General features: G+C 40.8%; 49 protein-coding genes and 1 pseudogene (1 of these 50 running past the window's edge). 20 read left to right on the forward strand and 30 right to left on the reverse strand.

Going from position 1 to position 57,671, the window contains the following annotated elements; translation table 11 throughout:
- From Q0L00_RS14055 to Q0L00_RS14070, 4 genes and pseudogenes are all read left to right on the forward strand, one after another.
- Positions 1-114: pseudogene (locus Q0L00_RS14055) on the forward strand (IS1595 family transposase); the annotation flags it as partial.
- Positions 115-390: 276 nt separating this feature from the next.
- Positions 391-1,566, forward strand: a complete 1,176-nt coding sequence (locus tag Q0L00_RS14060) for a 6-bladed beta-propeller (RefSeq protein WP_297337520.1) — start codon at positions 391-393, stop codon at positions 1,564-1,566.
- A 1,153-nt stretch (positions 1,567-2,719) separates the two neighbouring features.
- On the forward strand, positions 2,720-4,165 hold the full coding sequence (locus Q0L00_RS14065; protein WP_297337521.1) for a helix-turn-helix domain-containing protein: 1,446 nt from the start codon (positions 2,720-2,722) through the stop codon (positions 4,163-4,165).
- A gap of 615 nt (positions 4,166-4,780) precedes the next feature.
- Positions 4,781-6,328 (forward strand): glycosyltransferase family 39 protein, encoded by a 1,548-nt coding sequence (locus Q0L00_RS14070; RefSeq protein WP_297337522.1) that lies wholly within the window; start codon positions 4,781-4,783, stop codon positions 6,326-6,328.
- On the opposite strand, the gene Q0L00_RS14075 is transcribed toward Q0L00_RS14070, so the two are convergent.
- From Q0L00_RS14075 to Q0L00_RS14120, 10 genes are all read right to left on the reverse strand, one after another.
- A complete protein-coding gene (locus tag Q0L00_RS14075; RefSeq protein ID WP_297337523.1) occupies positions 6,303-6,767 on the reverse strand; it encodes a phosphatase PAP2 family protein in 465 nt (154 codons plus the stop codon). The two genes, Q0L00_RS14070 and Q0L00_RS14075, sit on opposite strands and share 26 nt — an antisense overlap.
- 451 nt (positions 6,768-7,218) lie before the next feature.
- Positions 7,219-8,043 carry a glycosyltransferase family A protein gene (locus tag Q0L00_RS14080; RefSeq protein WP_297337524.1) on the reverse strand — a complete coding sequence of 275 codons (825 nt, stop codon included), beginning with the start codon at positions 8,041-8,043 and terminating at the stop codon, positions 7,219-7,221.
- A 7-nt stretch (positions 8,044-8,050) separates the two neighbouring features.
- The gene (locus tag Q0L00_RS14085) at positions 8,051-8,782 is read right to left on the reverse strand and encodes a glycosyltransferase (protein WP_297337525.1); all 732 of its coding nucleotides are present in this window, start codon (positions 8,780-8,782) and stop codon (positions 8,051-8,053) included.
- 61 nt (positions 8,783-8,843) lie between these two features.
- Positions 8,844-9,821 carry a glycosyltransferase family 2 protein gene (locus tag Q0L00_RS14090; RefSeq protein ID WP_297337526.1) on the reverse strand — a complete coding sequence of 326 codons (978 nt, stop codon included), beginning with the start codon at positions 9,819-9,821 and terminating at the stop codon, positions 8,844-8,846.
- Entirely contained in the window at positions 9,821-10,765 is a 945-nt protein-coding gene (locus Q0L00_RS14095) for a glycosyltransferase (protein ID WP_297337527.1), read from the reverse strand. Before Q0L00_RS14095 ends, Q0L00_RS14090 begins: the two co-directional genes overlap by 1 nt.
- Positions 10,762-12,582, reverse strand: coding sequence for an ABC transporter ATP-binding protein (locus Q0L00_RS14100; RefSeq protein ID WP_297337528.1), 1,821 nt, complete (start codon positions 12,580-12,582; stop codon positions 10,762-10,764). Before Q0L00_RS14100 ends, Q0L00_RS14095 begins: the two co-directional genes overlap by 4 nt.
- Before the next feature lie 3 nt (positions 12,583-12,585).
- Entirely contained in the window at positions 12,586-13,578 is a 993-nt protein-coding gene (locus Q0L00_RS14105) for a glycosyltransferase family 2 protein (RefSeq protein WP_297337529.1), read from the reverse strand.
- 403 nt (positions 13,579-13,981) lie between these two features.
- Positions 13,982-15,568 carry a ribosomal protection-like ABC-F family protein gene (gene abc-f / locus Q0L00_RS14110; protein ID WP_297337530.1) on the reverse strand — a complete coding sequence of 529 codons (1,587 nt, stop codon included), beginning with the start codon at positions 15,566-15,568 and terminating at the stop codon, positions 13,982-13,984.
- A gap of 478 nt (positions 15,569-16,046) precedes the next feature.
- Positions 16,047-16,811, reverse strand: a complete 765-nt coding sequence (map, locus tag Q0L00_RS14115) for a type I methionyl aminopeptidase (RefSeq protein WP_297337531.1) — start codon at positions 16,809-16,811, stop codon at positions 16,047-16,049.
- 225 nt (positions 16,812-17,036) lie between these two features.
- Complete coding sequence (locus Q0L00_RS14120) at positions 17,037-19,034, reverse strand: hypothetical protein (protein ID WP_297337532.1); 1,998 nt, start codon at positions 19,032-19,034, stop codon at positions 17,037-17,039.
- A 1,121-nt stretch (positions 19,035-20,155) separates the two neighbouring features.
- Here Q0L00_RS14120 and Q0L00_RS14125 point away from each other — a divergent pair.
- The 5 genes from Q0L00_RS14125 to Q0L00_RS14145 all read left to right on the forward strand — a co-directional run bounded on the left by Q0L00_RS14125 (position 20,156) and on the right by Q0L00_RS14145 (position 26,516).
- Complete coding sequence (locus Q0L00_RS14125) at positions 20,156-20,650, forward strand: Rieske 2Fe-2S domain-containing protein (RefSeq protein ID WP_297337533.1); 495 nt, start codon at positions 20,156-20,158, stop codon at positions 20,648-20,650.
- The gene (locus Q0L00_RS14130; protein ID WP_297337534.1) at positions 20,647-21,189 is read left to right on the forward strand and encodes a YceI family protein; all 543 of its coding nucleotides are present in this window, start codon (positions 20,647-20,649) and stop codon (positions 21,187-21,189) included. Before Q0L00_RS14125 ends, Q0L00_RS14130 begins: the two co-directional genes overlap by 4 nt.
- Positions 21,186-22,058: a DUF5777 family beta-barrel protein gene (locus tag Q0L00_RS14135; RefSeq protein WP_297337535.1), complete on the forward strand. Its 873-nt coding sequence runs from the start codon at positions 21,186-21,188 to the stop codon at positions 22,056-22,058. The genes Q0L00_RS14130 and Q0L00_RS14135 overlap by 4 nt, the downstream gene beginning before the upstream one ends.
- An 853-nt stretch (positions 22,059-22,911) precedes the next feature.
- A complete protein-coding gene (locus tag Q0L00_RS14140; RefSeq protein WP_297337536.1) occupies positions 22,912-25,080 on the forward strand; it encodes a TonB-dependent receptor in 2,169 nt (722 codons plus the stop codon).
- Between the two features lie 209 nt (positions 25,081-25,289).
- Positions 25,290-26,516, forward strand: a complete 1,227-nt coding sequence (locus Q0L00_RS14145; protein WP_297337537.1) for a hypothetical protein — start codon at positions 25,290-25,292, stop codon at positions 26,514-26,516.
- A 146-nt stretch (positions 26,517-26,662) separates the two neighbouring features.
- Here Q0L00_RS14145 and Q0L00_RS19720 read toward each other — a convergent pair whose 3' ends face one another.
- Complete coding sequence (locus Q0L00_RS19720) at positions 26,663-27,106, reverse strand: hypothetical protein (protein WP_363318551.1); 444 nt, start codon at positions 27,104-27,106, stop codon at positions 26,663-26,665.
- Positions 27,107-27,391: 285 nt separating this feature from the next.
- Entirely contained in the window at positions 27,392-28,630 is a 1,239-nt protein-coding gene (locus Q0L00_RS14150) for an IS256 family transposase (protein ID WP_297337538.1), read from the reverse strand.
- A 506-nt stretch (positions 28,631-29,136) separates the two neighbouring features.
- On the opposite strand from Q0L00_RS14150, the gene Q0L00_RS14155 reads away from it, so the two are divergent.
- The 4 genes from Q0L00_RS14155 (at position 29,137) to Q0L00_RS14170 (ending at position 36,143) form a co-directional block, all read left to right on the forward strand.
- Complete coding sequence (locus tag Q0L00_RS14155) at positions 29,137-30,621, forward strand: RICIN domain-containing protein (RefSeq protein ID WP_297337539.1); 1,485 nt, start codon at positions 29,137-29,139, stop codon at positions 30,619-30,621.
- Between the two features lie 468 nt (positions 30,622-31,089).
- Entirely contained in the window at positions 31,090-32,832 is a 1,743-nt protein-coding gene (locus tag Q0L00_RS14160) for a hypothetical protein (RefSeq protein ID WP_297337540.1), read from the forward strand.
- 11 nt (positions 32,833-32,843) lie between these two features.
- The gene (locus tag Q0L00_RS14165) at positions 32,844-35,546 is read left to right on the forward strand and encodes a hypothetical protein (RefSeq protein WP_297337541.1); all 2,703 of its coding nucleotides are present in this window, start codon (positions 32,844-32,846) and stop codon (positions 35,544-35,546) included.
- Positions 35,547-35,552: 6 nt separating this feature from the next.
- Entirely contained in the window at positions 35,553-36,143 is a 591-nt protein-coding gene (locus tag Q0L00_RS14170; protein WP_297337542.1) for a hypothetical protein, read from the forward strand.
- Positions 36,144-36,344: 201 nt separating this feature from the next.
- Here Q0L00_RS14170 and Q0L00_RS14175 read toward each other — a convergent pair whose 3' ends face one another.
- From Q0L00_RS14175 to Q0L00_RS14185, 3 genes are all read right to left on the reverse strand, one after another.
- Complete coding sequence (locus tag Q0L00_RS14175) at positions 36,345-36,734, reverse strand: DoxX family protein (protein ID WP_297337543.1); 390 nt, start codon at positions 36,732-36,734, stop codon at positions 36,345-36,347.
- Between the two features lie 360 nt (positions 36,735-37,094).
- Entirely contained in the window at positions 37,095-37,427 is a 333-nt protein-coding gene (locus Q0L00_RS14180) for a nuclear transport factor 2 family protein (RefSeq protein ID WP_297337544.1), read from the reverse strand.
- Between the two features lie 341 nt (positions 37,428-37,768).
- A complete protein-coding gene (locus tag Q0L00_RS14185; protein ID WP_297337545.1) occupies positions 37,769-38,221 on the reverse strand; it encodes a DUF1569 domain-containing protein in 453 nt (150 codons plus the stop codon).
- Between the two features lie 274 nt (positions 38,222-38,495).
- On the opposite strand from Q0L00_RS14185, the gene Q0L00_RS14190 reads away from it, so the two are divergent.
- Positions 38,496-39,464: a helix-turn-helix domain-containing protein gene (locus tag Q0L00_RS14190; RefSeq protein ID WP_297337546.1), complete on the forward strand. Its 969-nt coding sequence runs from the start codon at positions 38,496-38,498 to the stop codon at positions 39,462-39,464.
- 34 nt (positions 39,465-39,498) lie between these two features.
- Here Q0L00_RS14190 and Q0L00_RS14195 read toward each other — a convergent pair whose 3' ends face one another.
- The 5 genes from Q0L00_RS14195 to Q0L00_RS14215 form a co-directional block, all read right to left on the reverse strand.
- Complete coding sequence (locus Q0L00_RS14195; RefSeq protein WP_297337547.1) at positions 39,499-39,951, reverse strand: carboxymuconolactone decarboxylase family protein; 453 nt, start codon at positions 39,949-39,951, stop codon at positions 39,499-39,501.
- An 8-nt stretch (positions 39,952-39,959) separates the two neighbouring features.
- The gene (locus Q0L00_RS14200; RefSeq protein ID WP_297337548.1) at positions 39,960-40,922 is read right to left on the reverse strand and encodes an SRPBCC domain-containing protein; all 963 of its coding nucleotides are present in this window, start codon (positions 40,920-40,922) and stop codon (positions 39,960-39,962) included.
- Entirely contained in the window at positions 40,919-41,239 is a 321-nt protein-coding gene (locus Q0L00_RS14205) for a metalloregulator ArsR/SmtB family transcription factor (protein WP_297337585.1), read from the reverse strand. The genes Q0L00_RS14200 and Q0L00_RS14205 overlap by 4 nt, the downstream gene beginning before the upstream one ends.
- Before the next feature lie 396 nt (positions 41,240-41,635).
- Positions 41,636-42,625, reverse strand: a complete 990-nt coding sequence (locus Q0L00_RS14210) for a DUF2268 domain-containing putative Zn-dependent protease (RefSeq protein ID WP_297337549.1) — start codon at positions 42,623-42,625, stop codon at positions 41,636-41,638.
- On the reverse strand, positions 42,615-43,451 hold the full coding sequence (locus Q0L00_RS14215) for a DUF5694 domain-containing protein (RefSeq protein ID WP_297337550.1): 837 nt from the start codon (positions 43,449-43,451) through the stop codon (positions 42,615-42,617). Before Q0L00_RS14215 ends, Q0L00_RS14210 begins: the two co-directional genes overlap by 11 nt.
- Positions 43,452-43,690: 239 nt before the next feature.
- On the opposite strand from Q0L00_RS14215, the gene Q0L00_RS14220 reads away from it, so the two are divergent.
- Together Q0L00_RS14220 and Q0L00_RS14225 are read left to right on the forward strand one after the other, a co-directional pair.
- Positions 43,691-44,737: a histidine kinase gene (locus tag Q0L00_RS14220; protein WP_297337551.1), complete on the forward strand. Its 1,047-nt coding sequence runs from the start codon at positions 43,691-43,693 to the stop codon at positions 44,735-44,737.
- Entirely contained in the window at positions 44,737-45,429 is a 693-nt protein-coding gene (locus Q0L00_RS14225) for a LytTR family DNA-binding domain-containing protein (protein WP_297337552.1), read from the forward strand. The genes Q0L00_RS14220 and Q0L00_RS14225 overlap by 1 nt, the downstream gene beginning before the upstream one ends.
- A 61-nt stretch (positions 45,430-45,490) precedes the next feature.
- On the opposite strand, the gene Q0L00_RS14230 is transcribed toward Q0L00_RS14225, so the two are convergent.
- The 7 genes from Q0L00_RS14230 to Q0L00_RS14260 form a co-directional block, all read right to left on the reverse strand.
- On the reverse strand, positions 45,491-46,714 hold the full coding sequence (locus Q0L00_RS14230; RefSeq protein WP_297337553.1) for an NADH:ubiquinone reductase (Na(+)-transporting) subunit B: 1,224 nt from the start codon (positions 46,712-46,714) through the stop codon (positions 45,491-45,493).
- A 26-nt stretch (positions 46,715-46,740) separates the two neighbouring features.
- Positions 46,741-46,968 (reverse strand): DUF2798 domain-containing protein, encoded by a 228-nt coding sequence (locus tag Q0L00_RS14235; protein WP_297337554.1) that lies wholly within the window; start codon positions 46,966-46,968, stop codon positions 46,741-46,743.
- A gap of 55 nt (positions 46,969-47,023) precedes the next feature.
- Positions 47,024-47,698 carry a hypothetical protein gene (locus Q0L00_RS14240; RefSeq protein ID WP_297337555.1) on the reverse strand — a complete coding sequence of 225 codons (675 nt, stop codon included), beginning with the start codon at positions 47,696-47,698 and terminating at the stop codon, positions 47,024-47,026.
- A 109-nt stretch (positions 47,699-47,807) separates the two neighbouring features.
- Positions 47,808-48,539: an AraC family transcriptional regulator gene (locus Q0L00_RS14245; RefSeq protein ID WP_297337556.1), complete on the reverse strand. Its 732-nt coding sequence runs from the start codon at positions 48,537-48,539 to the stop codon at positions 47,808-47,810.
- Positions 48,540-48,656: 117 nt separating this feature from the next.
- Positions 48,657-49,001 carry a n-acetylglutamate synthase gene (locus Q0L00_RS14250; protein WP_297337557.1) on the reverse strand — a complete coding sequence of 115 codons (345 nt, stop codon included), beginning with the start codon at positions 48,999-49,001 and terminating at the stop codon, positions 48,657-48,659.
- Between the two features lie 121 nt (positions 49,002-49,122).
- Positions 49,123-49,476 carry a CGNR zinc finger domain-containing protein gene (locus Q0L00_RS14255; protein ID WP_297337558.1) on the reverse strand — a complete coding sequence of 118 codons (354 nt, stop codon included), beginning with the start codon at positions 49,474-49,476 and terminating at the stop codon, positions 49,123-49,125.
- Between the two features lie 141 nt (positions 49,477-49,617).
- Positions 49,618-49,758: a hypothetical protein gene (locus Q0L00_RS14260; protein WP_297337559.1), complete on the reverse strand. Its 141-nt coding sequence runs from the start codon at positions 49,756-49,758 to the stop codon at positions 49,618-49,620.
- A 31-nt stretch (positions 49,759-49,789) separates the two neighbouring features.
- Between Q0L00_RS14260 and Q0L00_RS14265 the strand changes: the two genes are divergently transcribed.
- The 4 genes from Q0L00_RS14265 (at position 49,790) to Q0L00_RS14280 (ending at position 52,321) form a co-directional block, all read left to right on the forward strand.
- Positions 49,790-50,296: a DinB family protein gene (locus tag Q0L00_RS14265; protein ID WP_297337560.1), complete on the forward strand. Its 507-nt coding sequence runs from the start codon at positions 49,790-49,792 to the stop codon at positions 50,294-50,296.
- A gap of 89 nt (positions 50,297-50,385) precedes the next feature.
- The gene (locus Q0L00_RS14270) at positions 50,386-50,769 is read left to right on the forward strand and encodes a nuclear transport factor 2 family protein (RefSeq protein ID WP_297337561.1); all 384 of its coding nucleotides are present in this window, start codon (positions 50,386-50,388) and stop codon (positions 50,767-50,769) included.
- 40 nt (positions 50,770-50,809) lie between these two features.
- Positions 50,810-51,568: a class I SAM-dependent methyltransferase gene (locus Q0L00_RS14275; protein ID WP_297337562.1), complete on the forward strand. Its 759-nt coding sequence runs from the start codon at positions 50,810-50,812 to the stop codon at positions 51,566-51,568.
- Between the two features lie 39 nt (positions 51,569-51,607).
- Complete coding sequence (locus tag Q0L00_RS14280) at positions 51,608-52,321, forward strand: class I SAM-dependent methyltransferase (protein WP_297337563.1); 714 nt, start codon at positions 51,608-51,610, stop codon at positions 52,319-52,321.
- Between the two features lie 543 nt (positions 52,322-52,864).
- Here the strand turns inward: Q0L00_RS14280 and Q0L00_RS14285 are convergent.
- The 3 genes from Q0L00_RS14285 to Q0L00_RS14295 form a co-directional block, all read right to left on the reverse strand.
- Positions 52,865-55,633 (reverse strand): TonB-dependent receptor, encoded by a 2,769-nt coding sequence (locus tag Q0L00_RS14285; RefSeq protein WP_297337564.1) that lies wholly within the window; start codon positions 55,631-55,633, stop codon positions 52,865-52,867.
- Positions 55,634-55,660: 27 nt separating this feature from the next.
- Complete coding sequence (locus tag Q0L00_RS14290) at positions 55,661-56,752, reverse strand: phytase (protein WP_297337565.1); 1,092 nt, start codon at positions 56,750-56,752, stop codon at positions 55,661-55,663.
- A gap of 194 nt (positions 56,753-56,946) precedes the next feature.
- Positions 56,947-57,671: the end of a tetratricopeptide repeat protein gene (locus Q0L00_RS14295; protein WP_297337566.1), read on the reverse strand. It continues 901 nt past the right edge of the window; the window shows 725 of its 1,626 coding nt (coding positions 902-1,626); the start codon falls outside the window, past its right edge — the gene reads right to left on this strand; the stop codon is at positions 56,947-56,949.

Consider the following 57,671-nt stretch of genomic DNA (forward strand, 5'->3'; position numbering starts at 1 on the left):
ATAAGAGACAAGAACTATCTCAATGAGTTTGTTTATAAGCTAAACAGAAGATACTTTGGTGAAAAACTTTTTGACCGATTAGTTCTCGCCTCAATTTACCCATACGTGCAGTAGACCGGATACACATATTTTCTGATAAAAATTTTAAAATCACAACAGTTTTTGTGTTGGGCCTGTTCTCACTTTCTTTTGTTCCAACAAAAGGTTATTCTGCCTATTATGTTGCAATAGAGGAATGTTACTGTGGGGTTCCAGAGGCAAAATGTAGATTAGTCGGTACAGATCCATGCGGAGTTGAGGAGCAAATTCCTTGCGAGGAAGCATGCGGAATGTAATTTAATTAAAATAGACTTGGGATAGCAAATGCTACCCTCTCTTACAAAATTCAAAATGAAAAATAATTACTTTTTTTCTTTCCTCATCTTAGCTCTAATTAGTTGCTCTAAGCCACAAAATCAGAACAATATCACCTCAATTTCTTTGGGTGGAAAAGGGATATCGAACCTTTCAGAAATTGTAGAATCAATTGATTACCTACTACTGGATTTTCCTAAAAGTCATTACATGGAGAGACCTGAGAAAGTATTTATTACAGACTCGGTAATGATTTTGACTGACCACACTAATACCATGAATTTCTTGGTCTATGATCTGAAGGGAAAACTATTATCGGAATTTTCATTTTACGGTGAAGGGCCTGGAAAGACCACTTCAATTATTGATGTAGCTTTTAACCCATTTGAAAATCTCCTCGAGGTATTAAGTATTAATAAAATTATGAAATTTGATCTTACAGGAGATTTCATTGAAGAAGAATCCCTTCCATTTCAACCAAATCTATTTCTATCTCTCAATAATAATGAAAAAGCCCTTTTCTTTCCGTACTATGCTTCACCAAATCTGGAATCTTTAAAAAACAAAAAGGGAACCTTCCATTTTTATAATAATGAAAATGATATATTATCAGAAAAGATTTTTGATCTTCCTTCTACTCCATCATGGATAGAGAAAAATGCGATGGTATCTTCAAGCTCTAGGACTGATATATTTTTTTCTCTGACAATGTTAGACACCATCTATTGGACAAAAAATAAATCAATCCATCAAAAAATTTACCTTGATTTTGAAAGCCATCAATTACCCTTTGATATGGTTTCCCCATATGTAGATGATGCAAATGGTTTGGTTTCACTAATGAATAGAGAGGATTTTATCAAAAAATACAGATATCATACCCCTACATTACACTATGATAATGGATTGATTTCAAGTAGATTCAAATCTGGATTATTTTACGGCCATTTTATATACCACCTTACAAGTGGTAAAACTATTTTAATCGATAAGTTTGTAAATGACATAGATAATGGAATGGAAAAATTTCTCATAAAAAATCTTAAAGATAATATTATCTATAGTTTCTACCAACCTGACGAATTCATGAGCAAATTAAGGAATGAATCTGATCAATTTAAAGGAATGAATAATAATTTTACAAAAGTAGCCAAACAATTAGACTCTGATGATTTCCTTGTCCTAGCAAAATATAAACTCAGAAAGTTTTAATAAATAATATGTTCAGATTTTGATATACCTTGGAACAAGCTAATTTTTTGAATATAATATAAATCAAGAACCCCAAAAAAGTAAAAAACATTCCATAAAACGCTATACTTTGGGATAACTTAGTCTATACTTTTGAATTAAGTTTAATACTTCAACATGTTTTAGTAGGATCAAGTTATTATTGATCTATATCTTCTATCGAAGAATTCCTTTTTGAAAAATTGCAAGTCTCCAATTTGTGATTGATAACAAGAATATAAATTTCACTTGGAAATTAACCCGTCATAGCCGGAGTATCCAGTATCCTTTCTAGCTCCTCTTTGATCAAATGATTTACTTCTTGATTTGATCATTTGGTTCAATTTGGAACTATTTCCTAAGAGTAGTTACCCAAAGGCCAATTAAACTGATAACAACCTATTTGATGGAGCTTGAAATTACTTCTTGGAATGAATAGCCGCATCCTTCATCGGAGTCGGGAATTTGGCGCTTTAGACAATCTACGTTCAATTTTAAGGCAGGCAAAAACGCTTGGCCAATCAGATTGGAGAATTTACCATGCAATCTTCGATCCTTTCCCCACTTAAAAGAATAAGCATACAATGGGAAAGAAAATCAGCACTTTCGCTTTGGAACTGGTCCCATTAAGTAAGCTGATCTGAATCAATACTCCTTCCCAGGAGTTGGAAAATGGCTAGGATTGATTCTCAGCCATTAAGGCCGAAAGGATTTGATCAGCATTTATTGCTTTAGAATGGACTTGGAATACCTAAATATTTTGTGTCTCTACCGAAGGATAATTCTTCCTGAATCCCACTCGGTACCCTTCTGTAAGCTGTTAGACAGAAATAGAGTCAAAAGGAAAGGAGGAAAGAATTAGCTATTAGAAGAACCTCAATAGTACTGGTATAGTCGCAAAAGCTCGGTTAATCTTTTGAGTTTGCTCGCATCGATACCTCTTTCTGCTTTGATAGGAAAATGGGTAAATTTTATGGATAACTAACTTTGATAGTTAAATTTACTGGACTTTAACAAAGAGACCTCTTCTTCTTTGTTTTCAAAAGGACTAAACGTAATAGGAACTTAAAAATCAGTCACTAGCATTTCAAAAGCAGAAAACAGGTAGCATTTTCTGACTAGATTGTATTATAGAATGAAAAAACAACTCACTCCTTCTTCCCTCCTCTCCCTTATTCAATCCGGTGAAGGTTACAACGTAGAATTTAAAGTTGGAGTCCCCAACAAACTTAAAGAATTAAGTGAAGAGATCTGTGCCTTTGCCAATGCAGCTGGTGGTATTTTACTGATCGGGGTGAGTGATGACAATGAAATCAAAGGGGTTGAATTAACCAATGCAAAACGATCGGCCATTCAAAATTCCCTCAATGAAATCAATCCTCGCATTTCTACTCGACTACATCCAGTAGAAATAGAGGGGAAAACCATCTGGGTTATTGAAGTGGACAGTGGGACACAGAAACCCTATGTATTGTCTGGAGCCATCTACGTTCGGCAAGGGGCCAATACGCAAAAACTCACCACAGTTGAACAAATGCGTGATTTCTTTCAGCAATCAGATCGCATCTTTTTCGATGAAGCTCCTTGTCCCAGCTTTGATCTTCAAAAAGAGATAGATGCAAACTGGTTTGAAGAGTTCAGGCTGAAAAGCGGGATTTCACAAACCCTACCCCAAGATCAAATTATCCAGAACCTGAGGTTGACTTTGCCCGACGGCATTACCAAGAATGGTGGCGTGCTTTTCTTTGGAACTGTACCAGAACATTTTATTGAAACAGCTGTGGTTCGGTGTTTGGCTTTTGAAGGTGTCACAAAAACCCAGATCATAGACGATAAGATTTATGGAGGCCCATTAATAAGACAGTATGAACAATCCATGCAATGGCTTAAAAACAAGCTCAATGTTCGTTACCAAATAGAAGATGGTGGCCCAAGAAAAGAAATTTGGGAAGTACCGGAAATTGCACTCAAAGAAGCAATCATCAATGCGCTTTGTCATCGGGATTATTACGATAAAGGCGCGAAAATTACCATTGAGCTTTTTCAAGATCGAGTAGAAATTACCAATCCGGGTGGGTTAACTAGTGCCATCTCTCCTGCTGATTTTGGTACCAAAAGCCACAGCAGGAATCCTTTGATCTTTGGTTTATTCGTCCGTATCCGCATGGTGGAGCAGGTAGGGTCCGGAATCGGGAGAATTAAAGAACAAATGAAAGAAGCCCTTCTACCTACACCTTTATTCAAGACAGAAGGTTTATTTACGGTCGTACTCAAAAGACCTGTAAAAAGTTCGGGGAAAAGTTCGGGGAAAAGTTCGGGAAAAGTTTCGGCTGAAAATTGGCCTTCAATGAAACAAAAACTGATCGAAAAAGCCCCTGCGAAAATAGGTAAGAGTTCCTTAAAAATTTTAGAAATGGTGTTCAACAACCCTTACATCACCATTCCTGAAATGGCAAAGAAAATTGGGATTACCGAACGCGGTGTAGAAAAAAACATACAGAAATTAAAAGAACAAAACCTGCTTGAACGAAAAGACGGAGAACGATCGGGATACTGGAAACTCACAATTCATCCCGCCTAATCTCAAACGCAGCTATTCTCTTTCAACGAAGACCCTAATGTCCACTTCCCGAAAGAAAGCTACTCATAAATTAACACTTCGCTAATATCCTCCGAACGATTGGAAATCGAAGGAATGTGGTTAACCATTTCCGATCTCCTGTTCTGGGAAGTTCCGATCTCAAATCTTCTGCATTGCAGGATAATGGAAGTCCTGACCTTTTATAATAATAATCAGGCAATCCTATTTTCTTCCTTATCGATTCATTTCGGTATACCCGTTCGGGCTTGTCGTGGAATAACCGCATCAGCCAAAAACTGCGGGCTTAGTCTTTCCCCTGCTTTACCTCTAAGTCTTCTAAGCTTGAATTACTCCAATTTGGTAGGATCAGATGAATCGGTCACAAGGCTCGGACAATAACAACCCTCAGGGTTCTTAAAGGAATTTCAGTAAAAACTCCTCGCCATTTTCAGCTAAAATGGTAGCGATCCCTCCTTTTTACTATCGGCTGGTTTGATCAGGCCTGAATTAAAGAAAACCAACGAAATCCCTCCCAATCCATCTGCTAAAACGCTAACCTAACCTTAATACTTTCTTTACAAGTATCAACTTACCAAATCCTAAGTTTGGATCCGTATGAGGGAGATGTCATTCTGGTCTTGGTTTCTGATTCTGATCTCGGCCATCGTTTTTTTGGCTGGTCTGGATTTTTACAGCATTTACATACTCGATGAATCCAAAAATGCCGAAGCTGCCCGCGAAATGTGGGATAGTGGCCATTGGTTTTATCCTACATTTAATGGACAGCCCCGATATGACAAACCGCCCATGCATTATTTTTTTATGGGAACGGCCTATTCAATTTTTGGAGTTGGGGAGTTTTCAGCAAGATTATTTTCAGGGGTCTTTGGATGGCTTACTGGGCTTCTGATTTTTGTTAAAGTCAAAAACCGGATCGATGAAAGGGCAGCACAGGTCTCACTTTTCTCCTTTATGATTTCCTTACAGGTTTTGATTCAGTTTCGAATGGCGGTTCCAGACCCCTATTTGATTTTTTTCTTGACTGCAGCTTGCCTTGAATTAGAAAGCTTCCTTAACGAACTTACCCATCGGGTGAGCTACCTTCGAAGAGCCGCTGTTTTTCTCGGGTTGGCATTTCTGGCCAAAGGCCCGGTGGCGGTGGCCTTATTTGGGATGCCGCTTTTGGCATACATGGGGACCCAACAGCATAGCCACCGACTCAAATTTAGCCGTTTCTTTGATCCTTTGGCCCTTATCCTTTTTTTTGGGATTGGCATTTCCTGGTACGTAGGAGTTTATTTCTGGAATGGCGCCGACTGGTTGATCGAATTCTTTTTTACCCATAACCTCAACCGATTCTCCTCTCCGATGGAGGGTCATCGCGGACCTTTTTACCTGCCGTTAATATTTTGCATGATTGGTTTTTTCCCCAGCTCTTTGCTGATCCTATCTTCCTGGAACCTGAGTTATTCGGCTATTCGCTACCGGCCATTGATTCTTTGGTCCATCCTTTATGTCTGTTTTGTGATTTTATTTTTTTCCCTTGCCAGTACCAAGCTCCCCCATTACATCGCCCCTGCCTTTCCCTTTTTGGCAATTCTTATCGGCAGTCAATTTCATTCCAAGCCTGGCAACTTAGCATTCAAACTAATCATCCTAGTGGGGAGCTTAGTACTTTTGGCCCTTCCTCTTGCCATTTTTTTAACCAAAAACCTTCAACTAACTTATTTCGAAAACACCCTCTCCCTTGCCTGGGGAATAGTTCCTGCGGGAATTGGATTGGTGGCGGTATTTCTTGCCTTTCAAAAACTCAAAGCAGCCGCTTTCTATACCCTGGGTTTGGGGTTTCTGGGAATGGCCTTTGGGTTGATGGGGAATTTATTGCCTACCCTTGATGCACAAAATCCGGTAATTCGGTCAAAGGTGTACTGGAAAGATGAGGCGAAGCTGTCCTATTGGAAAAAAATGAACCCAGCCTTTCCTTTTCAAACTAAAAAAATTATTCCTCCTTGGGATGAAGCCGCAGGAATGGAGGGGTTGATTATTACCGATGAAAAGGTTGTGGACTCTTTTCCCCATCCATATGACGTGGTTTTCAGGGGAAAAGACCTCTTTGAAGGAACAGAAACGGTTTTAATCAAGCCGAAATTCCCGGATTTTTAATGGGAACGGTTCCTTCTTTCCTTTTGCCATATCCGAAGTAAACCAGAATGGATCGATTGAATTTATAATTGGGAAACCAGCGAAAATAAAGACTTCTGGCAATCCAGGCCGAAATCATTCCTAAAGCGGCTCCAGCAAAAATATCCACGAAAAAATGCTGCATCAAATACACCCGGCTGAAAGCCACTACTAATCCAGCTGTAAGGGCAAGCCATTGGATCTGCCGGTTTCGCTTAAAAATAATCATGAAACCCGCCGCAATTACCATGGCTGTAGCAGTATGGCCTGATGGAAATGAATTCCAGTGATGCAGTTCTATGCCCGGAACCTGATAAAAAGAAATCCCTTTGAGGTATTCAGCAGGCCGAGGCATCCCCTTGAACAGGCCATGTTTGAAGATCAAAATCAAAATCATCTGAACCATAACCGCTAAACTCATGAAAACTGCGTAGCAAACCTTCCGTACAGCTAACAGGGGTAAGATCACCAGTAAAATGATTGCATCACCAAAGTGAGTCCAAGTGCCAAAAAAATAGGTCAAAAAGTGGATGATGGTACCGGTTAATAAAGAGTTCCGGACTACCTTTTGGCAATAAAAAAGTAGTCAAGGCCGAAAAAATGAGGATTGCAAAAGCAATGCGCTGGATTTTACCGATTGAATTTTTCTTGAGTTTCACAACAGCAAGCTAGTCATCGGATTTTACCTTAGAATTAGTGGTTTGTGAACGAAAAAAGAAGATTATTGCCGAAAATTTTCCCAAGTTTAAGAAGGGAAAAGACAGGTAGGATTAGCTTAATCCTCCCCGCTACTATTCGATCAGGAATTTGACTTTAGACAAAAGCCCCTCCTAAAACCATCCTACCAGGGGATGAATTTAGGAGGCGGAAACTCATTTATCCGTAATCAGAGAAGCCCTACTTTTTCCCAAACCTGCCAATTTACCTGCACACAGATTATTCAACCTGTTTATCCAGATCGAACTTCCTCTTGGATTTCGAAGGGGTCCAAATAGATGCTGTTGAAAAAACTCCGGGTGCTTCCTATTGAGCAAATCAATGGTCATTCGTTTGGCCTCCCGGTTGGTGGATTTTCTCCTGGACCCTTTTCTGATGCGGTAATAGAAGCCAACCTGGGGTAGTTTTACCACTTTTCCTCCCCTTTTAAGCATATTAATCCAAAACTCCCAATCTTCCCACCCGAAGATCAATCGGGGATCATATCCTCCAACCTGTTTCCAATCCTGCTTTTTATATACCCCGGAAACAAAAATCATATTGTCTAAGGCCAGTTGCTGAAGAGAAAATGGCTTCAGTTTCCAACCCCCCGTTTTCTCCCCAAACTTCTCGGCTTCACAATAGACCACCTTGACTTGACTATCGGATTGAAACTCGGAAATAGCCAGCGAAAGGTAATCGGGATGAATTTTATCATCTGAATCAAGGGGAAGGATAAATTCCCCTTTGGCGTAAAATACCCCAACGTTTCGGGCAACTGCAGGACCTTGGTTTTGCTGATCGATCATCCTGATTTTCCCCGGAAACTTAATTTCCCATTCCTTACATAGGGCCGGGGAGCTATCGGTGCATCCATCATTTACCAAAATAATTTCCCAATGGGTGTAGCTACTTTGGATAACCGAACGAATTGTTTCATTAACTAAACCGGCGCAATTATATACAGGTATGACTATCGAAATCAATGGATTATGGCTCATAATTTTCTTACTTTTTGAAAAGTTGCTTGCGTTTATGATTCAGGTAGGAAAAGTAACTTCTTGAACCCCATTTGTATTCAAAGAAATAGCGTTCATCACCGGTTAGCTGAAGCCGCTCTCTTTCTGACTTGGTTTTCAGGGTTTGACTTTCCAAGTGATCCACTTTGGAGCTGGTAACCAAAGCATGTTGTATTCCATGCTTTTCCAGAGTTTTGGCGTAGTCATTATCGGAGTACCAGAACCTGAGTCGCTCCTCAAGGGGACCTGTGACAGCAAGTATTTCCCGCTTTAAAAAGATACACCAACCCGACAGGTGATCCCTGACCTCATAGCCATAATGAATTCCCGAATCAGCAAAAAATCCCCGTTCGGGATGGTTGAAGCTGCAAAAGGGGGAAGCACTTTTTAATTCGGGATCCGCATCAAATGCCCTGAGAATAGCCGATGCCCAACCAGGATGAAAAATCAAATCATTATTACAGAGGCACACTAAGGGAGCCTGGGTTTGTCGCAAGCCCAAATTCATGAATTTGTGGTAACCAAAGACCTGCTTGGGAAAAATAGTCTGACAACAAGGGAAAGGATAAGGCCTAGTTTGGGCCGATTCAATCACCAGAACATTAAATCTGATTTTAGCAGGATCTTCAGAATCCAGTAAGGAGTTGATGGCATTTTCGGTCAGTTGCCGAAGAGGCTCTGTTTGAGCATTGGATAGTAGGATGATGTCAATGATTTTCATTGGCTTTGTAGTTGGTTTAGTACCGGGAAGAGTTCAACTTATTGGGAAGCTTGATTCTAGCTCAGGGGTTGAGCGATTTGATTTGGTTTGATTCGGTCCATAGAAATTTGGCTTTTCGCTTTCGGTTGAGCGTTTTAAGGTAAAACCATCCCACTTTCCACCAAGGAATCAAGGTGGCCATGGATTTTAGATGAGTCAAGCTATTGATGGGCCCCAGGTACATGATATGCTTGATCAATTGAGTCCTTCGGTTGAAATTGACCTTAAGCAGCTGGGATTTTTCTTTAGATGAAATTCCATTAAAACCAGCCAACTGCTTTGCTATCCATGCCCTTAAAGCCAGTTCTCCATATTGCATCCTTAGGATGTTCTGACTGACACTACTGGAGTGTACACGGATGAGCGTGTAGGCCAAGGAATCCGATACAAATTTGATCTTGGCCCCATTCAGCACACATTCGATCCAAAACCGCCAATCTTCGGTATGGGTTATTCCCTGGGCAAATCCTCCAACCTTTTGAGCCAATTCCTTCTTTAGGATTGGGCTACTGATCACTGCCAGATTATTTTGAATCAGATGGGAAAGTGCTTTGGCTCCCGATCCGGAGAAACGGTGCATCCAGTCCCGGTCGGTCAGCTCTTGGTCAAGAAAGAGAAGACCTGGGCGCTCATCCTGAAAATAGAAATTTTCCGTATAGGTAAGATCTAGTTTAGGATCCCGGCGAAAAGCCTCCAGTTGGATCTCCATTTTATCCGGACTGAGCAGATCGTCTGCATCCAGAAATTGGATAAATTGTCCGCGGGCCTGAGAAAGACCGAAGTTTCTAGCCTTTGAAACCCCGCCGTTTTTGATGCTGAAATATTGGATCCGGGGATCTTTTTCTGACCAGAATTTCCCCACATGCGGAGCACTGTCACTGGAACCGTCATCGATCACCAAAGCCTCCCAATTGGGGTAGGTCTGATCCACTAGGGATTGAAGACATTCGGCCAAAAAGTGACCGTAATTGTAGCATGGAATAATGATAGAAACCTTCATCAGCCTAATTGAATAAGTTGTTTAGTCTTTAATCCGATGCAATACCTCCAAGCAAAGGCAAGTTGGCTCAGCGTATTGCCGGGTTTTATAGCCATTAACCTGTTGCGATTCTTCCAGATTACCCAACCCAAAGCAGGTATGAAAAAACGAGTCTCCCTGATTTTGGCCAGGTCCAAAATCTTACCGACTAGGGATGCATCCTTTTGATCAGCAATTTTGGCCAAACAGGAAAATAACCAACCGGTTTCCTGCTGCATTTTTTGTCTCGATGTAGTGTAGTTGGTTGAATAAGCTCTTTTTTTCTGAAAGTCTGATTGATTGGATTGGTGTTGACGAAAGCATACCAAAGGGGTTGGAATCACTTGAATTTGTCCATAAACGGAGGCGATGTAGGCCAACCAATGATCGTAATACCCTACTTTGGGAAAGGGGGAAGCATACGCTAGTAAGGATCTGCGAAAGATCAGACTGTGTCCTGAAACGCTGTTGAAAAACAGGAAGTTGAGAGGATCACATTCTTGGACCAATCGAAATTTATCGGAAATGCTACTATTCAAAGAATTTCCTTCTGAATCAATGAGAAGGGAGTCATGATAAATCAACGAAGCGGAAGCTGCCCTTTCCATCATAAGCTCCAGTTTATCCGCCCTCCAAATATCATCCTGATCGCAAGGGGCAATCCAATCCCCTATACAGTCTTTGAAGTTCACTTCAAAATTGGCCTGAAACCCTAAACGAATTGGATTCCGGATTGCCTTTATGACCTGGGGATAATTTTTCTGGTAATCTTGGATTAGCTTCCAAGTGCCATCAGAGGATTGATCGTCACGAATACATATCTCCAAAGGCCTGTAGGTCTGACCAAGCAGGGAATTAACCAATTCTTCCACGTAAGGCATTCCATTGTAGGTACAAAGCGCGATGGAAATCAAGGGGCTTTTCATACCTGCTCAAAACTTTGCTTCTCAATCAATCGACTGTACAGTCCCTCCTGGAACAACAATTCGAAGTGAGTTCCCTGCTCTACGATTTCACCGTTTTGAATCACTAAAATCCGATCGGCTTTTTGGATCGTACTGAGGCGATGAGCAATCACCAAGGTTGTTCTGTTTTGCATCAGGCGCAGCAAAGCCTGTTGAACAAGCTGTTCGGATTCGGTATCTAAAGCCGAGGTGGCCTCATCCAGCAATAAGATCGGAGGATTTTGCAGCACTGCCCGGGCTATACAAATCCGTTGTCTTTGCCCACCGGAAAGCTTCGAGCCACGTTCTCCGATGACTGAATCATACCCCAGCGGGGTCTGCAAAATAAATTCATGTGCATTGGCAATATGGGCTGCCTGTTCGATCTCCTTCTGACTTGCCTCAGGTTTGCCAAAAGCGATATTATTTCGGATGGTGTCGTGAAAGAGAATTGCTTCCTGGTTTACCAATCCGATCAGATGATAAAGGCTGGACGCTGAGACCCGGTTGATATCGATTCCATCGATGGTCAATTTCCCCAGAGTGGGCCTGATAAAACGCGGAATCATATCCATGAGGGTGGATTTCCCTCCCCCAGATGGACCTACCAAAGCGATGGTCTTCCCTTGGGGCAGTTCAAAACTTATATCCTTAAGCACCCTGTTTTCTTGGTAGGCAAACGAAACCTGATGGAAACAGATACCCTGCCGAAATGCTGAAATCCCGACAGGGTCAGCCACCGGAGGGTAGGTATCCTGCTCATCGATAACAGCCAATACCCGTTCACCGGCTGCGATTCCGGAATGGAGCTGACTGAATGATTCAGAAATTGCTTTTGCCGGTCGCATGACTTGAGAAAACACAGCGATATAGGTAATGAATGCGGAAGCTGATAAATCCGAGTTCCCCTCAAGCACCAACCCTCCACCAAAAAACACCAAAACGGCCACCATACTTACGCCCAGAAATTCCGATACCGGTGAGGCCAGTTGTTGGCGATAAGCCATTTTCCTTCCCAAATCAGAGAAGGCTATATTTTCTGCGTGAAACTTGGCCTTTGTACGGTCAGTGGCATTAAATGCCTTGATCACCCGCATTCCCGAAAGTGCTTCATCTAAGTAACTGATCATCATGCCAAACCGATCCTGAGCTTCCTTTGCCTGGGAGCGTAGCCGCCGCACGATCTTTGAAATCGCCCAAGCCGAAAGAGGTATTACCATAACTGAAAAAAAAGTAAGTGGAGTGGAAATACTGAACAAAACAATCAAATAGGCCAAAAGCTGGAGTGGCTCCTTAATCAATACTTGAAGTGTAGAGGTAACCGAAAACTGCACGACCTGAACATCTGAGGCAATTTTGGAGATGATATCCCCTTTCCGCTGATCTGTGAAGTAGGAAAGCTCTTTGTCCATAACCCGGTCAAATAGGGCTTTTCGGAGATTTAAGAGCGTGTGAATCCGGAAATTCTCCATGACCCGTAATGAACCATATCGAAACAGATTGCTCAGGAAAACGGAAGCTACGATGGCTATACAAATCCATTTGAGCGTTTCCATCGCCCCAAATTCAGCCTGAACAGATCGGGTTCCATACTCCATCCACCCCATCAAATCAGTCCATGATTCAGGCCTTTGGAAAGGAGCTTGAGAAGCATCCGAAAAAAGTGCTGTTAATAAAGGGGCCAATAAGGCTAGGTTTAGCGTACCAAAAAAAGTGGCCAGCACCATGAGAACCGCGTAGGGAATGGCATACTTGCCCATCGGCTTAGCAAAGCCCAATAGTCTAAAATAAGTATTCATTTATCACTGGGGTTGAATGAGAGTGGATTTGGGCACTAGAGACAAAATCTCGCGGTGAATCTCCTTGAGGCTTTTCGCAGATTTAAGGATAGGATCAGGGGAATTGATCCGACGCCGGCTCAGCAGGATATCCGGCCAAAGGGCAAGCATTTCCCGGTAACTTCTCCAGATCCAGATTTTGCCCATCAAAAACTTGGGAAGCACTTCGGTAAGTAAAGTTTGAACCTTCCACCCTTTCAGCTGATGGGGTTCTAAGTGAATGGCATGAAAAATCATTCTATTGCGAAAATAGATTTTCTTGATTTTTGATTTGGCCGATTGGGTCTTAATAGAAGCTGAGCCCAAATGAAAACATTGGGCCTTGGGTTCAAAAAAACACTTCCACCCCCTTCTCCAAGCCCGGACAGAAAGGTCGAGATCTTCCGAATAATAGGGGCTGAACACTTCATCCAATCCCCCGAGTGCTTGCAGTTTCTTTCGGTCAATCAAGGCATTGGCCCCAGAAAGAAAAAAAGTCGGAAGAGGTTGAACCGAATCAGTTTCCTCAGGAAGGAAATTTTGCTTGGCTTTCAGCAAAAACCCTCTTTTTTTGGGGAGCTTTGCACCAATTTCCAATTGGGAAGTTGTCGGGTTGATAATCTTACCCATAACTCCAAAGGTATCCCCGTGCTCAAAATAAGAAATCAACCGGCAGAGGTACTCTGGATCAAGTTTAATATCGGTATTGAGCAACAAAACCAAATCCATGGAAGCCTCGAAAATCCCCCTATTACAGGTAAAAGAGAATCCACGATTAGTTGGATTTTGAAGGATTTTGATTTCAGGATAGTTTTCTTTTACCCAGTTAACCGAATTATCCTTGGAGGCATCATCAATCAAAATCACCTCATATGGAAGGCGGGTTTTGGTTAGTGCCTCAAAAGTAAAGGGCAAAAAAGATTCGATGAGGTCCCGTCCGTTATAGTTCGGTAGGACTACAGAAATACTGTTGGACAAAATTATAGTGGTTTAGTTTTCCTAGCCCATGACGAAGAGATTCCTTGATTTCGCTACAGGAAACCGGATTTAATTTTTAAAAAATAATGAGAAACCAGTCCGACTATTGAGTTACACTTGCCTTACAAATAGATTTTACGCCTAGGTTCGTGGAGGGTGTATTGATGGATTTCTTTAGTAAATACTTTCCACAGCAAGGGAGGACTCCTCATTCCATTAGCCCTTGATTACTTGGATAGTAGCATCATTTTTTACTTTCAACCCTTAATTTTGAGTGCCTTGGAAAAATCGGTGAATTCCCGAGTTTATAGATAAGCATCCTTACCCTTCTCGAGTATTTTCTTTACCTCCCCTACGAATATTACCGGTTTCGAATTAAACCGATTGGGGTCCTATTTTTTTCTCAGAGTTCTATGGTCCTATTTATGTTGATTTGTTTCAAAAACACTTCGTCGTGGGACACCACAAGAATAGTCCCTTGATACTCGTTGATTGCCGCTGTCAGGATTTCCACATTCTCAAGGTCTAGGTTATTTGTCGGTTCGTCAAAAATAATCGTATCGGGAGATGTGCTGTGAATAGTCAAACAACAAAGCAATAAACGCATTCTTTCTCCGCCACTTAAAGCACTACAGGCTTTGTCCCAATCTTCTTTTGAAAATAAAAAACGACTTAGCCGGATTTTGACCTCATGTTCTTGTAATGCAGAACCATTGAATTGTTGGGCTTGTTGATAAACGTTAAGCTTTTGATCCAGCAATGAATAGTCTTGATCGATGTAAACTGCATTTTGATCGGCTCGATAAATTGTTCCCGTTTGTGGTTCTAGGTCCCCTAAAATTAGCTTAATCAATGAAGTTTTTCCTGAACCGTTTTTTCCCTTCAAGGCAATTCGCTCCCCACTCCTAATTTCAAAATTCAATTGGGTTTCCCAAATGGGTTGCCTGTGGTAAGCGAAATTGAGGCTTGTTGCCCTGAACAAAACTTTCCCTTGATGCAGCCCGGAATTATCTAAGCCGAATTTCATTTTATCTAAATCGGGTAAGGAATACCGAAGATCCTGCAAATCCTGCGAGATCCCACTGATTTTTTCTGTGTGAACACTTTTCAATTTTGACGTACTTTGCTCTGCCTTGTTTCGTAAGGTATTCATCATTATTCGGGAAACGCCCGCTTTTTCTTGTTTCCCTTTTCCGCGGCTATCCAATTTTTGTTGCCGCTCGATTGTTTCCCGTTCTATTTCTTTGGCTTTGCGTAACGCCTTTTCTTTGCTTTGAATTTCTTGGTTCAAAGCCTTACTTTCAATTTGCTTCTGTTCTTGATAAAAGCTGTAATTTCCGCCGTAAACTTTAATTCCCTTTCTGCTTAATTCAAAAACCGGATTCAGCAAATTCAGGAGTTTTCGATCATGGCTGACCACCATCAGTGTGCTTTTTGTGGATTGGATAAAGTCATACAACAGTTGCCGGCCCGAAAGGTCCAAATGGTTACTTGGCTCATCCAACAAAACCAGTTCGGGCTCATGAATCGCAATTGCTGCCAAAAACACCTTGGTTCTCTGGCCTCCACTTAAGGTTTCCATTTTCTGGGACAAGTCCAACTCATCCAGTTGCCAATCATGAAACACTTCTTTACAACGATCTTCTATCGTCCAATCTTCATTGAGCAAATTGAAATTTTCTTGACTTGGATTTCCATTTAAAATTTCCTTCAAGGCGTTTATTTTGCCTTCAATTTTAAGGGCTTGTGCGATTGTCAGGTGATTGAATTGCCCAAATACCTGCGGAACATGATACGGATCGTGCTCCACGCTTACATGTCCGCTTGAAGGCTGAAGTTGGCCAGCAATAATTTTGAGCAAAGTGGATTTACCTACTCCGTTGTTACCGATTAAAGCTGTCTTTTGGTGGTTACCTACTGCCAGATTGACATCGCCAAATAGGAGATCTTTGCTAGGGTGGATATAGGAGATGTTTTGTAAAATCAACATAATTTCTTTCGTTTAAGATGAAACAATACAGTAAATGCCTTAGGGTAAAGACTCTGATGTGTTTGAAAGAAATTAAATTTTACATGCTAGCTAGACGTGATCTTTGATTTGCAAAAATAAAAATTTTTGAGCTGTAAAAAATTGTAGATTTTTTGGGCAGAGATTTATAAAGAATTAGTTGCATTCCAATAAACAACGTTAAAACACATTTTTCTATAATCGCTGAAGCTTAATCGAATTTCTGCTGACAAGGGGGCCATAATTTCAAAAATGTACTGATCCCACCAAAACGGTACTCTAAAAAAGGAGGCTTGAACTAAAATCATCAGCCTCTGCTCCTATCCTGGTCCCACTCAAATAGGTCCTTAGGACCAAAGGACAACCAACAGAGAAGAATTAAATGCTTCCCAGTTTAACTGATAAAAATAGCTACCACATGAGGCAAAACCGATGTACACCACTAATTATTCGCTTAGCTTTAATCCCAGAGTTGATTCTTCTCGGTCAAAATAATCGGCCTATGGTCAGTCACCACCAAGGTATGCTCATGCTGAGCCATGAATCCTCCTTTATTGCCGACCAATGTCCATCCATCGCCATTTTCGATCGCATAAGTAGATAAAGTTGAAATAAAAGTTTCTATGGCGACAACCGAGTTTTTCTTGAATCGCCTTTGATCAAATGGGTTTTTAAAGTTGAGCAATTCATCGGGCTGTTCATGCAACCTTCGGCCAATCCCGTGTCCTCCCAAATTCTTAATTACTTTAAATCCATATTTTCTTGCTTCGGTCTCCATCAAGTGTCCAATGGCTGAAATTTTTACTCCGCCTCTAATCTGGTCTACCGCTTTCTTTAAAATAATTTTCGAGGCATCCACTAATTTTTGGTGACCAAATTGATCTTCACCCAGGACAAATGAAGCCCCATTATCCGACCAAAATCCATTGAGTTCGGCAGAAACATCAATGTTTACCAGATCTCCCTCTTTTAAGATTCTCTTTGAAGAGGGTATCCCGTGGCAAAATTCTTTACCCACACTAATGCAGGTCCAGCCGGGGAATTGATACGTTTTATAAGGCGCAGAGTTTGCCCCAAAATCCTTCAAAATCCCCGCCCCGAATCGATCGAGTTCCATGGTCGACATGCCCGGTCGGGCATAGCTTATCATTTCTTTCAAGGTGTAAGCAACTACCTCGCTTACTTTTTTCATTCCAACTAGTTCTGATTCTTTTGTAATGGACATATTTCCTTTCGTAAATTATATTAGCTAATCTCAGTGGTTTGAAGTTGACTTTTGGTGCAATTGAAGCGCTTACTTTTAGACTTGTGGGAGGTAAGATCCGGAAATGCCCAACGAAGTCCATATAACGTACAAATTCTTCTAAACAACAATCCGCACCCTAAAAATTCCCGGGAATCAACCCATTTCTTTCGCTTACTTAGCTTTTAAAATTTATTTCCCTGTAGCTTAATTCTTTTTTGTTGCATCTCTCTGAGCTTTATTTGCTGGATTCGCCACATAATGTAAAGCTCCTGTATGAAAAATTTCAATGATTTGAGGAGCATCTCCTCCCACCAGTTCTTGTGCATTCCCATTGACATCGTATAAAATTATCGGAACTCCATTAAGGTTAAGATTTCTGGCAATTAGCTCCACTATAGCTTGATCTGCATATAACATTTCCCCAACACTGCCAAGACCTAAAGAATCCAATTCTTCCCGAATCAATTGGATATTTGGGTCGGGGAAATGGGCAGCTTCTGCTATTGCATCGATAAGACAGTTGTTCATAGCATAACGGTCAAAACTTAAATCCGAATTTGAAGATTCATTTTTGGGTTCTCCTACTAGCTTAGGAATAGCTGATTTAATTAACTCCTCTCCTGAACTATCCAATAAAATCTGCGTCTTATATTCTGAGGGAACATAAATCTCCCAAAAATGCTCATGATAGTGATCTGTTGTGAGAAACCACCTATCACTGATATAATCATACAATAACCGACCCTGTGACTCAGCTCCAATCCACCCTTCAGGATTGACCTCAATGTATCCAGGTTCTATCTGAGAAGCCTCTTTGCGAAAATTTTCAGCTCCTCGAGGAAAATCATCTATGTACCCAGGCTGAAATCCCCCTCCTACTTTTACGTCTTCCTGCCAAAGGGCATGTAGTTGCTCTTGTGCTTTATAAACAAAGGAAGAATCTTCCAACAGCCCTTTTTTTGCTTCATTTGAAAAACCACTACTAATTTTCCCGGATTTCTTGTCCTCTGTATCGTTATGCTGTCCTTTAAGAAATGTCCTGGGTAACATCCCGGTATCATTCAGATGCCAACTTCGTAATTGTCCTCCCAATTTTGGAGTGACACTCCGCTTGCTGGCCTGTATTTCTGCTGAGGCTTTTGAAGTCTCTCTCAACACTTGCCGTGCAGTTCTGGCAACATCTTCCTCTACCTTGTAAAATTTTCTTTCACTTTTTTTAATTGAACGTTGTTCCTCATGTTCACGAAGCCTATTTTCCTCTGTCAGTACTAATTCTTGTAAAATACTCTCTACATCGGTTCTAAGAACAAGGCTTTCCACATCAAAATCAGCCCGGTAAAACGATCCGATAATTTCAATGGTCCCTGAGGGAAGTCCTCCCTCAAATAAATGGATAACTCCCAGTCCTGTTTCTTGCCTTTTCCCTACGTCTGATTCTTTGTCATGCAGTGATTTTGAATACTCCTCTTCAGTCATTCCACCTATTTCCCTATCATTTTCGGGACTAACTAAGATCGATTTCACCAACCCAGTAATGGTATTCAGCATATGGCCTAAAACCAAGGTTGTTTGCATCAACTTTTTATAATCATTTTTGATTTTGGCTGATTCTGACTTAATTTCTTTAATCTTTTGAAAATTATCTGCATAAATTGCTTTTAAATAGGGTGTTGATGCATTGGGCGACGTTTTGATTGATGTCTTTAAGCTTTGTAAAAAGCTTAAGAGCCCTGATAATGCCTCGTTGACTTTGGCTTGACCAAATTGAACCATTTCCTCCTCTGCTGGCTCCTCTTTCGGTATCTTCAAGTATACTCTTTCCCCTTCAAATCCTCGTGGGGGTGACACATAATTATGGGCTAAATCATTTTCGAGTGATCCGTCAACAGGATCTTCCTCCTCCCCCTCAAATTGAACTATAGGGTTTGTGTGGTAATACCCAATAATCTTAGCGAGCTGAAAAACAGATTGAACCGGCGCAATTGAATTTATTAAGGGCTTTTGGGGAAATTCGCTTTCCCCCCTTTCTCCATCAATTGAGAATTTGCTATCAACTAAATTGCGAAATTTTCTTTGAACCAAGGTGTCCCCTCGGTTATCTATAAACTGAAAAGGATTATTTATTGAGGTTTGAGAATCTCCCTTCACTTGGGTATTTGGAGTATCAGAAAATTTTCCCTTTTTCTCAGAATATGTATGCATAAGAATGGATTTTTTGCCAAAACCTCAACGACAAACTGAACTCCAAAAAAAGAAAGGTCACACAGAAAAGGATCTAACGGTAAAGAATTCTATAACTATCAAACGCTAACCTTAAATAAATAAAAAATTTGAAGAAAGAAAAGGGTTAATTAATCTACCAAATTAGTCGAATTTACCTTACTCACCCTTCTCCTTTGTTGTTGTCGATCTTTGGAAGACTCCCGATAGCTTTAAAATCATAAAATAGGAGTTCAAGAGCACAAATCTCAAACCATAATTTTACTTAAAAAGTAAGGCCGAATTACAAATTCCAACGAGCCGAGTAAACTCCCTTTTTAAATCTTAATTGCTGATCACTAGTGAATACTTGGAAAATGAATGACCTGAAAGTTAATCAACTAAAAAACCTTCTTCATCACATTCCGCGATTTATAAAACAAATTTCTCGTGAGACCGTATTTCCCTGGGGGTAAACGATTGGGGCTTAAACGGGAAATGAAAAGTGCTTTCCCTAATTCGTTTAACACTTTAGGTGATCACTTGAAGTAAAGCTCAATTATAAATTGAGATATTTCTATTTTATGTCATCCTAAAGTCAGTTCCCTTTTAATAGGCCTTGCTTAAAATTCCGATTAAGTGCTTTAGAATGAATTTTTATGCAAAAAAGAACGGAGATATTTTAATAAAAAAATCCCCTCAAGCTGGCATTCCCGAAATACTCTCCTGCGGGACAAATTCTGTTGGAATGGCAAAAATTTTCCTTGCTTTCCCAAAAAACTGGACCAGCTGTATCTTACCATAAAGAAAAGTCCTGTTGTTACTTATCAATGTCAAAAACTCAGCTTGTAATTAGGGCTATTTTTAGCAAAAAGGAATTTTTTAATGGCTTTTATCCGGTTACCAAAGCTAGCAATTGAAAATAGGATATTGCTAAATTTTTCTCCTTGCATATCCAATCTATTGTTTTTGCATTCCTTGCAAGGGGGCAGGAAACCTTGACAATGCGTAGACTTATAAAAACGCCAAGAAATCCCATTTTTTATTTCATCTCAAAACCGAAAACAATTTGGTCCACAACAGATTATTGGCTCGTATATGACTAACACATAATCTTTCTGTCCATGAGCAATTTACTTACAATCAAATCTGGAAGCTTAACAGAGTCCAGAAGAAAATTTCTTGAAAAAACCGGTACCTCCTTAATCTTGGCTACTTTTGGAGCTGCTTTTTTCACTTCCTGTTCCTCAACCGATGATGCAGACCCTGCCAGCCCCACTCCTTCGGGCAATTCAAGTTCAGGAATCACCATTTCAGGTAATACAATCTCGATCGACCTGTCCGTTCAAACCGAATTAACCTCTCCCGGAAATTGGCTGCTAATCGAAAATGCCAAAACATTGGTAGCAAATGTGAATGGATCATTTGTAGCCTTGACTTCGGTATGTACCCACTCAGGATGTGACCGAAACTGGACTTTTGGAAACAGCCGATTTACCTGTACCTGTCATGGATCTGTATTTGACCCAAGTGGACAAGTATTGCAAGGTCCGGCAACAACTCCTTTGACTCCATATACCACTCAGGTATCCGGAACGAAATTAGTGGTAACCCGATGAGAAAGCTCCTAATTTTAGGCCTCATTTTCATCAGCTTCCAGACATTTAGTCAGGAGTTTTTGACCAAAGAGGGGGAAGTCGTTTTCTTATCCAAGGCACCCTTAAATGAATTTGAAGGGACATCAAGTTCCCTAAATGGTCTGCTAAATCTAAACACCAATCTGATTGATTTTTTTGTGGATTTGAATACCATCAAAACGGGGATTGGATTAAGGGATAGTCACATGCGGGAAAATTACTTGGAAACAGATCAATTCCCCTTTGCGGAATTTACCGGAAAAATGTCCCAAATACCAGTCTTAGAACAGGGCGTTAAAACCCCTGTGATAGCTCAGGGAAAATTCAAAATTCACGGAGTTGAGCGGGAAATTGAGGTAGTTGGATTTTTAACACTGCTCCAAAATGGAAAAGTAGAACTAAAGGCAAGCTTTGAGATTCTACTTTCTGATTATCAAATCCCCATACCGAAGCTAGTTTTCTACGAATTGGCAGAATCTCAAAAAGTGACAGTAAATGCACTATTAAGCCCGAAAAAATGAAAAAGATAACCTTATCGATCCTCGCACTTTTAGCTGTTGTGATGCACAGTGAAGCACAATTGGAGCGTAAGCTCGAAAATGAAAACCAACCAGTAGATTTGATTTTTCATGCTCCCAGACATATCAATTTGCTGACCGTAGAACCATTGGAAAAGAAAACCATGCACTTTGCCATCATGCATACCTTCGGTACCCTGGATGGGGGAATTGAGAATCTGTTTGGATTAGACAACGGAGCCAATATTCAGTTTAGTTTCGAATTCGGACTCAGCGATAAACTTTCCCTTGGAGCTTCCAGGTCCAGCCGGGATAAGTTTTACAATGTTTATGGTAGATACTTATTTTTGGAGCAGACCCAGAATAACGCCGTTCCTTTTTCCTTAAGTCTTGCTGGGGGAGCTGGAGTTGTAAGTAACCCCTATTCTTTTCTTCCTCAAAATGATCGACCTCAATTCTCTGACCGAGTGGCTTATTTTGGACAAATGATGGTTGCAAGAAAATTTTCCAATAAAATCAGTTTACAACTGAGCCCAATGCTGTCCTATTTTATAAATCCTTTGGAAATTTATCAAATAGAAGGATCCCAAAATCTTTATTTGAGTCTTGGCTTCAGTGGAAAGTACAAGATCACAGATCGCTCTTCCCTTACTTTACAATACATTCCTAATCTCAATTCCGATCTGAGAAGTAATTTTGGAATCGGGTGGGATGTTGAGGCGGGAGGCCATGTTTTTCAGATGTATTTTGTTACCTCACAGGCACTCAATGAGCAATATTTACTCGCTGGAGGCAATGGAGTTCCGGGTGAGGAATTCAGATTAGGCTTTAATGTCAACCGAATTTTTGCCCTTGGCCAAAGGAAGAAATAAGTTTTAAGATCAAGGGGGTGTTTTCTTCCCTAACCTAACAGAACACGCCTATCCCTTTCATCCCACTTCTGAAAGGCATAGTAATCTTCAAAATTAGTTTACTGGGAGAAGTGAGAATATATCTTTCACACTCAAGTTCCTTTTTGACAAGATGATCGCAGGATTTCAAATCAAACTATCCTCCTATCTTTTGAAACTATCAAAGGCTATAGCCTTTAATTTACCGTAAAGGTCTAACCAACCGTCCCACAGAATAGTGTAAACCTTTTAAATGAATAGCTAATTTATACTGAATGAATGCTATAGGCTGGGTATAAGCCGTTGAGGACCTATGGTAAAAGCTTGAAGCTTTTTTGATGCAAAAACGCAAGTGGCTTAAGCGATCAGGAGACACTATATAATTTTTTGGCACTATTTTTTTCCTTACCGTTCAGGAAGGGAAAAATTGAGGATTTATTATTTTTTGCAATTAGTTTGATCTGTTTTTGCTTAGTTTGTATCCGATGAAGGTATTCGCATTCATTCTGGCCTCCCTAACTCTTTTTTTTGCTACCCAGACTTGCTGTTTGGATAGCGAAGATCACTGTGAGGAAAGGGATCTAAGTTCCCAGGACTGTTCTGATGGAACCGGGGAGATGACTCCCTGCCTTCCCTTCTTCAGTTGCGGGGCTTGTTTGGGATTTATCCCATTCGAATTTGAGAGCTATCCCACTTTTTTCCAAGAAACTATAGCTCAACCTTGGTTACCGACCATCCCTGGATTTCTGACCGATTTTTCACCTTCAGGACCGATTAAGCCTCCCTCAGCTGGGGTTTGGTAAAGTAATTTTTCTAACCCTAAAAATCTGAAAACATGACACGAATAATCCTGGCCATTCTGGCCTTGGGAATTAGCAACTTATGCTTTTCTCAAAATACTTACCAAGCTCGGATTCTAGATGAGGAATCTGGCGAACCTTTACTTGGAGCAACACTTTACTTTCCTGAATTGCAACTTGGGGGAAGTGCTAATGAAAACGGGATGGTAACAGTCAAAAATATCCCAGATGGAACCTTTAAGCTACAGATTCAATACGTAGGCTATGAGATGCTGCAACTTAAGGTAACTTTTCCCTTAGGAAAATCTGAGTTGACAGTTTTCAACTTAAAGCATGAGCACGGAGAACTGGAACTATTAACCGTGCAATCAAATCGAAGTAGTCGAGTAATCGAGGATGTCCCAACCCGGGTAGAAATCATTGCCGGTGAAGAATTGGCTGAAAAAGGAAACATGAAACCCGGAGATATCCGCATGCTGCTGAATGAAAGTACGGGTATTCAAACGCAACAAACCTCGGCAACCAGTTACAATTCAAGTATTCGAATTCAGGGATTAGATGGGAAATATACGCAGCTACTCCGAGATGGACTTCCCCTGTATTCCGGTTATTCTTCCGGCTTAAGTTTAATGCAGATTGCTCCCTTGGACTTGGCTCAAGTGGAAGTGATCAAAGGTTCCTCCTCCACTCTTTATGGAGGAGGAGCCATCGCCGGTCTAGTCAACTTAATCACCAAAAGACCTCAGGAGAAACCTGAACTTTCATTCTTGATCAACGGTACCTCTGCCTTGGGATTGGATGCAAGCACTTTTTATTCAGTTAAAGGGGAAAAATTGGGAACCACAGTTTTTGCCTCTTACAATAAAGGAACAGCGTATGATCCTGCAGGAATTGGTTTAACGGCTATTCCTGAATTTGATCGATTTACCTTGAATCCAAAACTCTTGGTGGATGTGGGTGAAAGAAGCGATTTAGTAGCTGGAGTGAATTTCATTCAGGAAGAGCGACTCGGTGGGAATCTTGATTTCATTGAAGGGAACCCCGTGAATGATCCTTACTTTGAGGCCAATAAAACCCATCGTATTTCTACCGAACTCACTTTCCAAACCCAGTGGAAAAAGGGGAATTCCCTAACCTTTAAAAACAGCCTCAACTTCTTCGATCGAAAGATTGAGATTCCAAACTACCGATTTGGAGGAAAACAGTTTTCTTCTTTTAGTGAGCTCAATTGGTCCTCAACCGGAACAAAATCCTCTTGGGTCACCGGATTGAATCTATGGACAGATCAGTTTGAGCAAAGGCAGGGAGACCTTTCCTCTCCTTTGGATTATTCCTTGACTACCTTGGGAGTATTTGTGCAAAACATATGGAATGCCAGCCCAAAGTGGACCTTGGAAAGCGGATTTCGTTTGGATCATTTGAATTCAGAAGGCTTATTCCCTCTGCCAAAGATCTCAGCCATGTATCAACCCAATCAAGCGTTGACCCTAAGAATTGGAGGAGGATTGGGTTATAAGTCCCCTACTGTTTTTACAGAAGAGACGGAGCGAATCCAATTTCAGAACCTCATTCCCATTGACGATGCATCCCTTGTTTCTGAAAAATCAGCAGGAGCCAATTTGGATATCAATTACCGCATCGCTTTGGGAGAAGAACTTTCGCTGGTAGCCAACACCCTTCTTTTTTTCACTCGAATTGAAAACCCTTTGATTCTGGAGAAGAATAATGAGCAATTTGAGTTTGTCCAACCCGGAGGAAAGTTTGAAACCCGGGGAATGGAAGTAAATCTGAAGTGGAATTACAGAGACTTCAAACTATTTACAGGATACACCTTTGCCGATGTCATTCAAGAATTCAACGGAGAAATCAATCCCTATCCCCTCGTGGCTAGACATCGGCTAAATAATGTCCTGATGTTTGAAAAGCATGAGAATTTCTGGATCGGTTTGGAAGCGTATTATTTTTCACCTCAAGTGCTGAATGACGGGCAAAAGGGACAATCCTACTGGATTTTAGGCCTGATGACAGAAAAAACACTGGGCGAAAATTTTTCTGTTTTTGCCAACTTCGAGAATTTCTTGGACACACGGCAAACCCGATTTGACACCATCTATACCGGAGATTTAAGCCATCCGGAATTTCGGGATATTTATGCACCGGTTGACGGATTTGTGATCAATGGAGGCGTCAAATTGAAATTCTAGCCAGTTACAAATAGAAAATTAGCTCACTGTCCTGAAAACCACTTTTATAAGGAAAAGCCCCTCCGAATCTGATTAGCACATGTTCTGAGGGGCTTTTCTCCACAGCAAAACTGAGATTTTTGTCAATGAAAGAAACTTAAAAATTATTAACCGGAAGTAAATTTTTCCTGGAAATTCTATCTTTAGATTTCCAATTTTTAAACACTATCATGAAATTTTCTCCAAAAGTCAAGGCTTTGCTCCTTTTTTCTACAGGAATCTACATCCTGCTTTATGCCTTTCCTTTTCCCTTAAATCACATTCCCTTCACCTATGAGTTATTCTCAAACTATGCAATGGCCTTACAGGAAACGTATATTCTTTTTTTTGGTCAGGCTATTTTGGGAATGGAAAGTTTTGAGAAAATCCAACTGACGGGAAGCGGGGACACCACCTTTGACTACGTGCGCATCCCTTCTCTGCTAGCCCTTTCCTTTTTCGTGGGCCTTGTTCTAAGTTTATTAAAATACACCCAATCTAAAGGAAGCGGATTTTATGCCTGGATGCTGGTCTATTCCCGGTATTTTGTGGGGTTAACCTTACTGTCTTATGGTGTGGCCAAATTTTTGGAAGGCCAGTTTCCCGGCCCTTCATTTTACAGCATGGAAACAAAAGTAGGCGACATCTCTCCGATGGGTTTGGCTTGGCGATTTTTTGGGTATTCAGACACTTACAAAATTTTTATGGGGCTTTCTGAAATTGCAGCCGGTCTGCTTCTTCTTTTTCGAAGAACCTCCATTCTTGGGGCCTTAGTATCCACGGCCGTCTGTCTCAACATCGTTCTGGTTAACTTTTCTTTTGATGTTCCGGTTAAACTATTTTCTTCCCATCTCTTGTTCTTTTCGGTTTTGATCTTTCTCCCTAAAGTCAAACCTATCTTCGATTTCTTCATTCTTCATCGGGAGAGTTCCTTGGGAAAAATCAAACCTCATTTTACCCAAAAGAAAGCAAAGATCATCAGATTGGTTGTGGTGATTTATTTGGCAGTCCTCATCCCAATCTCCATGGTGAACTCCCATTTTCAAAGCCAAAAATTTAGAACCATGAAAAATGAATGGGAAGGACTTTACACCTTCTCTGAGATTGACCCGGATCGACCTTGGAATAAACTGATCTTGGAAAAAAATCTACTGGTATTACAATCCGAAAATGGTCCTAGGGAATTCTTGAATATCCAGGAAATCAAAGCCGGCGGAATCGTAATGATCAAAAACCTAAAGGATGATCAAAAACCCCATGAGCTTAAAATTGAAAAATCAGAAGGGGACCAATACGAAATTCAACTTCGAATTGACGATAAAAAATTGACAGGCATAGGGACAAGAAAGATTAAATCAAGCTACGAATTGGTGAAGCGCGGATTTCACTGGATCAATGAATACCCATACAACCGGTAGGAATGTATTTTAGGACCATTCTAGGAACTATACATTTATTGAGTTATTCGTTTATGCCCATTTTTTAGAGAAAGGAATACTTCTATTTTTGATTGCTAGACTTCTGGTTAGAAATTTAATATCACTTTCCATTTGTCCAGTGAAGTTTATTTTCTTCTTTTTTCCAAAAGGAGTCTAAGCCGTTCAATCTGAATCCTGTGATACCTTTGCAATATGATCGGGTACAGGTTTCCGATCACATTGATAAGAGTGGAAACTAAGAAAACAAGGATATACCCTTTCATGAGAAGATAGAAAGCTAGGATTTCAATGGTAATAAAAGCCGCCAAGTGACCAAATTCGGATTGCCTTGTTTGGGTATCAAAGTTATCAATACCACCTTTGTTACCGTTAAAATACTTTTTTCGATTCTTTTCTTTTCCCCAAAAAAACTTGAGTAGGAATATTTTGAAATACTCCACACCCAAAATCTGATAAATGAATGCCAGGTTTCCTGAATTCTTGATCCTATAATAGGAGTTAGGTAAGATTCGGTTAGTCAAAAAGGCAAAACCTAGCAAAGCAAAAACCCCTGTTACAAATAAATTCAAGGCAAAGGAAAAAGTGAGTACGCCGAGTCAACTGAACTGAACTGGGTTGGTCAAATCCAAAAACCTGAGCAATTCCAGTGAACGGTAAGCTAGGAAAATAGAAGCGAAGGATAACAGAATCTTTTTTACCATAATTTTGATTAAGGCTATAAACCTTCAGTTTAAGAAAAAATCAATAACCACATAAAACTTGGGATAGTTCATTAAACTGTGTCTAGGTTTAAATCTTTATATCCACCTCACATCTTAGTTGGCTTAAGCCAACTAAGATGTGAGGTGGAAAGACTAATTTTTTTGTGGCACCCGCTCTGGGTACAGTTCCATAATTTCCCGCTGGATGGCAGTCCAACCATGCGCCTTTTTCTTCCATGACTTTTCATTCCTGTTGATCGAAAGAAAGAGCTGTTTGGTCAGTGCTGTCTCCGATACCCAAGCAGCCTTGCTTTTGATCAGTTTACGCATAATCCGATGAAGAGCTTCCACCGGATTGGTCGTGTAGATCATTTTGCGCATCGCTACGGGGAAGTGCAAAAAAGCCATCAGTTCATCCCAGTTTTCTCGCCACTGTTTGACAATATACTTGTATTTACTACCCCATTGGATATCAAAGGCTTCTAGGGCTGTCCTTGCCTGCTCTTCTGTTGTCGCGGTGTAGATCTGGCGTAAGGCTTTGATCACTTCTTTTTTGTCGGTCTCATCCACATATTTCAGTGAGTTCCGCATTTGATGGACGATACACTTTTGACTAACCGAGTCAGGAAAAGCCTCCTGAATCTGTTCGGAAAAACCCTGAAGATCATCCGTACAGATCACCAAAATATCCGCTACTCCTCGGGATTTCAGCTCTTCCATCACCATGCCCCACTTCCTGGCACCTTCTCCGCCAGAGTTGATGTAGAGCCCCAACACATCCCTGTTGCCTTCCCAGTCCACCGCATAGACCGTATAGCAGGCACTGCTGGTGTATTTGCCCTCCTGTCGTACGTTGAAGTGTATCGCATCCAGATAGACCACCGGATAAAAGCTTTGTAGGCTCCTGGTACGCCAGCTCTGAATCTCAGGCAACACCTTATCGGTAATCTCAGAAATACGCCCCGCAGAGAGGCTCACCCCATAAATATCCTCCAACAGCCGTCTCACATCTTCCACTGAGTTGCCTTGGGCATACAAAGCCAGGATCTGATCATCCAAACCACTGCTGAGTTCCCGTTCACGTTTGCCGATCAAGGCGGGATTAAAGTCGCCAGTGCGGTCTCGGGGAGTCGAAATATCTAAGGGACCAGCTTCGCTTACCACCCGCTTGGGAGTCCTCCCATTACGCTTGTTTACCTTGCCCGATTCACGCTCTTGGGAAAGAAAACTATCGATCTCGCCATCTAGCATCGTGTTCACCATTTGCTGCAAAAGCTCACTGAATGAACTCTCTTTTCCCAGCAATCCTTTCTTACTGTAAAGCCGCTCTTTAAGACGTTCGTTCATCTTTGGATCTTTCAATAAATCCTCAATGGTCTGTTTTTTCTTCATTAGTTGTAAAGTTAGCAGACACACTTAATTGAACAGTCTCTTCAACTTATCCATAAGTTATTTACTATGGAAACTAGAAATCCATACTATTAGACTCTTAGTGGATTTTAAAGTAACAATATCTCATGATACATTCAAGGATAAGCCTAAAAACAAATCTAATCGGTTCAATTTCAAGCGCTTTTTTAGCTAAGCACTTTGGCCTACAAATTTTCACTCTTATCCGGCTCCAAAAAAAATAAACCCTTAAACAATTCCCATCCTCTTTTCCCCTTTCTTGAAAAATCCCTGAATTCTGGGATTGATTATTTTTTGCTCGTTTTTGAAATTTATCAACGCAAATCAACAAATAGTTTTTGAAATTTTCCGTTCGGCAAAGCTCTCCAACAGAGACCTAAAATACCATCCTATAGGCATTTTACAGGGATTTTGGTACAGCTCAAACGCCTATTAGTTAATTCTATCAAATCAACAAATTATACTTTTAACCCTTAAATTCTTCTCCTATGTTAAAATTCAATCACATTTCGACTCAAAAAACCTATATGATCCAATCTGCTTTGGGAAGGTCTCTGGATGTCAAAAATGGTAGAGCCAAAGAAGGAAATGGCGTACAGCTCTACGATAAGAACGCTACGTTTGCCCAACAATGGGACTTAATCGATGCAGGAAATGGGTATTGTTACATTCGTTCCAAACTTGGTTATTTCCTAGATGTCAAGGGGGCCAATAAACACCCGGGAGCGGAAGTTCAGATTTGGGTCAGCACAAGCTCTGATGCCCAATTATGGAAACTCATTCTGGGAGATGAGGGGAATTTTCATATCCAATCAAAACTGGGGACTTATCTAGAGGTCCATGGAAGAGGCTCTGCCAATGGCGCCCTCTTGTTGATGTCTACAAAAAAAGACACCACAGCTCAAAAATGGAAATTTTATAGGATTCCCAGTGCGCTCTATCTTTCGAATTTCAAACCCCATCGAGATGGTTTTAACTTTGTCAATGACTTTCAAAATAATGTAATCAGTGGAATAGACGTGCGAACTTCAGGCTTATGTGGTGGAATGAGTTATACCGCTTTGGATTATTATTTTTCAAGAAGGGCTATTCCTTCGGCTCCATTCCGTCCTGCGGAAGGGACTACGCTTCACCGGTACATTTATAAACGACAGGTCAGTTCCATTATAGATAATTTGGATAAATGGGCAGAATTAACTTTTAATCCCTTTGGAGTCAGGGACTCTGAATTTGCAAATTGGGGTTTGGAAGGCAGATTAAATACACTTAGAAATCACTTAAGATCAAAGCGCCCCATCGCATTATGCTTATCGGATGTAGAAGGAAGAATTGATAAAGGCCACCAAGTAGTAGCCATTGGAATGGATTTGGGGAGGTTTTCACCTCGGACCAAGCAATTCAGTGAAGATGTTAAAATTTTCCTTTACGATCCAAACTATCCGAACCGGATGATCACCATGGTGCCAGATATGGCTAGAAATTGCTGGGAATACTTGGATGAAGATCAGGCCTATAGAACCTATTTTATTGATGAACGGTACAAAAGAAAATTGCCTCCTGTTTTACCCAAACAGACTGCTACTCAACCAGGACTAGTTCATGAGTTACTTGTTAATTTCTGTACAGGTTCGGATGACTTACGAGGTGGAAATGACAATGTCAATCTACGAGTTGATTATGCTGACAGAACGTATGAAAACTTCCTGAACCTCAACAATAGTCAGCGCTGGATTGATAACTATGACCATACCGTATCATTAATCCTGACTAAACCACATCGGCTCCCCGAAATCAAGTCCATTACGCTTTCTACCACTTTCAAAGGAGGATCTGGGGGGGACAATTGGAATCTTCAGAAACTCAAGATCACGGCTAAAGGCTTGGGAGTAAATAAAATGATCTTGGACAAAAAAGGAGACCCCTTTTTCCGATTTACGGGGAAAAAAAATAACTTACCAATCAGTATCGGTTGAAATTTCAGGACCTGGAAACTAGGGGAGTTAAATTTGAGCCTATCTAGATCACCTACCTAGCCACCCAGGACTCTGCAGGTGGCTTTATTTTTTTGTGCGATCTCCCAAATGCCAGCACAAATCTTCCCTATATAAATAGACACCATATAGGTTGAAAAGAAATTATTTTAAAATCCCAAAAAAATCCTGCTCATTTTTTCTTAGATCAAAGGCACAAATAACGAGCTGAACTACAGATTTTTAAGTATAACAATTAAGAATTTAAAAATACGTGTTTCTACGTATTTCGTTTAAATTTTTAAGGGTTTAATATTGATCTAATTAAGAAAGGGAATGCTCTTTTTCACAAGGAGGAATGATTTGGGTCAAGTTCCGACCAGTTGTCTTTTTCACTGATTAATAAACTAATAGCAGGTTCTAAACTGATTAATTATTTCTTTAAAATTCACATTTTAACCTTAATAAAAAATGAAAATCACTCAAAATCTTGGAGGTTTTGACATGGTATTGGGATTATCCCAGACTACGATCAACTACCAGTTCTTTAAACTACATCAACGAAATTTGATCCGAAAAAAATGGCTCGTTGGGGTCGGAAATGTATTGAATCCCGATCAAGGTGAAAAACCTTTTCATCTAGAGGGGAGCGATGATTCCATCCAAGGTAAAATAGCCCAATGGGTTTCAAATCAATCCCAAATTGCCAAAGCAAAATCGAATAAAAAGTGGGCAGAAATAGGCGAATTGATCGAAAAGGGGAAAGCTCTCGGCTTAAATCTTGATTATGCTTGGGATGCCATCATCAATGCCCCAACCATTGAAATCATTAAAAATAATTCAGGTCTGCTTTATTTTAACTTGATATTCTCCAGTGGCAAACTGTATTATCTACCAGAGGAAACTTCCGAAGTCAAGATTTTTGACCTGAAAGGGCTGATTTATTCCTTTACTGTACCAATCGGAAAAATCAAAATCACCAAAGATCAAATGCTTCTCCATGCGGATGATCATCTAAATGAGATCATTCGAGAAAGCGGACTTCAGGAATCGGATTTTAGAATTGAAAGTCTTTTCCTCAACTTTCAAAATGCCAATATTTCCAACTTTGACAAGTCCAGAAGCCAGTTCCCAGCTGAGACCACACTGCCCTTACAGGTCGCAATTGAAAGCTATTTTAACCGAATGCTCCAATCTTCGGATAGTCCCTATGTTTTAGGCTACGGGATTACCCGACCTGAAATCAAAAGTGAAAAGGCACTATTTCAACCCACCTCCTTGGACTTTTCAACCAGCTTTAGTCAAAAGAAAATAGCTACCAATCAGGTAGATGGACAGTTTAGTGCTTTCAATTTTATGATGATGCTCCAAGGCCGAAGTCCTGAAAAGGACGCCAGGGTGGGCATTCTTCCTAACAGTTTAATTGAATTAGGAAAAGATACTACCGCCACCATTGACGGGGTATTTGCCATGGACAGGGAGCGATTTGATGAGTATCTCCATTCATTAGATAGCTATTTGGTAGAGCTTTTTAGTTCCCAAAAAGACGTAACTGTTGACGGCGGAGCATTTAAACTGGTAAATGGCAACTGGGTCATGAAAGCACGGCATCATGCCAAGCGAATTGATGATACCATTGATACGACCTACACTTTGACTCGAAAGCAAATTCAAAATCAAAATTTGGGAATCCTAGTTGAATATGAGTTTCAGGTGGGTATTGTAATTGACATCAATGCCTTAATCTGGACCGTAAAGGAAATTAGCCTTTCAACCGCTGGCACCTATACCTACAAAGAGGTAAAAGAAAAAGGGAAAGTCGGCAAGTTTTCCTTTCTCATCAAAAACGGAAAAGAAGGAAAGTTTGATCTTCAACCCAATCTGGAATCTCCCAAAATCGCCTTCAACGAAGATCCTAATCTCCTTCACGGTTCATTTTGGGATGTTTTTCTTGAAATTTTGAGCTTTATCTTCCTATGGCCGATCAAAATTGCTGAAGGAATAGTAAATCAAATTGCGGTGGATCTCGGCTCCAACTCTGCTGTTATTCAAAATAAAAAACTCGAATCACTCCGAAAGCTAAATGTACTCAACCAAAGTAATCAGGTCATTCTGCCTTTGGGAAAAACATATACTTATAAAAATCTAAGGTATTTCGAGAAAGAGACTCTCATTGCCTATGATATTTCTTATGCCATTGTAATTGAAAAATAAATTTTTGAACTATGAACTCTCAACCAGGAACACAAGTATCACGGGAAGATCAGGTCCAAGTAAAGTTCAACAGTGAGTTGATGAACAACTACTTTCCTGAATCCACCATTGAAGCAAAAAAGGAAATCCGAACCCTAATGATTGGCCCGGATCAACCTTTACTATTTTTTCAGAACACCGAAGAAAAACTTATGGCCGTCCTTCGAAAAGAGGGATCTTTCACCGGATGGGTTTCCTTTTCCCTTTCAAACCAAGCAGTGGTTGATTATGAATTGGAATACAATCCCGAAACCGAAAGTTTTCAAATTGCCAAAGTAGAGGATAATCAAGTCCTTGTATCCCAATCCATTTCCATTAAGGACACCAATTTTGAAAAATTGGATGCTGTAATAAATTGGAAATCGGTAACTCCAGATAGCTGGAAAGAACAAATTGATCGGGTATCCCTAGGAAGGGAGCACCTGTTGTTCGCTACCTCCCAGCCCAACAGCGATGCACTTCATTATCTGGTTGATCTAAAGGACTTGAAGCCAAAGTCTTATACGCTTCCGGAGCACGCCACAAAGATTCTTCATTTTGAGTTGGGAAGCTTTTTGTATTCAAATGGAGTCTTTTTCCTCTATCAAATTGGGCAGGTAAAAGGCATGCTCTATCAGTCATTTCCCGATCCGGTTTACCAAAAAACCGATCAGTGGCGGTTTGAATTTGAAGAATCCATCGAATGCTTTGCCTTAGTAGAGTCTGAAGAGGGCAATGACAGGGTATATGCAGCGGGAAACCGGGTACATGAAGTAAGCGCAGCAGCTGATGGAAGCAGCTTTTCCATCCAAACCCTACCTGGGAAATTCAACACTATAAAAAAAATAAGAGCCGCCTCCTTTCAATTGGAAAATACCATTTGGGCATTGGATGAGATCGGATTACATTATCAAACCAACCGCTTCTTTGACCAAAAAAAGCAGGCGTTTGAAATTGGAAGATGGACCAGCCCCTTATTAATGGTGGAAGGTGCCGAACAATTCAGCTGTGCTAAAGGCAGGGGAATCCGAAACCAACTCTATACGATCAACACCTCTGCAGGAAATGAGCTCAGCAGACTCTGGCAAGACGAGGTGACATCGCTTTGGCACAATCACACTCTGTATCTGGAGGACCTGAATGCGCTGAAGGAGGTGGAATCCTATGCCGCCCAAGTCATGTTTCAAACTCCCCATACGCTGAGATCATTTCAAGGGACCTCAGTAAATCTGAGTGCAGAAACCAACCTGTTGGTCTATATCAACAGCAAAAGTTATCATCTTAAGCCCAATGAACAGGTTGCTATTCCACTAGGACTAGTTCCAGAATTCACCATCATTTGTCCGGTGAAAGAAATTGGATCTTCTCGAATAAAGCTATCAGCTCCATTTTTGGAGGAAGAAATAGCCATTGATCTTTCCAATCAGGTACTGGCCCGGCTGGACAACCGGATCAAAGAAAGCGGAGGACTAGATAAACTTCAGACCAAGAATGGAAAGCCACTCATACCCGGTCAACCAGATCATGCGGTAGTCAAAGAAGTTGAAAAGGGAATAGCTCAGGCCTTATCTTTAAACCAAAGTTTAGCTCAAAACAACCTGCACAATTTCCAAACCACCTCTTTTTCCATTCAACATCCTGGCAATCAACAAAAAGCTAACACGAACGTACTATCTCACTCATTCTTAGACGAAGCGGGTCATACCTTGGGCGATTTCTTCCATTCAATTTGGATGAAAGCTCAGCAAGTTGTAGAGTTTGTCGTTGAAAGGGTAACAGAAGGAGTTCGGTTTGTAATCAAAATTGGAGAACAAGTCCTAAACTGGATTGTAAAAACCGTTCAGGAAATCGGTGCATTTGTTCAGCGGGTTTTTGAAGCAATCGGTGTTTTCTTCAAAGATTTATTTGACTTCCTTGCGTTTCTTTTTGACTGGGATTCCATTGTACAAACCAAAAATGCTTACAAGGGATTTGTCAATAATTCTTTAGAAAGCCTTAGGCTGGAAATAGGGAATATCAAGCACTTTATTGACACTACCCTGGAGCGAGAAATAGCCAAATTTTCCCCTGAATTGGTCATCATTCCGGAGCAGATGGATCAAGTAAAAGCATCCAATCCCTCTGCTGGACCCGGACCTGATCCGCGATCCAATTGGCTAAACTCCAAAAAGGACTACCTCAATCACAGTAAAGAGTCTGGTGGTAATAAACGCATGCCAGATGAATTTTCGACCGTTTTTGAAGATTTGATTCGAAGACTTCAACCGATCCTTCAGGAAACCGGTGTGGGGTTTTTACATGAAATCCAATTGGTAGGGGAAGAATTTCAGAATGTGATTTCCGGAAAAATTTCCTTTGGGCAATTTTTACAATTTGCACTGCAAAAGCTGGCAGGGACAGGTCTTTTCCTACTCAAGCAATTTATAGATGTACTATTAGAAACTTTAGAAGCTCTATTAGAAGCTGCTTATGTGGGCTTAAACAAAGAATGGCAAATACCTATCATCTCTGAGTTGTATAAAAAAGTATCTGGAGGAGATGCCATGAGCTTTTTAGATGTGATGTGCCTTCTGGTTGCAATCCCTACTACTATACTCTACAAAATTGCAGAAAACAAAGCTCCATTCGAATCCCCTGCCACTAAGGAGGCCTTTTTAAAGCGGGGTGAAACTGTATTTCAATTAAACTTAAATTAAACCATCATGACAGTAGAAGACGAAATTGACCGAATTCTTGGATTTAGCACCTTAGGATTATCAAGTCTGGAGTTACTTTTATTTCCAGCTGTGGAGATCTCAGAATCCACCGAAACATCCATAGGCTTTGTTGGTCAAGCCGCAGATTTTATCTCAGGAGTGAGCCTAGTTTCCCTAACAGGAAGCTTATTGTTACTCTATCATCGAAAAGTGGACATCAACCCGATATTTAAATGGGTATTGATACCGATTTTGGTTGTTGGTCTTGCATTTATTTTGGGAGTAATCGCATTTCAGGGAATAGGCAAAGCCAACTTAAAGAAAGGCTTTGAAATCGGAAAAAAATTTGTGAAACCGGTGATTTTCACCTTAGGTGGGATCGCTATTATTCCTATGATGGGTATTTTTCCTCAACAGCTAGTAAATGCCTCTTGGATTGGGAAAATAATCCAATACATTCCTGCTTTCTTTAGTATTCCTCCTTTAAATAAAAACCAATTTTACGCAATTGTTATTTTGGTCAAAGCCGGAGGCATGATCACCTCCATCGGAGGGCAAGTCATTGAGTTAGCTCAGCCCAAGAAGCTGGAGAGATAAAGAATTTAACGTTTACCCAAGGAAACGTTTATCCCTGAATTCTTTAAGTCTGCTGAATTCGCAAACCATTTGCACTGAATAGACTAAAAAGAATTTAGGGGTAAATTTTTATTCTCATTCCACCCCTTTTAGTTTGGCAACTCCAATACGGTAGTAGGACTTCGATTCTGAACTCATCTCCATCGGTGAATTAAATTTGAATCAAACAACCCTTCCTCTGGTTGATTTTCGGAAATAGACATAAGAAACTATACCCAGCCCTATGGGAACCAACAACACTAGCATCTGAGGATCAAATCCAGCTGCAGCAATCCCACTGTAAATCGCTCCTGTCAAATTAAACGTAAACCCTGCGTAGGCCCATTCTTTGAGCCGGGGAAACCGGGGATAAAGAAGTGCCATAACCCCAAGAATCTTTGCAATTCCCAGAAAGGGCAGTAAATAGAGAGGATATCCAAGCGACTCAAAAACAGTCACCCATTCTTGGGCCTTTAAAATATTTGGAATAGCCGAAGTAAGCATAAAAAGACTGAATAATCCGGTACAAACCCAATAAATAATTCGGTCCCGTTTTGAAGGTAATTTTTGCATAATGCTGGGGTTTAGAGAAATAAGTTTATTTTATAAATTTAGTAAACAAGGTATTCCCATGCCATTGAATCGTTTATGAAACTCTACTTTTATTTTTGATACTCTCCATCGGAAAGACTTCCAAGTAAAACAGCAAGCCCCCAGAAAGTCAAGTGGCTTATTCCTTCCCTAGTCCATCTTTTTTTGAATCATTTGTGAATAAGAAGGATCTGCTCTCCCTAGTTCCACCTAAAGCTTTCTAACCTTTACTGGTTATTTCTTCTCTACCTTTCCCACCCTGACCAGCTATGAATTTTTCCAGTAAGTTTTGCAAGACATCGAATCACTAGTGAAGGAAATAAGCTTTAGATATTCATGAGGCTAAATTTCAATCACATAAGAGGTAATCGACTTTATTTTAGTCCCTTTGGCGTCCTGAAACACATAGAAGTCAGAAAAGGCATATCGCTTTCCATTCTGCATTTTAAGGGTTCCGTTTGCTGCCCCTTGCTTTCCATGAGATAAAATCTGATCAAGGGCTAACTCCATGGCTTTTTCTCCTTGCATTTTTTTTACTTCTTCGGCAAAATTTTCCTTTCCTTTAATTTTCTTTTTTCCAATACTAGTCCACACGATTTGATCGGTTACGCTGTCAATAATGAACCCAACCTCACTGCCAGCAAAAGCAATCGTAAATTGTTTGATTAATTCCATTTTCGGGGAATTGCCACAATTTGGACTTGAGGTAATTTTTATCATTTGGCAAAGATTTTAGGTAAAATTCAGTTCAATTTCTTATCCGATTTTAAAAGATATACTCAGGTTTACTTCTTTTCAGGCAGGTTAAAGGACTCTTGCTTTACTTCCAGGTTCAGGATCATCTATTCTCCCACTTGCTTAAGGGAATCAACATCGCAATTTTGATTACCGCTTCAGGATTTCACTTCATATCATTCTGGTTCCATGTTTTAGATTTTCTCTTAGCGAGTTTGTCGGATATTGCTCTGAGCTAATAAATAAATTCGGGATATCAAGTTTTAAGAAGGCAGGTTGGCTCAAACCCTGAATTGCCTAAGATGATGATCGGTATGCTTGTAAACTAAAATCCCAATTTGTTCTTCGCTCATTTTGCCCAAAAAATCATGAACGAATTCAGGATTACTGTAATGGGCATATTCTTCAATCAAACAAATCCATTTTTCAATTTCCGAGGGTAAATCTCCCCACTCTTTTTTTACTTTAAATTGCTCGGAAGTAGGGATGTTTTTATCCAGGGGTTTTTCATCCTTGATCATCCTCTGTAAGGCAAATTTACCAAAAATCTTACCCATTAAGGTTTGTCTATATACCTGGCCTGCTGTACCAAGTATCCAGGCATTCCAATAGGTATTATGCTTGACCATTTGGTACACATTCATTTTTCCCCATTCAGGCTTCATTTCAGCTTTAAGTAAACTAATTCTCCCGATTAGCTCCTTTCTGGTATCTGGATTAAATATTGTCTGCATAGTTTAAATCAATTGAATCTATCGTGTAGCTCCCCTGAGGATTCTGCGTTCTGGAAATAAACCTTCTTATCCCTTCGGGATTTGAACATCTCAAGTCGTTGACCTATTCAAAGGTCGGAATAAACCAAGTGACAATTCCGGTGCATTTGCGGCTTATATACAGGTATATTCTGCCAATAAAAAGCAAAGGCTTTGGCAAATAGGAATGCTTTAGATCGAAAATTGACCTGTTCAACAGAAAACCTTACCTTGACAGAAGCCTAGTATTTTTATCATGAAACACATTTCTATTATCGTTCCTGAAGGGGACAGTAGCCTGAGCAATCTAGAAGCCACCTTTAAGATGTTCCACATGGCAAATGATCAGTTTGTGCAAATGGGTAAATCCATTAGGTTTGAGGTCCATCTGGTCGGCATTTCCCAACAGACAAAAGTCAGCAATGGCTTATTCCGTGTTACCCCAACTAAAACCATCCACGAAATTACCCAAACAGACCTGATCATCATTCCGGCGATTCATGGGGACACCGATCAAATCCTGAAGTCCAATGCAGCTTTTATCCCTTGGATGATTTCCCATTACCATCAAGGGGCGGAATTGGCCAGCTTGTGTATCGGTGCTTTTCTGCTCGCAAAAACAGGCTTATTGAACGGTAAGCAATGTGCCACCCATTGGCTCATGGCAACAAAATTCAGAGAAATGTACCCGGAGGTAACTTTGGTAGATGATAAAATTATGACAGACCATCAGGGCTTGTATACCAGCGGAGGCGCCTATTCCTCCCTAAACCTCAACTTATACCTAATCGAGAAATACGCAGGCCGGTCCATGTCTATTTTGCACTCCAAAATCTTTCAGATCGATATCAACCGACAGAGCCAATCTCCATTTATCATATTTCAGGGTCAAAAGAATCATCAGGATAAGGAAGTCCTGTACGTTCAGGAGTATTTGGAAACTAATTTTGCCCAAAAACTCACCGTCGACCAGTTGGCCGAGATTGCAGCCACAAGTCGAAGGAGTTTTGAGCGCCGGTTTAAACAAGCCACAAAGAACACTGCATTGGAGTATATTCAACGCATTCGCATTGAGGCTGCCAAGCGAAATTTTGAAACCAATGACCAAAATGTCAGTGAAGTGATGTTTGCTGTGGGCTACAGCGATCCCAAAACCTTCCGGTCAGTATTTAAGCGGATTACGGGCCTAACTCCGATAGAATACCGAAACCGGTATCATAGCTAAAGACGAGCCCAAATTCTCCCCCCCTTCAATCTCCCTAATTATCTCCACTCGGGAAAAAACCCATGTTGGTAGAAACGGCGATCCTATTCCAACTATTGATGACCGCTATCTCCAGGATGAGCTGGGCAATTTCCCGGTCTGAAAATGCTTCTTTGGCCTCTTGATAGGTTTTCTCTGTAAGTCCTTGTTTTGCTATCAGCGTAATTTCTTCTGTCATTTGAAGTACCACCCGTTCCAAGGGACTGTAAAGTGAGGATTCCCTCCAGGCACTTAAGGTAAAAATCCTAAGCTGGCTTTCGCCCTGCTTCAAAGCTTCGCTGGTATGCATTTTAATGCAATAAGCACAACCATTGATCTGGGAAGCTCGAATTTTAATCAAACTTTTCAATTTTAGAGGAATTGGAGAGGCTTTCAAGAGTTTCTCCAGACCAATCATGGCTTGGTATGCATCTGGCTCAAGGCCTTGAATGTTTATTCGTTTATCCATAGCGCTTTTTATTTTTTCTGGTAATGAATCATCCAGTTGATGCCATACTTATCTTGAAAGCTGCCGAAATAGGCCCCCCAAAACATATCCTGAATCGGCATTTCAATTTTTCCACCCGATGAAAGTTCATCAAAAAGGCGCTTGGCTTCCTCCCTGGAATCCGGTTCCAAATTGATGTGCATGTTATTGCCCGTATTTACGGTCATCCCAAATTCCTTAGGAGCATCGGTACCCATGAGGACATGGCCTCCCAGAATCGGCAATTCCACATGAAGGACTAGCTGCTTTACAGATTCCGACATAGGGGGTTGACCGGGTTCGGCCGGAACTTCCTCAAAGCGCCGAATACCATTGGTAAAATCAGATTGAAAAACCTCCTTATAAAAGGTAAATGCTTCTTCGGTATTGCCCGGAAAGTTCAAGTAGGTAGACACTTGAGGCAGTTGGTTTGTTTTGTTTTGCTTTCTGAGAAAAAACTGTGCGGCAATGTATTGATCTAGGTTTTCAAGGCCTGCGGTAAAGCCTTCCTTAAAGCCCATGGCAATAATTTTTTCCAGATCTTCCAAGGTATCAAAAGTCAGCAGGATATCAACCTGGGTTTCATCCCCCAAATCCTTAAACGTATTCTCCCATTTATTTTTGGGAAGAGAAGGATTGAAGTTTCCTTCCTGGTCACAAAAGCCGTCTAGTGCAGAAAAGAACTTCTCAGGACTGATCCTAAGATAGTCCACCCTTGACCAATGTTTTTCATCATCAGGACCTATCATTGCATAGATCCAGCTACCTCCTTCCCTAAAGTCCATGGATTTGGTTTTGGCTACCCAGGGTTTGGGGGCCCACCATCGGTCGAGAATATCCGATTCTGTCCAAGCTGCCCAGACCAATTCGGTTGGGGCCTGAAAAGTGCGCTCCACTTTAATTTGATTGTTGGATTTGTCCACTTCAAAGTTGAATAAAATAGCCTTCTTCATTTTCTGTTGAGTTTAAGTTGTTCTAATACATCGTCTAATTGATCGAACCGCTGGGTCAATAGCTGTTTAAATTGCTCCAGCCAACGCTCTATTTCCTTTAGTTTATCGGCATTTAAATGATAGTAGATCTCCCTCCCTTTCTGTTCTTGTCTTACGATTTCACATTCGGTGAGGATCTGAAGATGTTTTGAAATAGCCTGGCGACTCGAATTAAAGTGCTCCGTCAGCGCATTTGGAGTCAATGCACCTAGAGTCAAAAGCATAATGATTGCTCTTCTACTCGGATCAGCAATCGCTTGAAACACATCCCTTCTGATTTTCATTGATTTTATATGCTACTAAGTGGTTGCTAATATATATGCAATTATTTAATTGCGCAAATTTCACTTTTGGATTTATTCCAAAAGTGACAAAAACTGAAACTTGCCGGAATCTGTTTTGGCTTCCACATTTTTTTAAATCAAAAAATAAGCGGCATTACAACCATCAGCTCGATTTTCAAAAATCAACTTGCCAAAGATGGAACAGGTAGCGAGACTACCCTATCCATCTTGATGGTTAATCTTTTCAAGCCGTTTGCTAAAAAATTCCAGGCTTTCGGTGATTCCTTTCCGAATTCTGGAATGAAAACCAGACCCGTTCAATTCTACCTACTTCAAAAATTTGAAGAAAAGGTTGGAAAGAGGATAGAGGCAACTAAACTTGGTAGAAAATCAATCCCGGAGGTTTAGTAAAAACTCCTCCACCTGACTTTTCTCCAAAAATTCCTCGTAATTCTGAATTTGGAGGATATCCTGTACCGCTCTTTTTTTATCCTGCCCGATTTGATGGAAATAGGCTTTGCAAATCGTATACCCCATCCAATATCCTGCATTTTGGGGTCTTTGCTCGGATCCCTTTTGCCAGGAATTCCAGATGCTTTTATCTTTATCCGTTTTGAAATCCTCCCAAACTTCCCATTCTCTGCCTTTAAATTCCCGGTAATCCCCATCGGTTTGTCCGGTGATTAGCTCTGCTATAAATTCAGCAGATCCTTCCCGAATACTTTTCCAGAGCAGGGTGTTTCCTTCAGCCATGTCATTTTGATTAAAATGAATTAATTCATGGGTGACAGTAACGGGTATATGACCACGATCCAAACTTAATTCAAGCAGCGCCTGATTCCACTCGGTGGTATCTGATCGGCTGGTCCGGGAAAGGATTTCAGTCCCGATCAACAGACCCGATTTAGAAATGGTCCCATTGGATTGAAATTTCCCAATCAGAAAATAAACCTTCGGATAAGTGGCTTTTGGATAAAGCTGTTGAAAGGCGACCAAATGATCGGCCACCTGAAGGGACAGGTCCTCGAGATGGATCACATCTGCTCTAATGGACTGGTAAAATCCCTGATAGTTGATCACAAAGTCTGCGAATTTTTCTTTGGACCGTATTTTAAGCTTATAGAAGTCTTTTAATCCCTTTGACCCTTTTTGGAAATAATATCGATTGAATATCTTTTTAGCATTTTCCGGCTGCTCCCTTGCCAAATCAAACGCCTGGTAAAATCGATCAATATCTGAAGTTACCCACCCGGATTGTCTCCATTCAACGGGACTTTTGATGGGAGCTTGAACCAAGGCACAGGAACTAAAAGTCAAACAAATCAGAAACTGAAGTAGTCCCGTATTTCCCTTTTTAAACATGACTTTCTTAATCTTCAACCTCAGGATTTGCCCGTAAATAATTCTTTACTTCCATCAACTCAAATTTGGGGCTTCGCTTAAGCCACATATTGAAAAAAGCCGTATGGGTTCCTCCCATGAGGATAAAAACACGATCGTCTTTTTCTAAGGGAATTTGATTCAAATTGGAATACATCACCAAATTCCGATGGTAAAACTTTGCCGCTTCATCGGCTCCCTCCGATTTCCCCGGGCTGGAAATATGAGTCAACAAATCAGCATTGATATTGATCAGCATATCTAAATATCGAGGATCATTGGTCATTAGAAGATGATCCCTAACCGACATATTTTGCGGATTATATTCCTTTTCCAAACCCTGTAAAAGCTTCATGTAGTTAAAATAGGTTTCACCATCAAGACTGTTTTCCAGTTGATATGCCAGGCTATAATTGTATCCTTGTTGAAAATCAATTCCAAAAATCCGGGAACTGTTCGCCAAGCGTCCCACCTCAAAGGCTAAAAGTTCAATTTCAGATGGATTTGGGAATTTCATTTTGGGATTTTTGAGATAAGCTGAATAGGAATCCTGCAGCGCCTCATTTTCAGCGGGACTACTTTCCACCAAAATAACCGTTGGTTTGAATTCAGCGATTGCTTTGGCAATTTGATGTACTTGGCGAACATTTTCTGAGTCATGTTCATCAAAGTCCGTCGTATTTGCATCCGGTGAATAACCCATATGAAAGGTCCCTATATTTAATACCGGAATGGTCTCCTTAAATTTCAGAGATATCTCTGAATCTTGAGCTTGAAGCAAGACGGTATCGAGTAAAAGGATCACTAAAATCAGTAGTTTTTTCATTGAAGTGGAAGTTAAAATCAACTCAAACTTGGGTGAAAATAGAACCGGAATGAAATTTTTTCGATGAACCCCCGCTGTTTTTCGACAAACCCTGAGTCTTCCCAAATTTGATCCCCTAAATTCAACATTCGATTCACGACCCAAAACAAGACTCCTTGGATGCGGAGACCGAAAAAAAAAGTGAAACCCCAGTTTGAAAAAAAGTGATCCGGGGTTAATCCGAAAACCCAATGTCGATCATGTCTAGTTTTACAAAAAAATCAGCATGGAGCAGAAAGGCAGAAATAGGATACCATTTCCTTTTCTGGATTCTCCTAGCCTATTTTACCTTATTGGATTTCAACGGTTCAAATCCCTTCAGTTTTTCAATCCCAAGACTCGATGCCCTTACCCTGTTTTGGACTGCCGTCCTCGTTATCAGCTTTTACTTCAACTATTTACTGGTCTTGCCTTGGGTATTCCAGCAATTCAACTGGAAAAGAGTATTTATTGGACTACTTGTTTTTTACTTGTTTTTTGTCGGAATCAGGTATTCGTTTGAGGAGGTTTTGATGCCCTTCTTCTTTGGAATCAGCAATTATTTTGAAGGAACTCCACTGTTCTATTACCTATCGGACAACCTCTACTTTTTTACCTTCCCCCTGATTCCCAGCACTATTTTTTGGCTGATTGTTTTTTCTATTCGACTGTTGGAAAAACAAGCCGTTCTGGCCGAAGAGAAAAGATCAATAGAGGGAAAATTTCTAAAATCCCAGCTAAATCCTCATTTTCTATTCAACAGCTTAAATACCCTGTATGCCATGGTAACCATAAATTCAGACAAAGCCCTGCCCGCTATTGAAACGCTGAGTAATATGATGAAATACACCACCTATGAAGCCCAAAAGGATTACATCAAAATCCAGGATGAAATTGATTATTTCCGCTCGTTTATAGCCTTGGAAAAGCTCCGGCAGCACGATGAAGTTTTTATCCAACTCGAGCTAAAAACTGAAAAAGAGGACCAGTTAATCCCTCCATTGATTCTTTCCCCTTTGGTAGAAAACGCATTAAAACATGGACGGTCTGATCAGAACAATCCCATAAAAATCAAGCTGAATTGTCAATTCGATCGGCTTTCATTTGAAGTAACAAACAAGGTGGGAGAAAAACGAAAAGATCAGCAGGGAGGAATCGGTCTGGAAAATCTGGAAAAAAGATTGGAAATTTATTATCCGGGCAACTACAGTTTTGATTTGGAAAGGCAACCGGATTATTTTAAAGCAAAACTTGATATTCGTTTCTAATGCCAAAACAGGTTAACTGCATCATTCTCGACGATGAACCCTATGCGGTCGAACTGCTCAAAAGCCATGCGGAAAAAGTATCTTATCTGAACTTGATCTACGGCGGGTCCGATGTTTTTAAGGCGATCGAACTTTTGAAGCTGCATAAGGTGGATTTGATTTTCATCGATATTCAAATGCCCAAAATAACGGGAATTGAATTTATGGAGATGGCCAATAATGATCAAACCTTCATCGTCACTTCAGCCTATCCGGAGTATGCCTTGGAGTCCTATAATTTCAACGTGATTGATTACCTGATGAAGCCCATCTATTTTCAACGATTTCACAAAAGCCTTGAAAAATATTTGGATTGGAGAAATCAGTTTTCAGAAAATGCCTCCGAAGAGGACCTCTTTGTCAAATCAGACCGAAAGATATACCGTATTTCACTTGATCGCATCAGCCATATCGAAGGACTTGGAGATTACCTACGCATTCATACCCAAGATGAAAAAATCACCGTTCACGAAACGATGAAAGATATGGTTAAGAGATTACCAAGCAGTAAATTCCTGCGAATTCATCGCTCGGCTATCATCGGGACCCAGCACATCAAAGTATTGGACGGAAATACGATAACATTAATCAACGGAACTCAACTCACTGTGGGCGAAACGTATAGACAACGGATCCAAGAGTTTTTTAACTGATTGTTTGTTGGGATCAATCCCTTGGCACCAGGGAATTCTTGAACCACTCCCGAGTCCTAGATTAATTCATGCTTACTCTTTCCAATCTCCTTCTCTTGTTTTGTCTGACGATATAGTGATCAATTAAAGGAGCAAAAACATTCATCAACATAACGGCCAACATGACCCCTTCTGGATAGGCCGGATTAAAGACTCGAATTAAGATGGTCAAGGCCCCAATGAGAAAACCATAAATCCATTTTCCCTTTTCCGTTTGAGCGGCAGTCACCGGATCGGTTGCCATATAAACAGCAGCAAATGCCAAACCACCCATCACAAGATGGTAATGGGCTGGGAGTTGAACAAATCCTGAAGAGACACCAAGAAATCCAAATAAATTAAATACGTAACCCATAAAAAGTGCTCCCGAAAAAACACTGACCATAATCTTATAACTTCCTACTCTAGTAAAAATCAGGATGGCTGCCCCAATCAAACAGGCTAAGGTAGAGGTTTCTGCTACTGAACCCGGAATCAAACCTAGAAACATGTTCCAGAAGGAAAACAATTCCTGCCCACTCCATAATCCAGCCTCCGATAAGCTTTCAAGGACAGAAACACCAGAATTATCGGTTACTGACTCCTGAGCAATAGCTAAGGCGGTTGCACCTGAATACCCATCCACTACCTGTGAAGCATCCGGAACATAGGTCCAGATTTCACCCGACATTTGAGAGGGGTAAGAAAAATACAAAAATGACCTTGCGGTCATGGCCACATTTAAAATATTCATTCCAGTCCCACCAAACACCTCCTTTCCTAGTATCAGGGCAAATGCACTTGCAAGGCCTACTTGCCAAAGCGGGATTGTCACCGGGAGGATCAGAGGAATCAGCATTCCTGTAACTAAAAAACCTTCATTTACAGAATGCTTCCGAATAAGGGCAAAAGTAACTTCCACTGCAGCACCTACACTGTAGGTTACTAAAATTAGGGGTAAGACTAGTTTTAACCCCAACAAGAATTTATCGGCAAATCCACCCATTTCTCCCACTGCCAAAAAATGTTGATGCCCTGTATTCCAAACTCCAAATAAGAGAACAGGTAACATAGAAAACACCACAGTGATCATGTATCTTTTCAAATCAACTGCATCTCTTACTTGTACTCCTTTAACTGCGGTAGTATGATTAGGTACCACCAAGATGGTATCAATCATGTTGAAGAGGAAATGCCACTTTTCAAACTTCCCTCCCGATTCAAACTGTGGACGGATTTTGGTCAATTGATCTACTATAAATTTCATAAAATTGATGGGTGTTGATGGATTAATTAGGCCTCAGTTCTTTTATCGATCCATTTTCTAATCAAGGGAACCAGAATAAATCCAGCAGGAATGGAAAAAAGACAACCTATGGCAAAATCACCCAACCAAATGAGAATGAAGTTTTGATTCCATCCCACTCTAAGAAGAAGAATAGCAAGTGACATCACCGCGGTCATCATGACTGAGACCAGGAAAATGAATAAAATATGGGCTTGTTTTGGCTTAAGTTTCATTGTTTTTAAAGATTGGGTTGGAAATGAACAATCGATGTGAGACCAGAAGTGCTACTCAATTGAAAATCTCTGTTCGTATAAAAAGTCCAACATTGGTTTTAGCCTGCCTTTCCGGACCGTATTGGTCCAGGTCAACCCCAAACCCAAATTGATAGCCTTTGACATCCAATCCGACTCTGAATTGCTGAAAATTCCGGCTGTGAATCTCCAGTTGATCCCAGTTGGTCAGGGCCATCAACTGGGTAAAAAGTCTAACATTTCCCGAAATCCTGGGCCTATACTGGATTTGAGTAAAGGCCTCATAAGAAGGGGTAGAGGTCAAATGTGCCGCAACAAAAAATACCACCAAATGACTGGGTCCTGCATTAACAAATTGCCCCACTAAATTCGGGCTTACTCCTTTAAATGAATTGTATGTTCCACCTATCCCTATACCCACTCCTTTCAAAAAGTTGTAAGCCACATAGGTCTGAATCAAGCCTTCGTTGAATGCTTCATCCTCATCTTGGAAATGAATGTCAAAGTATGTGATAGTAAAAAAGTCCCATTTATGGGCTTTATCCAAGGGTTTGATCATAATATTCTGAAAAACCAATTTATGGTTCCCAAAATGTAATTCCGGCTGAATGGGAGGGCTCATAGGAGGTCTTACTAATTCCTTTTCTTGGGCAATGAGGGCAGTAGAAAAAACCAGCAGTTGAAAGAGGAGTATAAATTTTAAGTGTCGCATAAACATTGAATTTTATGCAAAATTAAATCCGCACCTCTTGCTCAAATAGGACAAATTGAGCTAAAACTTGTGATATTCAATCAATCACTCTTTAAAAATAAATAAGGGATTATGCCTTGTATTTCTTTCGGTAAGCTATAGGAGAAATTCCCGTTGAAGCTTTAAAAAAGCGACTAAAATAACTTGGGTCTTCAAAGTTCAGTGCATCGGCTATTTCGGCAATAGAAACATGGCTTTGAATCAACAAGGTCTTACTTTCTAAAATAAGCATCTCAAGAATCCATTGATTTGCGGATTTGCCAGTTACAGTCCTGACGCATTTATTCAAGTGATTGGGAGTGATGTGCAGGAGATCTGAAAAGTCAGAAACCTTTTTTATCGATCCGATTCGTTCATTTAACAGCTTTTTAAAACTCTCTGTAATTCGTTCAGGAGCTGAGCGTGCTCGCAGTTCTTTTTGATCAGGAAGAGCATTCTCAATTTCAAAAAGTATACTCATCAATTTCAAAGCAACCTGAGTTGATACATGTTTGAGGTCTGAGAAACTTGAAGTGATTAAATCCTCCATTCTCTCAGATAGACCAAAAACCATAGATTCAGTTAAATCCACTACCACGAAATTATTTTCAAATAAGGTCAACTTTTCAAAGAAAGGAAGGAAGCCCTCTAAAAAACTGAGCGTAAAGTGGCAGTAAAATCCTTGAATATCCGAACTGATGTAGGGAGTAGAAGTAATTTGATTGGTGGGCATCAAAAAAATTTGATTGGCTTTTAAGGCAAACTCAGTCAATCCAACCGTTCTTCTGGCCTCTCCCGCCTTAACCAAAATAAAATCATACACGGTTTTTCGGTGAGGTGGTAAAGGGAGTTTCAAAGACCATCCAGAAAAGCCTTACTTTCAACTAATTGATCTGGTTATTAAAGATCTTTCCATGGAGTTAACATTTTCACATTTTAACTAAACTTCCTCCAACATACTCTCTCCTTTTCCTCTTTTACCCGAAAGCCATTCCCATCGCTCATGTAATCTAATCTTACCCGAATCCATCATCTCAGGTTTTGACTTACAAATCCCACTGGAAAGTTCTCCCTGATGATTTATTTGATGATAAGAAAAAATCAAGCTGCCATCCTGTGAATTTACTGTTCCCAAAAGATGTCCTGACCTAACCTGGGTCCCATTGTAGCTGCAGGAAAGGATCTCCCCTTCCTGCCTATAGACAAACACCTGACTTTGGTCCAACTCTCCCAAGCCCGATGTTTTGACGATTCTGAATTTCCGCTGATTGTAATCTATTTTCATATAAATTTGGAATGTAAGCTATCAATACCACATGGATTTTGGTAAAATTCAATCCAATCACTTAACCGCTCAATCCCCTTCTTTGATGGAAAACAGGTCTGGTTGAATGATACAGGAAAATTTATCCTGTTTCAGATTCTCTCTTTCTTCGGTAATACTCCCGCGCTTTCTTTCTACTCCCACAATATCTCATATCGCACCATTTTCTGGTATTACTTTTGGTTTGTTCCCAAAATAGCCATCGGCACTCACCGCATTCTTTGATTCGGTTTCCAGCACCATTTGATAAAAGTTTTTCCAAGGATTGATAAATTGGGTGAAGGAAAGCAACAGGATCTTCCTGATCAAAGCTCCACTCCATACTAAGGGCTCCCGAATCCTCCTTGACTTGCAAAATACCGGTGGCAGACCGAATTCCGCGGTTGATTTCCTTGATGGATTCTGCTTCAATATTCTGACCTTTTATAAGACTCACGATTACGTCATGTAAAGATTTTCGTTGATCACGTATAAATTGAAGCTTATGGCTTGGGTGAGATGAAAAGTTTACCTCAGCATCCATCTTTCCAGTAATCCAAAGCCATTCTGACCAATCTGACCTTTCTCCAAGGTAATCCTAGTAGGCACCTGGGTTCCAATGATTGACCGTATTAATAAAATCTAAAACCAAAAGTCCTCCAACTCTAGGCAGGTGATTGATTTGTCCAGAAACCCAAATTGCCTGGCGGATAGCATTTTGAGATTTATTCTTTACCATCTATATTTAATTTGACAGTAAAATTAAACAGATGAAAGGAAAATCCTACCCTGAAGAAAACGTCAAGTCTATTGAGAGGATAAAAAATCAACTCTCCGATATATGGAATGGAAACTCCTGGTTAGATGAAAGCCTAAAAGGCAAAGTAAAAGGAATAAACGAATTTCAAGCTTTCTGCCGTCCCCATCCCGATCTCCATTCGATTGGTGAATTGGTGAGTCATATGTTAGCTTGGCGAAACGCGGTACTCGATAGAATTCAAGGGATTCCCAACGACCTAAGCTTAGGGAGTCCTGAAGATTGGGTAGCAAACCAAGAGCTGAAAATTAAAGGCTGGTCAACGTTATTAAAGGAATATGAAATCAATAATTTAGCTTTTATCTCCCTGCTTGAGGGTAAAGATGATAATTTTCTCCAAAAGGAATTTACATCAAATTACACTTACGGCCATCTGATCGAAGGGATCATTCAACATGACCTCTATCATCTGGGACAAATTGGAATTACTTTGAAATTTTTCAACAAAAAAAAAGCATGAGCACCTACTCCTCTAACCTCAAAAGAGTTCTCACCTATGGCTTAGTGATTCTTTTCTTAAATTTAACCGGTTGTAAAAAAAATAACGTTATGAATCAATCCACACGTGAAGAAATGATCCAAAATTACATCACTGCCTACAATGCATTTGATGTAGCGTCTATGACCGAAAACTTATCCGAGAATGTGATATTCCAAAATTTGAGCGATGGAAAGATCACCCTTCAAACCGAAGGAATTGATGAATTTAAAAAACAAGCTGAGCTGGCAGTAAATTTTTTCGAAAGTAGGGAGCAAAAAATCACCTCTATTTCGACCGGGGATTCTACCCTTACCATCACGGTGGATTATCAGGCGGTTGTGAAGACTGATTTACCCAATGGCTTAAAAAAGGGAGATACCCTGAATCTGAAAGGAAAATCCACCTTTGTTTTTGAAGGTGAAACGATTGTCAAAATTGTGGATGAAAGCTGAAAATTAGGATTTCCTTACCCAAGCCTTAAAAAATGGAATTATGAATAAATCCTCAATCAACGAAATAAAGGAACGATTTGATCAAGATGTGGAGCGTTTCACCTCCTTGGAAACAGGTCAAACCTCCACAGTGGATGCTAGGCTCTCCCTAGACCTGATTTCAGAAGCTGCAGCGCATCTTCGTCCTGACGCCAAAGACTTATTGGATGTGGGATGTGGTGCGGGGAATTATTCCTTAAAACTCCTAGAAAAAATACCCCATCTAAATATCAGTTTGGTTGATTTAAGTCCGGCCATGTTAAGTAAGGCTGATGAGCGGGTTAGTCGTAAAACTGAAGGTAGGGTTTCGACGATTTGTAAGGACATAAAAAACCTAACCCAGGATAAAGAGAGCTTTGATATTATTGTAGCGGGGGCGGTCCTTCATCATTTGCGGGAGGATACGGAATGGAACCATGTGTTTGCAAACTTTTATCAATTACTCCGGCCGGGAGGCATCCTATTGATCTCCGATCTTGTGGTTCACTCGGTCAAGCCCATCAATCACCTGATTTGGGAGAGATACAAAAGCTATCTCCAAACCTTGGGCGGGGAAGAATACCAAAAGCAGGTATTTACCTATATCCAAATCGAGGACAGCCCAAGAAGTTATGAGTATCAACGAGAGATTCTTTTGGAATCAGGGTTCAACTATGTGGAAATTTTGCATAAAAACCTCTGTTTTGCCACCTTTTATGCAATCAAGGAAAATAGTAATTCAAAGGTTGAGCTTCTTTCTCCTGGAGAAACAGATCAGTGACATACGTCAATAGGCTTTCCTTTTTTAACACGCAATCCCATGAATATCTCCAACCAAATTCATCAATCCTGGGAAGAAAACGCAGCGACTTGGATAAAAACCATCCGACAAGAACAGATTAAATCCAGAAAAATAACCAATCGGGCAGTAGTCAGGGCAATTACCAACCATTTGTCCGGCCCGATCCTGGATTTGGGCTGTGGAGAAGGCTGGCTTTGCCGAGAATTAACTCAACATGGAATTGAAACGTTGGGCTTGGACGCTAATCAAAGCCTAATAAATGCTGCCCGGGAATTTTCCGGCTCTTCTAATTTTGAGAACATCACCTACCAAGAACTCATCGATGGAGTGGCAAAGATCCACCCCTCCGATCAACTAAAAACACTAAAAGAAAAAGGATTCAGAGGTGCTGTTTTCAACTTTTCGCTTTATGAAAAGGAAGGGATTGATCAGCTTCTGCGAGCGGTTACCACATACTTGTGCCGGCCTCACAAATTAGTCATTCAGACCATTCACCCCAGTCATTTAAGGAATAAAGGATTAAGTTATCAAAGCCAGTGGATCAAAAATTCATGGGAAGGCTTGGATTCCGCCTTCAAAAATGGGCATCCTTGGTTCCTCCGGACCTTGGAGGATTGGATCCTTATTTTTTATTCCTGCCAACTTAATTTGGAAATGATTTATGAGCCCTTATCCGGGGATTCAAAAGAGCCTGTAAGCATTATATTTATCCTAAATGGTCTTAAAAAGTGACTGCAGCCCTTTTAAAGATGGGAAAACAAGAAAAATTATCCTCCCTCAATCTGCCGGTATAATCCAATCAAAACCCGCCAAGAAAAGATGAAATAGAGCCTGACGTACCCCTCACACACCGGGATGATTAGATTTGCGAGATTCCATATGACCGCTAAAAAACAAATCATAAACAAATGAAAAATTAAAGTATCCTCTTAGCGGTTCCATTTCCAAAAGTTGAATTCAAAGCTTCCTTAAATTAAACCTAAACCATTGAAGCAGTGAAATCGAGTAAAGCTTAAAACCTCACCTAGAAGGAGGTTATAAAAAGTACACGAATGAAACCTACGAAATAAAAATATTTCAAACCTGAAAATCACTAGTTCTCTGACCAAAAAAAGTTTCTACTTTGTTTGATAACGAATTCTGGCCAAATGCCCCCTCAACTCATTAAAAGTGAGACTCCACATCCCTTGAAACTTATTATTCCTTCAAAAAAGTAGAACAAAAAAGGTTGCCGAAAATCAGCAACCTTTTTAGTCATTCAATCACCTTTACTTTTTACTCAAAAAGATCAAACTTAAGCCCAAAATTAAATCGGGCGTTATAATATTCAGCCTGCATGGTACGGGACTGAATCCCCTGATAATAACGAAGGGGCTGGTTGGTCAAATTGTTCCCTTCAGCAAAAATTCTCCATTTTGGGGTCAAGGCAAAGGAAGCGTTGGCATCCAAAAAAGTCTGCTGATCATAAAACCGGTCTTCAAAACCTTCCCCACCCAATTCATCTAAGTAATCCGAGGTATAATTAACCGAAAGCCGGAGAACCAAACGCTCTGTTTCGTAAGAAAGGGAGGCATTGAACATATGGTCCGCTGTTCCTGGAAGCTCCAGGTCTTCCCCGTCTCTCCCTTCGATACCTGTGGTAGAGGATTGGGTAAACGTGTAATTGAGATAAATCCCAAAATTCTTTAAAAACTGGCGCTGGAAAGAAGTCTCCAACCCATAGACAGCGGCTGTACCGCCATTCTCAGGTCTGGAATATTGTAAATCGGTTCCAAACAAGGGATCGGTGTACCCCTGTGTTGTAATAGTATATACAAAATCATCGATATCCTTGTAAAAAGCCCCAAATGAAAGTAAACCCAGATTATCATAGTACCGCTCAGCCATGAAGTCGAAATTCATTGCCGTTGCGGCCTTCAAATTTGGATTACCTCGCTCCAACTCCTCATCTTCTTGGCTAAATGCCGCATACGGCACCAAATCATAATAGTTGGGTCTGGCAATGGTGTTGGTCCATGCAAACCTCAGCACAGTATTGGAACTCGGATCGTATTTGAAATGAAGGCCGGGCATAAAATTGGTGTAGCTCTGATCTCCAGTAGCAGAGGAAACCGTTTCATTATCCAGGTCAAAAATATTTCCCGTATAATCAATTGCGGTATGCTCCATTCTCAAGCCTGCGATTGCCGAGAGTTTCTCTGTTACCTGATGATCTGCCATCACATAGGCTCCGGTAATCGTTTCTTGCGCTAGATAATTACCTGGAGCATACTCCTCAGGCAAATCATTTTCTTCAAACAAACCTCCATTTCCTAACTCAAGACCACCCAGAAAATCCGGATCTATAAAAGTCCCTACGGCGTATTGTGAACCAGCAAGATAATTTGGGTCAGAATAATTCCGGTTGGGCAATTCGCCGATAGTCTGGCCGAAGGATTCCAGGTTTACTGGCTCATATTCAAAGAAATTATTGTCTCTTTCCTTGTTTTTTCCGCGATATCGAAGACCAAAATTCAAAACCCCTTTTTGAGAATAAGGAAGTTTAAAATCCAAGCGTACATTCAAATCCTGATCAAATGTAAATTCATTTTGCTCGGAAAGACCATTAAACTCAATACCCAAATTATCGGCTGGCTCACTCAATATAGCCAATGGAAACCGTGGGTTAGAAACATCCAATCGAACATTTTGTCCTCTGGATCTGAAGGAAGTATACCGCTCCTGGGGACGCTCTTCTGACGCTCTGGCATAAGTCACACTCCAATTCATCTGAAGTGAGTTAAACAGGTGCTTCCCACCCCCTGTCATGTTGTAGACGCGTTGGTCCTCCAACCTAGCCGATTTGACGCGATCACTATCGAGTCCTCCTTTGGTCTCAAATTCCACTCGGCCTACGGTCTGGTAAACCCCCGGACTGGACTGGGTAAAATCCCCCTCATCAAAAGAGTCATCCAACTGACTGACCCGCATACGGAAGCGATTTTCCCAATCATCCCGATGGTTATACATACCCGACAAAAAGAGGGTATGGTTTGGAGAAATTTCATAATCCAGCGCTAATGTTGCCGAACGCCGTACACGCTGAACTCTGTATTCCCGAATATCAAACTCTTCCAGAACCACTCCATTGTCGGAATTGTACCAAACCCCTTCAATGTTATCAGAGCCAAAATCATGATTATTGTAGGAACCCGAAAATATCACTCCCAGTTTATCGTTGGCAAAACGATTCCCCAAAATCAAGGCTCCTGTCCAAATGGGCTGATTGGATAAAAGGTTGATCCCACTCGCGGCAGTTCCTGAAATCCGAAGGGAATTGGGAGCCTGTCGCGTAACCAAGTTCACTGATCCTCCTATCGCGTCGGCATCCATATTGGGTAAGACCGCCTTGTTTACTTCTATGGTCTGAATCATATCCGAAGGGATCAAATCCATCTGGATATTTCGGTTATCCCCTTCTGCTGAAGGAATCCGCTCCCCATTTAAAGTCACCGAATTTAACTGTGGAGCCATTCCACGGATCACAATGTTTCGCGCTTCGCCTTGGTCATTTTGCATGGTAATACCGGGAATACGCTTGAGTGCATCCCCAATATTGGCATCGGGAAAGCGACCAACTTGGTCCGAAGAGACAATATTGGTAATGTTGGAGTTGGTCTTTTGCTGATTCAAAGCCTTTGCCTGGCCTTTAAGCCGGTCCCCAAAAACAATAACTTCTGCACTTTCAAATTCCCTTTCCTCCAATTTAAAGTTCAAAACCGTGGTTTCACCCGGATTGATCTTCACGGTCTTGATTTGGGAGTCATAACCCAAATAGGTAACCACTACTTCAAAATCCCCCTCAGGCAAATTTGAAATCGAATAATCTCCCTTTTGATCTGTAATTGTTCCCAAGCCCTTTTCTTGTAGGACGATACTTGCGCCGGGAAGAGCAAGATTCTGCAAATCAATTACTCTTCCTTTTAAAACCCCTTGTGCCCATCCATTTCCCGCTATAGCGAAAAAGAGCAATACAGGCAGAGATAATCTCAGGTACTTTTTCATGTGTATGTGTTTTTAAGGTCGAAATGATTATTGATTATTCTGGATGTGTTTGGACAGCTGTTCCCAGGCGTAAATCTGAAAAGTCTTATCATCGGACATGGCCACAAAAAGCCCGGAGGGATAATCCTGACCAAGATTGAGCGCAGTTACTTCCGATCCATCACTTGACAGCGTGCTCAGGGGAAGGGTAGCTAAAAGGGGATGATCGTGTGCATTTTCAGCGGTTCCTTCCCTGGGAAAAACGCGGAATAAATCCGCTCCCTGATCTGAAATCAGCAGGTACCCTTTTCGATCTGAGGTTTTGTAAATAGAAATCCCCTCATGATCATCAGCAAAACCATCCCGGGCAAAAAGTGCTAGTTCCTCATTTCCCAGTTCCGGCTCAGCATAGTATTTTCGCACACCGACGCCCTCATCCGAGCAATACACGTAGCCCAATTCCTGATCCACAGCAATGGCCTCGATTTCCTTGATTCCAGAAAAGTTGGCAAACTTCCGGACCAGCTCAAGGGAAAGCCCCTCCTCTGTTGCGAGGATCTCATATTGCCAGAGATAGGTCCCATCAGTGGGTCCATTTTTTCTTCCGGCAATCACATAGTTTTTACCGGATTGGGGACTTTTATAGACAGCCACCCCCATCAAATCCCGATACTCTTCACCGCTTTCCCCCTGAAATACCTCAAGTCCCCCGGGATTTAGTTCTACCATTTCAGGCAGTTTGAAAAATCTCAATCGGGAAGTAAGCCGCTCCCCGGTCACCGCAAAATCAAGGGTATCTGATCCCATCACTAATCCATAGCCCACATCCACATTATTGGGTCTTTGTATATCCCTTCGAATCAAGGAATCAATGGCATTCCCTTTCAAATCAAAAACATACAATGCTCCATCGGCATCTTTATCGGTCCCTATGATCAAACTTTGCTTGGGGTCTTCAGGATGGATCCAAATGGCGGGATCATCGGTATCGTAGACAACCGAATCGGAAACATAAAGTGGTCGGATTCTTTCAGTTTCCGAATTTTCAGCAATAGAGTCGGTAGCTACTTGAGATTTTTGACAGGAAAAAACTCCCAGCAATACAAAAAGTGAAATAGAATAAATTGGTGTTTTCTGCATGGTTTTTTGTTGTTTAATTACCACACAAGATTAGGGGGATTACCAGGCAGATTTGGAAATTCCGCGTTAACAATCCTTTCTTTCCACTAGGAAATCAGCGTTAACAAAACCGCTACAAAATTTAAAAAACTGAATATATTTTGTTGTTTATCAATTACTTAAACTGTATTACATTTAGATTAAAAAATTGTGAATCACATCCCAAGTAGGTAATTCTGCAAATCCTTACCCTCTCCCAACTGCAATCTTTTCCGAAGCCTGTATCGGGATATTCGTAGACTCTCTGGGGAAATACCCAGCGTAGCGGCAATTTCTTTATTGCTCATATTCATTTTCATCAGGCAAGCAAGCTTGAGGTCTCCTGAAGTAAGTTCCGGGTTTTTGGATTTAAGGTTTTTCAAAAAATCCTGATGGACATTTTCAAAAGCCTGTTTAAAACTCTCCCAGTCTGAATCCTGAGAAAGGTTATAGTCAATTTGCCGGATCAAATTTCGGAGTTTCTTTTTCTGTTCTTTTGCCTCCAGATTTAGCGTGATTTGCAACTTTGATTGGATTTCTTTCAAAATCTGGTTTTTTTCAATCACATGGAGCGTTTGGGCCGAGAGTGCCTTTTGCTGGGCATGAACTTCGGCAGACATTCTAGCCTCGAGCAAATTGATATTTTCCTTTTCACTCAAAATGAGTTTTTCCTTTACTTCCAAGATTTCGCGTTGCTTTTGAAGCTGGGACTGGGAAGTCCTAATTCGCAATTGCTGTTTTGAAAAAAATATCCAAGCCATGATCATTATCGATAAAATCAATCCAATAAGTAACCACCTCATCTTGACTTCAAACCGATGAATCTCCTCCAGATGCCCAATTTCGGTTTTTTGTTTTTCTACCTGAAACTGGAATTCTTGTAGGGCTAATTGTCTGGCTG

Origin of the sequence: Algoriphagus sp. (genome assembly GCF_024305035.1) — a bacterium.
GTDB lineage: Bacteria > Bacteroidota > Bacteroidia > Cytophagales > Cyclobacteriaceae > Algoriphagus.

What these genes read in the sequence shown, in the direction of transcription:
- Q0L00_RS14060 (WP_297337520.1), top strand. Translation starts at nt 391, where the DNA reads ATGAAAAATAATTACTTTTTTTCTTTCCTCATCTTAGCTCTAATTAGT.
- Q0L00_RS14065 (WP_297337521.1), top strand. Translation starts at nt 2,720, where the DNA reads ATGAAAAAACAACTCACTCCTTCTTCCCTCCTCTCCCTTATTCAATCC.
- Q0L00_RS14070 (WP_297337522.1), top strand. Translation starts at nt 4,781, where the DNA reads ATGAGGGAGATGTCATTCTGGTCTTGGTTTCTGATTCTGATCTCGGCC.
- Q0L00_RS14075 (WP_297337523.1), bottom strand. Translation starts at nt 6,767, where the DNA reads ATGAGTTTAGCGGTTATGGTTCAGATGATTTTGATTTTGATCTTCAAA.
- Q0L00_RS14080 (WP_297337524.1), bottom strand. Translation starts at nt 8,043, where the DNA reads ATGAGCCATAATCCATTGATTTCGATAGTCATACCTGTATATAATTGC.
- Q0L00_RS14085 (WP_297337525.1), bottom strand. Translation starts at nt 8,782, where the DNA reads ATGAAAATCATTGACATCATCCTACTATCCAATGCTCAAACAGAGCCT.
- Q0L00_RS14090 (WP_297337526.1), bottom strand. Translation starts at nt 9,821, where the DNA reads ATGAAGGTTTCTATCATTATTCCATGCTACAATTACGGTCACTTTTTG.
- Q0L00_RS14095 (WP_297337527.1), bottom strand. Translation starts at nt 10,765, where the DNA reads ATGAAAAGCCCCTTGATTTCCATCGCGCTTTGTACCTACAATGGAATG.
- Q0L00_RS14100 (WP_297337528.1), bottom strand. Translation starts at nt 12,582, where the DNA reads ATGAATACTTATTTTAGACTATTGGGCTTTGCTAAGCCGATGGGCAAG.
- abc-f (WP_297337530.1), bottom strand. Translation starts at nt 15,568, where the DNA reads ATGTTGATTTTACAAAACATCTCCTATATCCACCCTAGCAAAGATCTC.
- map (WP_297337531.1), bottom strand. Translation starts at nt 16,811, where the DNA reads ATGTCCATTACAAAAGAATCAGAACTAGTTGGAATGAAAAAAGTAAGC.
- Q0L00_RS14120 (WP_297337532.1), bottom strand. Translation starts at nt 19,034, where the DNA reads ATGCATACATATTCTGAGAAAAAGGGAAAATTTTCTGATACTCCAAAT.
- Q0L00_RS14125 (WP_297337533.1), top strand. Translation starts at nt 20,156, where the DNA reads ATGAGCAATTTACTTACAATCAAATCTGGAAGCTTAACAGAGTCCAGA.
- Q0L00_RS14130 (WP_297337534.1), top strand. Translation starts at nt 20,647, where the DNA reads ATGAGAAAGCTCCTAATTTTAGGCCTCATTTTCATCAGCTTCCAGACA.
- Q0L00_RS14135 (WP_297337535.1), top strand. Translation starts at nt 21,186, where the DNA reads ATGAAAAAGATAACCTTATCGATCCTCGCACTTTTAGCTGTTGTGATG.
- Q0L00_RS14140 (WP_297337536.1), top strand. Translation starts at nt 22,912, where the DNA reads ATGACACGAATAATCCTGGCCATTCTGGCCTTGGGAATTAGCAACTTA.
- Q0L00_RS14145 (WP_297337537.1), top strand. Translation starts at nt 25,290, where the DNA reads ATGAAATTTTCTCCAAAAGTCAAGGCTTTGCTCCTTTTTTCTACAGGA.
- Q0L00_RS14150 (WP_297337538.1), bottom strand. Translation starts at nt 28,630, where the DNA reads ATGAAGAAAAAACAGACCATTGAGGATTTATTGAAAGATCCAAAGATG.
- Q0L00_RS14155 (WP_297337539.1), top strand. Translation starts at nt 29,137, where the DNA reads ATGTTAAAATTCAATCACATTTCGACTCAAAAAACCTATATGATCCAA.
- Q0L00_RS14160 (WP_297337540.1), top strand. Translation starts at nt 31,090, where the DNA reads ATGAAAATCACTCAAAATCTTGGAGGTTTTGACATGGTATTGGGATTA.
- Q0L00_RS14165 (WP_297337541.1), top strand. Translation starts at nt 32,844, where the DNA reads ATGAACTCTCAACCAGGAACACAAGTATCACGGGAAGATCAGGTCCAA.
- Q0L00_RS14170 (WP_297337542.1), top strand. Translation starts at nt 35,553, where the DNA reads ATGACAGTAGAAGACGAAATTGACCGAATTCTTGGATTTAGCACCTTA.
- Q0L00_RS14175 (WP_297337543.1), bottom strand. Translation starts at nt 36,734, where the DNA reads ATGCAAAAATTACCTTCAAAACGGGACCGAATTATTTATTGGGTTTGT.
- Q0L00_RS14180 (WP_297337544.1), bottom strand. Translation starts at nt 37,427, where the DNA reads ATGGAATTAATCAAACAATTTACGATTGCTTTTGCTGGCAGTGAGGTT.
- Q0L00_RS14185 (WP_297337545.1), bottom strand. Translation starts at nt 38,221, where the DNA reads ATGCAGACAATATTTAATCCAGATACCAGAAAGGAGCTAATCGGGAGA.
- Q0L00_RS14190 (WP_297337546.1), top strand. Translation starts at nt 38,496, where the DNA reads ATGAAACACATTTCTATTATCGTTCCTGAAGGGGACAGTAGCCTGAGC.
- Q0L00_RS14195 (WP_297337547.1), bottom strand. Translation starts at nt 39,951, where the DNA reads ATGGATAAACGAATAAACATTCAAGGCCTTGAGCCAGATGCATACCAA.
- Q0L00_RS14200 (WP_297337548.1), bottom strand. Translation starts at nt 40,922, where the DNA reads ATGAAGAAGGCTATTTTATTCAACTTTGAAGTGGACAAATCCAACAAT.
- Q0L00_RS14215 (WP_297337550.1), bottom strand. Translation starts at nt 43,451, where the DNA reads ATGAAAAAACTACTGATTTTAGTGATCCTTTTACTCGATACCGTCTTG.
- Q0L00_RS14220 (WP_297337551.1), top strand. Translation starts at nt 43,691, where the DNA reads ATGTCTAGTTTTACAAAAAAATCAGCATGGAGCAGAAAGGCAGAAATA.
- Q0L00_RS14225 (WP_297337552.1), top strand. Translation starts at nt 44,737, where the DNA reads ATGCCAAAACAGGTTAACTGCATCATTCTCGACGATGAACCCTATGCG.
- Q0L00_RS14230 (WP_297337553.1), bottom strand. Translation starts at nt 46,714, where the DNA reads ATGAAATTTATAGTAGATCAATTGACCAAAATCCGTCCACAGTTTGAA.
- Q0L00_RS14235 (WP_297337554.1), bottom strand. Translation starts at nt 46,968, where the DNA reads ATGAAACTTAAGCCAAAACAAGCCCATATTTTATTCATTTTCCTGGTC.
- Q0L00_RS14240 (WP_297337555.1), bottom strand. Translation starts at nt 47,698, where the DNA reads ATGCGACACTTAAAATTTATACTCCTCTTTCAACTGCTGGTTTTTTCT.
- Q0L00_RS14250 (WP_297337557.1), bottom strand. Translation starts at nt 49,001, where the DNA reads ATGAAAATAGATTACAATCAGCGGAAATTCAGAATCGTCAAAACATCG.
- Q0L00_RS14260 (WP_297337559.1), bottom strand. Translation starts at nt 49,758, where the DNA reads ATGGTAAAGAATAAATCTCAAAATGCTATCCGCCAGGCAATTTGGGTT.
- Q0L00_RS14265 (WP_297337560.1), top strand. Translation starts at nt 49,790, where the DNA reads ATGAAAGGAAAATCCTACCCTGAAGAAAACGTCAAGTCTATTGAGAGG.
- Q0L00_RS14270 (WP_297337561.1), top strand. Translation starts at nt 50,386, where the DNA reads ATGAATCAATCCACACGTGAAGAAATGATCCAAAATTACATCACTGCC.
- Q0L00_RS14275 (WP_297337562.1), top strand. Translation starts at nt 50,810, where the DNA reads ATGAATAAATCCTCAATCAACGAAATAAAGGAACGATTTGATCAAGAT.
- Q0L00_RS14280 (WP_297337563.1), top strand. Translation starts at nt 51,608, where the DNA reads ATGAATATCTCCAACCAAATTCATCAATCCTGGGAAGAAAACGCAGCG.
- Q0L00_RS14285 (WP_297337564.1), bottom strand. Translation starts at nt 55,633, where the DNA reads ATGAAAAAGTACCTGAGATTATCTCTGCCTGTATTGCTCTTTTTCGCT.
- Q0L00_RS14290 (WP_297337565.1), bottom strand. Translation starts at nt 56,752, where the DNA reads ATGCAGAAAACACCAATTTATTCTATTTCACTTTTTGTATTGCTGGGA.